Here is a 57,671-nt window from a genome sequence, read left to right as displayed (position 1 = left end):
TTCTAACTTTCTACGACAACAAGGAGAAGCCATCAGATTAGGCTTAAAAAGGAATGACGACCATTACTCTACTCTTACACTGGCTAGTGTCATTGAAGCAATTGGAGTTGAAGGCCAAGTCATGTATGTCCCTAAACTAAAACTGTATAAAATAGATTTTAATCGAACTAACTCAGAAATAACGTCAAATTGTGCTTCCAATGAAACGATCAATGTCGAGTTTACTTACTCTTCCTACGTCGCGTTATTTGATTATCAAGCATTGGAAGATCCTGAAATAAAAATGGCTTTTGATAATTTCCTTCTTAAAAATAAGAGGTTTTCAATAGAAAATTCCGATAATTTCTTCAATGGTGAATTTAAAGTGTAATAACAAAAAACGGCCATAACATAGTTGCTATGCTAACTTTTTGAAGTTAGCGTGGTTAAATTTCATCCACAAGATTTAACCCACAAATTTTATACCCAATTGATTTTAAGATGCAGCACTTATTTCTTGGGAACGAATCCCCGGAAGCATAGCTAATCTATGTTTATGACTACATGACCAGGGTGAGTAAGCGCAGCCAACAACAGCTGCAACTTGAAGGACGAAGGGGATATATGGAACTAAAAAACTATGTACATACCTCGTAAAATGAAAATGACGGGCAAAGATCATATCACTGAATTTATCTCCACTTATAGCTTTGAGTTACTGGTTTAGCCCTCTTTGACTGGCACACATCTTCCGTTTGTATTCAACCTTGATGAGGGAGAAAACGGGGTTTTATAAGGTCACGTCGCTAAAGCGAATCAACATTGGAAAGAGTTGGAAAAACAAAGGGTTTTAGTTGTCTTTACTGGCTCACATACCTATATCTCTCCCACGTGGTATGAATCCATCCACGCCGTGCCAACTTGGAATTACACCGCTGTTCATTGTTACGGTGTTACAAAAATCTTAAATGATGATGAAATTAAGTTAGCCTTGGCAGCATTAATGAATCAATATGAAACTGACTTGATCAAAAATACTGAACTGATGCCAGAAGAATACCTCAGCAAACTACGGCAAGCTATTGTCGAGTTTAAAGTCATTATTGATGAAATACAGGCCAAAGAAAAACTAGATCAGCATAAAAGCGTTGACGATCAAAATGGTGTTTTCACAGCATTAAGCGAAAATAAGAGAGCTGACGATAAAGAGTTAGCGAACTATATGAAAGTACACAATATCGGTACAGGTAAGTAAATCAATATAATCAAGCTTAATATAAATAAAGGGATAGAAACCCCATCTCATATAGCGTGAACGGGGTTCGGTGACACAGCTCCACTCTCAAAGGCAAGAGAAAATAAAGATCAACCACCTCCTTGCTACCAGGGGGTGGTTTAATCTTTTTGATATTGTATATTTTCTTTATATCTATCTTATTGATGAGATTAAATATCTTTTCTACACTATCGGTAGTTCAATGTCTTTGAACATTTCTTCGATTTCTTCATTGGAGCGCAACGCAATGGCTTTATCCACAACATCGCGTGTCAAATGAGGAGCAAAACGCCAAATAAAATCATACATATAACTACGCAGGAAGCTGCTGCGTCGAAAGCCAATTTTAGTTGTGCTATAACTGAATTTATCACGCATATCGATGCGTACCAAGTCACTATCCTGAACAGCTTCAACGGACATACTGGCAATCACACCAACTCCCAAGCCTAAGCGCACATAAGTCTTAATCACATCCGCATCAGTTGCCGTAAATACAATTTTGGGTTTCAAACCAGCTCGGTCAAAGGCTACATCCAACTCAGAACGTCCAGTAAAGCCAAAAGTATAAGTTACAATTGGATATTCTGCTAATTCTTCAATCGTCACATTCTGTCTATTGGCGAGAGGATGATCTTTCGTTACCACCACTGAACGATTCCAGTGATAACAAGGCAACATAATTAGATCGCTATAAAGATGAAGTGCTTCTGTCGCTATCGCAAAGTCACTATTTCCTTTGCATACTTCTTCCGCGATCTGGGTTGGTGAACCTTGATGCATGTGCAGCGATACGTTGGGATAACGTTCAATAAAGCCTTTAATAACAGGAGGTAAAGCGTATCTTGCTTGTGTGTGGGTAGTAGCAATATACAGAGAGCCACGATCTGGATAGGTGTGTTCACTGGCAACAGAACGAATTGAGTCTATTTTTGACAGAACCTCACGTGAAATACGGACAATTTCTTCACCAGCCGGAGTCACATGCGTCAAATGTTTGCCACTACGAGCAAATATTTGAATACCTAACTCATCTTCAAGCATCCTGACTTGTTTGCTGATCCCTGGTTGAGAGGTGTACAATCCTTCCGCCGTAGAAGATACGTTCAGGTTGTGATTAACCACCTCGACAATATAACGCAATTGCTGTAGTTTCATATCAGCACTGTCCCTAATAATCAAATATATGAATGTCTTGTCGTTTAATTGATTTCTATATTGCTAATAGTTATGCGCTTATAACCATGTGGAATAGCTCTTTATAGGCATATAACTACTATAACACTTACTGTATATTTATATAACAAATAATTAGAGCAAGTAACTATTATTAAACACTTGTTGCAAATATATTGTGTTTAAATTCCGTTGAAATACAAAAAAAGCCAGCCCTTAAGGCTGGCTTTCTAGAAAGAAAAATTATATTTTTAGCAAAAAAAGAAATATCCATCTAAATATATTTCAATGAAGTATATCCAATAAATGATGGATATATGTACTAACTAAACATTGAAACTATTATTTTTCTTTCACTACCCAAGCACCGTCAACAAAAAATGCTGTCCATCCGGTTGCTTTGCCATTTTTCTCCGCAGAAATGTATTGTTGTTTCGTTTTACGGCTAAAACGCACAACTGTTTTATTCCCTTCTGGGTCAGCAACAGGTGCTTCCGCCAAATAACGCAGCTTCTCTGGTAAGCGAGATTTAAACTGAACAAGCTCCTCAACCAGCGGTGCACGTGTTTCGCGGGACTTAGGAAAAGTGTTGGCTGCCAAAAATACGCCTGCAGCACCATCACGCAAAACAAAGTAAGCATCCGATTTTTCACATGCCAGCTCAGGTAATGGAACCGGATCTTCTTTCGGTGGTGCAACTTCCCCGTTACGCAGAATCTTACGGGTGTTTTTACATTCTTCGTTGGTACAACCCATGTATTTACCGAAACGTCCCATTTTCAGGTGCATTTCTGAACCACATTTATCACATTCAACAATCGGGCCATCATAACCCTTGATACGGAATTCGCCCTCTTCGACTTCATAACCATCACATGCTGGGTTATTACCACATACATGTAGTTTACGCTGATTATCAATCAAATAGCTGTCCATTGCAGTGCCACACTTTTTACAGCGACAACGGGCACGCAGCGCATTGGTTTCCGCATCATCACCTTCCAGAATATTCAGAATTTCATTTTCTGGGATCAGGTTGATAGTTTGCTTACATCGTTCTTTGGGCGACAATGCATAACCAGAACAACCAAGAAATACTCCCGTTGTCGCTGTACGAATGCCCATCGGACGGCTACAAGTCGGGCAATCAATCGAGGTGATGATCATCGGATTCGGGCGCATACCACCTTCATCAGGGTCTTTGCTCGCAACATCAAGCTGCGCACTAAAATTAGTGAAAAATTCGTCCAAAACCCCTTTCCAGTTCGCCTCATTGTTAGCAACATGATCAAGCTGGTCTTCCATTCTTGCCGTGAAGTCATAGCTCATTAGTTCGTTGAAGTTTTCGCCCAAACGATCATTGACGATTTCACCCATTTTTTCCGCATAGAATCGACGATTTTCAACACGCACATAGCCACGATCCTGAATGGTTGAAATAATCGATGCATAAGTCGATGGACGGCCAATTCCACGCTTTTCCAGCTCCCTGACCAACGAAGCTTCACTGAAACGAGCAGGTGGTTTCGTAAAGTGCTGGCTTGGTATCAATTGCTGTAAATCAAGTTCTGTACCTACCGCAATCTCTGGCAGAGTGCTATCTTCATCACCTTTTCGCAGGGCTGGCATGACTTTCGTCCAGCCATCAAAACGCAGAGTACGGCCTTTAGCACGCAGCTCAAAATCGCCTGATTGAACAGTCAACGTCGTGGAATCATATTTTGCTGGCATCATCTGGCAAGCGATGAATTGACGCCAGATAAGCTGATATAATTTTTGCGCATCAGCTTCCATGTCCTTCAGTTCATCCGCGACAACATCGACATTAGAAGGACGAATTGCTTCATGCGCTTCCTGAGAATTTTCCTTGCTACTGTAAACATTGGCACTTTTTGGTAAATAGATGTCACCAAAATGATTACTGATATAACCGCGAACCATGTCCAACGCATCCTGGCTCAAATTAGTCGAGTCAGTACGCATATAAGTGATATGGCCCGCCTCATACAAACGTTGCGCCATCATCATGGTTTTCTTAACACCAAAGCCAAGCCGCGTACTTGCTGCCTGTTGCAATGTTGAAGTTATGAATGGTGCGCTCGGTTTACTGGACGTCGGGCGATCTTCGCGATCAGTCACTTTGTATCGTGCTTTCTCAAGCAAAGATACCGCTGCCTGCGTTTGCTGAGCATTTACCGGCTTGAATGGTTTCCCTTTTTCATGGGTCACTTCCATATGGAGAGCAATGTCTCCTTTAGCCGCTAGATCCGCATGCAGTTGCCAATATTCTTCCGGTACAAATGACTTAATTTCACGCTCTCGTTCAACCACAAGACGAACCGCAACGGATTGTACTCGTCCGGCTGATAATCCTCTGGCCACTTTTTTCCACAAGAGCGGTGAAACCATATATCCCACAACACGATCCATAAAACGGCGCGCTTGTTGGGCATTAACGCGATCAATATTCAATTCACCCGGTTTATCAAAAGCCTGTGTGATTGCATTCTTGGTAATTTCGTTGAACACAACTCGACTAAAACGAGTGTCATCCCCACCAATCACTTCCCGCAGGTGCCATGCAATGGCTTCCCCTTCGCGGTCAAGATCCGTTGCGAGGTAGATATGAGTAGCTTTTTCAGCCAGAGTTTTCAGCTCCGCGACAACTTTTTCCTTGCCGGGTAAAATTTGGTAGTTCGCTTCCCAATTATGGAAGGGATCGACTCCCATACGACTTATCAGCGCTGTTTTCTCATCTTTTTTTACTTTCTTTTTATTCTTATCGGTAGATGAGCTTGAACTCTTTTGACTCGCTGCTCCACTCGTCGGCAAATCACGGATATGCCCTACGCTGGACTTCACCACGTAGTCATTCCCGAGATATTTATTGATTGTTTTGGCTTTTGCCGGGGACTCCACTATAACAAGAGCTTTACCCATAGTTACCTTTACCTAATTATCTTCTTTTCAGATGGCGAAAATCACGGCGTTATGTTGCGATATATAAAATAAAATCTCTTTTTATATTGCGATAGATTTGCAAGATATCAACTAATTTTTATCTTGTACTTTTGTTTCAGCGCAAAACCCTTTGAAATATTTAAGGTATTTTATCTATCAACACAGTCCATGTAATTGTATGATTTAACAGTTGTAAACAAAATCTTCCATCTGCATGACGAAAAGCCCACACTCTACCTGATAAAAAACGATGCGCAACAACTTATTTCTTGGAGGAGCACAATAGATGCAAACTGAAACAATACCTATCAAGCGGGAACAGTTACTGAAAAAAGCAAATGAAATCATTAGGGAACACGAAAATTTTATACAAGGAATGTATGCCGAGAGCGTAGAACAAAAAAATGACGTATTAGTATTCAAAGGTGAGTACTTTCTGGATGAGTACGGTTTACCCACTGCAAAAAGCACCGCTGTGTTTAATATGTTTAAACATTTAGCTCATATATTGTCCGTAAGGTATCATTTGGTAGACTGACGTCTGATTAAATGATCACGGATAAAGTTATACCCATTAGATTTTAAGTTACATCAAAACAGCAAATGACGCGATAAGCGTGAACAAGCGCAGCAACAAAAAGGTAATTTGAATGATAAAGGGGATATCAATTAAAATTATGCGGGTAATAGAGGAATTGACAGCCCTCCATTTACCCGCACTGTATACATAATGATTTCAACAACTGATGTTAACAATCAGCGTTATTGTTTACTATCATAATTGTTTACTGCCATATTTAGACTGTCATAACAGTGGCTTTTCACCTCTTTGCCACCAGCGCATAAACAATTTATCAACGTTTTCCATTGCGCTACCCATGAAACGTTCTACCATACGTTTACGGCGGGAGTAACTAACCGCAATGACTTCACAGTGTTCAATTTGCTCAATCAGAAAATCATCACTGACCCCCACCTCATCAATCAGTCCGTTTTCTTTTGCCTGTATGCCATACCAATATTCACCTGTCGCTACTTTCTCCACATCCAAAGATGGGCGGTGCTGATGGATAAATGATTTAAATAATTTATGCGTTTCATTCAGATCTTCCTGAAATTTTTTCCGTCCTTGTTCAGTATTTTCTCCCAGCAGCGTCAAGGTACGCTTGAATTCCCCGGCAGTATGAAGCTCCACATCGATATCATTTTTTTTCAACAAGCGATGGATATTTGGCAATTGAGCCACAACACCAATAGAGCCAATGATAGCAAAAGGTGCGGCAATGATGTGATCAGCCACACAAGCCATCATATAACCGCCGCTAGCAGCCACCTTATCCACAACAATCGTCAAACGTATTCCTTTCTGTCGTAAACGCGCCAACTGTGATGCTGCAAGACCATACCCATGAACCATACCTCCTGGGCTTTCCAGACGCAGTAAAACTTCATCTTTTTTATCAGCTACAGCCAGTACAGCACTGATTTCTTCACGGAGGGAATCAACCTCATGAGCATCCATACTGCCTTTAAAATCGAGAACATAAAGATTTGGTTTTTGTAGTCCATTCTGACCCGTTTTAACGGCCACTTTTTTCTGCTTGGCATCATTTTTTAGCTGCTTTTTTAATGCCTTCTGCCAAACTTTTCGTTCAGCCTCACTCATTCGGGCTTGCTGCATCTGACGCTGTTTTTCCTTGTATGACTCACCAAGATTGGTCAGCTTTAATTCTCCTTTATGCATGGTTTTACGTACACCTAATCCGAAACAAAATACCACCAAAATAACGACTGCAACTACCACAGTGAGAATTTTGGCTAAAAATAGTCCATATAGCGACAAATATTCCACAAAGCCACCTTTATTAATTTATGATGAACAATACATTTCATTCTAACTAAAAACCGAAGACCGTGCTCTAACAGTTTACTTAACCTAACCTGATTAAGGTCTTACTTTTACCAACTTAGGTCAATTTGACGAAAGCCTTCAGTTTTGTTCTGATGATATTTAATAGACCGTGATTAACAGATCGTTATAAGAAACACAGGAAGATTGTTTGATGTTAGATTACCAACCTAATAATGACCTGCTGCAAAATAAAACTATTTTAGTGACCGGTGCTGGCGATGGCATTGGACGTGAAGCTGCCCTGACTTACGCCCGCCACGGTGCGAAAGTTATTTTGCTAGGACGTACTACCGCAAAACTGGAAACAGTCAAACAACAGATTGAAAACGATGGAGGCTTATCTGCCGACGTTTATACTATGGACCTTCTTACCGTGACCGTTGAAGAATGCCGGACTTTTGCCCAACAATTAGCACAACATGACTCCCATCTGGATGGCGTTTTGCACAACGCAGGGCTTCTTGGCGTTGTCGCCCCTATCATTAAGCAACCCGTTCAGCTTTGGCATGATGTCATGCAAATAAATGTTAATGCTACTTTTATGCTGACACAGGCATTAATTCCCCTGTTATTAAAATCCCCTAATGGCTCTTTGGTGTTTACCAGTTCCAGTGTAGGCCGTGAAGGCAGAAGTGGTTGGGGAGCTTATTCCGTTTCTAAATTTGCCACAGAAGGTTTAATGCAAATCTTGGCACAAGAATATAAGAAAACCACTCTACGGATTAACTGTATTAATCCGGGAGGTACACGTACCAATATGCGGGCCAGTGCATTTCCCGACGAAAACTCCGCCAAATTAAAGACTCCGGCGGATATTATGCCTGTTTATCTTTATGTTATGGGTGATGATAGCCGGAATGATTCTGGCATCAGTTTTGATGCCCAACCCGGCCGAAAAGCGGGACCGGCTGAATAATCATACGTTGATTGATAGATAAATCCGCTGTTTCAATTTAGCCTAAGTTTTGGCATAAACTGAAACAGCGGCTTGAAGAATATTAACGACCTTTAGGCGCTGTTTTTCTTCCGGCATTCTGACGAGAACTACTTGCAGGACGCTTTCCGGCAGGACGAGCAGCAACCTGTGCATGGCGTCTTACCGCACGGCGGATCTGATTAGCCTTGAGGCGACGTTGATCACGCTCAACCGCCACTTTGGTCACAACTTCGGCCCCCAGACCAACCAATTCGCGCAAATAGTTGGTCTGTTCCAGCCCCAACTCAGTCCAACCAGCACGTGGTAAACCTTTCGGCAAATCGATATCACCATAGCGTACACGGATCAAACGGCTAACCTGCACACCAACTGATTCCCACAACCGTCTGACTTCACGATTACGGCCTTCGGTCAATGTCACGTTGTACCATTGGTTGATACCTTCTCCACCTTTAAATGTAACGGTTTTAAAAGAAGCAGGACCATCTTCCAATTGTACACCTTGCGTCAACTGACGGAGTTTTGCATTATCCACTTCACCAAAAACACGAACAGCATATTCACGCTCTACTTCTTGGCTTGGATGCATCAGGCGGTTTGCTAATTCGCCGTCAGTGGTAAACAGCAACAACCCACAGGTGTTGATATCCAGACGCCCTACTGCAATCCAACGTGCTCCTTGCAGTTTCGGCAAACGGTCAAATACCGTCGGACGCCCTTCAGGATCTTGACGCGTACACAATTCACCTTCAGGCTTGTAATAAGCCAGAACACGGCAAACTGTTTTCTGCGGCTCTTTGATATTTAAGATTCGTCCATCCAGACGAACTTTTACTGAGGGCTTAACTTCGATTCGATCACCCAACTTTGCGGTCTTGCCATCAATGCTAATGCGCCCTTGTTGGATATATCCTTCAATTTCGCGACGGGAACCATGGCCAGAACGCGCGAGAATTTTTTGTAACTTTTCTGTTTTATCGCTCATTGAGCAACCTCTGTTGTCGCCTTCACAGGCGTCGTGTTATTAAATAAAAAATTAAATCGTACGATTTATAAAAAAGGAATTACACCTTATAAAAAAGGTGTTGCATCACCTTCGCCTTCACGAAGGATCACTGGCGAATCCCCAGTTAAATCTATTACCGTTGTCGGTTGCTGCCCAAGATAACCACCATGAATAATTAAATCAACTTGTTTACCCAACGTATCTTTAATCTCTTCTGGATCAGATTCAGCAAAATCATTTCCGGGTAAAATCAAACTGCACGACATCAATGGTTCATGCATTTCTTCCAGCAGCGCCAAAGCGATAGGATTAGAAGGAACACGTAGACCAATTGTTTTGCGTTTTTCGTTCATTAAGCGACGTGGAACTTCTTTTGTCGCCTGTAAAATAAAGGTGTAATTTCCCGGCGTGTTATTTTTAATCAATCGGAACGCCTGATTATCCACATGTGCATAAGCTGCAATTTCAGACAGGTCACGACACATCAGCGTAAAGTTGTGGCGTCCATCCAATTGACGAATACGACATATGCGGGTCATAGCATCCTTATTTTCAAGGCAACAACCAATGGCATACCCTGAATCAGTAGGATAAATGACAACGCCACCCTTTTTCAGCACTTCCACGCTCTGATCAATAAGACGAGTTTGTGGATTATCGGGGTGGACATAAAAAAACTGGCTCATAACAATAACCTCTACTTCTGTGCAGTCCCAATCCGTGACCAGTCGTGCCATATCGGTACAACATCACCGGGTAACCACAAATTGCGTCCCAGTTCTATCCATGAACAAGGTTGGTGAAAATCCGATCCTAATGATACTTTCAACCCATGCTCTCTCGCTAGTTGACCTAGTTGTTGCCTTTCATTAGGGGCCTGCTGGCACTGTGCAACTTCCATTGCATCGCCGCCATGTTGTTTAAACCAAGCTATTAACCGTTTCAGCCATTTCATCGACAAATCATATCTGCCGGGATGGGCAATCACAGCCTGTCCACCAGCCTGGTGAATGGTTTCAATAGCCTGCTCAATTGTACACCATTGAGCAGGGACATAACCGATCTTTCCTTTCGCCAGATATTTTTTAAAAACTTTCGGGATTGTCGGTTCAATCCCCGCTTCTATCAGATAACGGGCAAAATGCCCGCGAGTGACCTGCCCACCATTCGCCAGTCTGGATGCTCCTTCCCAAGCATCGGGAATACCTGCTTTGGCCAATCGATGTCCAATTTCGATACCACGCTGTTTTCTTAAATCAACCTGATTGACCAATAGTTTTCTTAAGGAAATAGAGTTGATATCAATATTTAATCCAACAATATGAATTTCCAAATTCTCCCATGACGTTGAAATCTCGGCACCGGATACCAATGTCAACGGCAAATTATTTTGCTGAATATGGTTTAAGGCAGGCAGAATACCATCTGTCGTATCATGATCAGTGATTGCCAATACATCAATACCCACAAAGATGGCTCTGTCTACAAGCTGTTCCGGTGATAACACACCATCTGAAGCGGTCGTATGGCTATGCAGGTCATAGCGTTTTGTCATTTCACTGGCAGCTTCAGTCATTATCCTGTACCTGTTTTGTCGGGGGGAGAGGGAAACAAAGGCACTCTCTATCAAATGATATTAAACACAAAGCGCAGATGATAACACAGAGGATAGGATTGAAGGGGGAATTTACTGGTTAGTCTTAGCTTTTACATGATGGACGTAGTTTGTCAGTTGAGAACAAAAACTGTACATCACCTGATCCGCAGCTTTCTCAAAAAACAGAGCGATAATTGGTAATATTTAATAACACGGAGGTCGAAAGCCGATTATCAGAACTCCCACGACCGTAAAGTTAACACTGTCCGATGACTGCAACCATGCAGGTGCTGTATAAGAAGTTTTAATCGTACTGGCTCCGGATACTGGAACTATCGAACCTACTGACCAATTCCCCTGATTATCACCTTATTTGATTTAGGGGGTTTTCACGGTCAATGCAGATTATTTTACAATTTACATCCTCACATTAACTCACTTTTAGACGCATCAAAAAAAATCATTGACAAGCGAACTATGAATCAGTTTACTAGTACACGGGTTGATTGAAAGGCTCCCTTACCAAAACACTATTGAACAAATGAGGCACTTGAAAATGATTGTATCTATACAAAAAAATATGCAAATAAATCGTTGGTGGCACGACTCTCCATTCAGGGCGGTTGGCTCACGCGCATAAGTACAGATACGCAAGTGCCTAAACCCGCCTTAAAAAGCGGGTTTTTTTATCGTAAGTTTTTGTGGATGAAAGTAGCAAACGGGGTATAAATATGGCTGGCAAAGAATTTAATATTTTTATAAATCAGATGGATACCATTTATAAAACAGATCCAACACTACTTTTCCATCAACTTTGCAGCAATCGTCCAGCAACGTTATTATTGGAATCTGCTGAGATTCAAAGCAAAAATAATATCAAAAGCATATTGATCATTGATAGTGCTATGCGCATTATCGCCAACGAGCGGCAAGTCACGTTTGAAGCACTCACCGAAAATGGTCGGAACCTACTTCCCATACTTACTCATTTACTCTCAGAAAAAGCCGAATTGAGTGTAGAATCTCACGTGATTCGGGCACAGTTTCCTGCTACTGAACACAATTTGGACGAAGATAGCCGTCTAAAATTGGATTCTGTTTTTGATGCATTACGCGCTCTGACAGCATTGGCATCGTTCTCAGAATCACCCGATGCCATCTTCGTTGGCGGGTTGTTTTCTTACGATTTAGTAGCCGGATTTGAACCCTTACCCACAGTAAAACATCACCAGAACTGCCCTGATTTTTGTTTTTATCTCGCGGAAACACTATTGGTGATCGACCATCAAGATCAGCATTCTTTTCTGCAAACTTCTCTGTTTGGCGAATCTGATTCGGAAAAAAAACGTCTTAAAGAACGTCTGGATACTTTATCCTCAGCCATTGCAGAACCACTTCAAACACTTTCACCTGTCACATTGCCTGACATTACTATTGGCTGTAATCAAAGTGATGAACAATACGCAAATATCGTGCAGCAATTACAGCAATTTGTCCGTCAAGGCGATATTTTTCAAGTGGTGCCATCACGGCGTTTCACATTACCATGTCCATCCCCACTAAACGCTTACCATGCATTGAAAAAACAAAATCCAAGTCCCTATATGTTTTTCATGCAAGATCAGGATTTTTGCCTGTTTGGTGCTTCACCAGAAAGCGCACTTAAATATGATGCCTGTAACCGACAGATCGAAATCTATCCGATAGCAGGTACACGTCCACGTGGGCGTAATGCTAACGGAGAGCTGGATGTCGATGTCGATAGCCGTATTGAGCTGGAAATGCGCACAGACGCGAAAGAATTATCTGAACATGTCATGCTCGTTGATCTGGCTCGCAATGATTTGGCTCGCATTTGTGAAGCAGGTAGTCGCTATGTCGCCGATTTAACCAAAGTCGATCGCTATTCATTTGTAATGCATCTCGTTTCTCGTGTCGTCGGCACACTTCGCAATGATTTGGATATCTTTCATGCGTATCAGGCCTGTATGAATATGGGGACGTTGACAGGGGCGCCTAAAGTTCGGGCCATGCAGCTCATTGCAGAATATGAAGGCGAGCGGCGTGGCAGCTATGGCGGAGCAGTCGGTTATTTTACCGGTAGAGGGGATTTTGACTCCTGCATTGTGATTCGTTCTGCCTATGTGGAAAAAGGTCAAGCTGCGGTGCAAGTCGGTGCTGGCATTGTATTGGATTCCATTCCTCAATCAGAAGTGGATGAAACTCACAGCAAAGCCAGAGCTGTTATTCGCGCGATTGCTCAAGCCCATAATGTAGAGGTGACATTCTGATGGCTAATATTCTTTTACTCGATAATGTCGATTCCTTTACATATAACCTCGTGGATCAACTGCGTACCCATGATCATCATGTCATTATTTACCGCAATACCGTGTCAACCGACATAATCATGGCCAAACTTGGTGAGATGGAATCACCTCTTTTGATGTTATCACCCGGTCCCGGGAAACCCTCAGATGCAGGTTGTATGCCTGAATTGCTTAAACAAGTGATAGGCAAAACCCCTGTGATCGGAATTTGTCTTGGGCATCAGGCGATTATTGAAGCCTATGGTGGTGAAGTCTCTGCTGCAAAAGAAATCCTGCATGGAAGAGCAACACCAGCCACTCATGATGGACAAGGTATGTTTTCCGGCCTGCCAAATCCGTTGCCTGTTGCTCGTTATCATTCTCTTGCTGGCGAACACGTTCCCGACACGCTGATTATTTCTGCCTCGTGTGGCGATACTGTGATGGCGGTACGCCAAGATGAGCATAAAGTCTGCGGGTTCCAGTTCCATCCCGAATCTATCCTGACTACACAAGGAGCCAAATTGCTCGAGCAAACTTTAGTATGGGCTTTAAATTGAATATGTTGAATGTAAACGTATTGAACTTAAGGATATTGCATTTAAGTGTATCGAATTAAAGGCGCTAAATAGTAAGGAATGGGAAAATGCAGTTAATTTTTGACAAATTATTCAGTGCCCAGGCACTGACACAACAAGAAAGTCAGGAACTATTTACCGCTGTCATTCAAGGTGAGTTGGGTGATGCACAACTGGCCGCTGTATTGATTAGCCTGAAATTGCGTGGTGAGCAGCCACAAGAAATTGCAGGTGCAGCCCAAGCGTTCTTAGCAAACGCAGTTCCCTTTCCTCGTCCTGAATACACATTTTGCGATATCGTCGGCACAGGTGGAGATGGCACAAATAGCATCAATATTTCAACGGCCAGTGCCTTTATCGCCGCAACCTGTGGCCTTAAAGTAGCAAAACATGGCAACCGCAGTATTTCCAGTCGTTCAGGCTCATCCGATTTACTGGCTGCATTCGGCATTGCACTGGATGCTTGTGCCGAAGATTCACGGAGTGCACTGGATGATATTGGCGTCTGTTTCCTGTTCGCCCCTCAATATCACACGGGCTTCCGCCATGCCGTACAAGTTCGCCATCAATTGAAAACTCGGACATTATTCAATGTACTTGGCCCATTGATCAATCCTGCTCGTCCTCCTCTGTCCCTCATCGGAGTCTATAGCCCGGAGTTGGTAGAACCCATTGCCCGTACTCTACAAGTTTTGGGTTATCAAAGAGCCGCTGTTGTACACAGTGGGGGCATGGATGAAGTTGCTTTGCATGCCCAGACTCAGGTGGCAGAACTTAATAATGGAGAGATCATCCAATATCAATTAACGGCAGCAGATTTTGGCTTACCGAACCATCCGATATCTTCATTAAGAGGCGGATCACCAGAAGAAAATCGCGATATGTTAGCGATGTTATTGCAAGGTCGCGGGCAAAAAGCCCATGCCGATGCTGTCGCGGCAAACGTAGCACTTTTAATGAAGATGCACGGACAAGAAGACTTACGTGACAATACTCAATTAGCACTCAATACCATTTACAGTGGTCAGGCTTATGAAAAAGTGACCGCATTGGCGGCGAGGATTTAATCATGAAAACCAGTGTATTACAGAAAATTGTTGATGACAAAGCGGCATATCTGGTCACTCGTAAAGTAGAACAACCACTGGAAAGTTTTATTGATGATATCGTACCGAGTCACCGTTGTTTTTATCAGGCACTGACCCATAAACAAACCGTTTTTATTCTAGAATGCAAAAAAGCGTCTCCATCAAAAGGGGTAATTTGTGAAAATTTCGACCCCGTTCGCACGGCTAAAACATATCAACCTTATGCTGCCGCAATTTCTGTTTTGACCGATGAAAAATATTTTCAGGGTAATTATGATTTTCTCAGGATGGTCAGTTCAGTCGTGCATCAACCTGTTTTATGCAAAGATTTTATTATCGATGCCTATCAGGTTTATCTCGCCCGTTACTATCAGGCGGATGCTATTTTACTCATGCTTTCCGTACTTGATGATGATACATATCGCGAGCTGTCCGTGCTGGCACACAGTCTTGATATGGGCGTATTGACCGAAGTCAGTAATGAAGATGAGCGCCGTCGGGCTATTACATTAAAAGCAAAAGTTATCGGTATCAATAATCGGGATCTGCGCGACTTATCCATAGATTTAGATCGCACTCGCCAACTGGCTGTGGGCTTACCAGAAGGCACCATTATCATTAGTGAATCCGGTATCCACCAGCACCGACAAGTGCGTGATTTAAGTCAATTTGCCCACGGTTTTCTTATCGGCAGTGCATTAATGGCTCAACAAAATTTAAACCTCGCTTTGCGTCGTCTGATTTTAGGTGATAACAAAATTTGCGGTTTAACCCGACCACAAGATGCCAAAACCGCACTGCAAGTGGGCGCGGTCTATGGTGGTCTTATTTTTGCTGAAAAATCACCGCGCAAAATTAGCCTGCAAAAAGCCCAACAAATCATCAATGAAGCTTCTCTACAATATGTCGGTGTGTTTCAAAATCAATCCGTTGATTTTGTCAGTGGCATCGCTCGTACACTTTCGCTCACAGCCGTGCAATTACATGGGCATGAAGACGAAGATTACATCAATACCTTACGCTCGGTATTACCTGAGCATTGTGAAATCTGGAAAGCCATTGATATGTCTAAGACTGTGGAATTTTCCGAAATAACCAATGTTGATCACGTATTGCTAGATAATGGCGCAGGAGGAACAGGAAAACCATTTGACTGGACTTTAATCAATCCTCGACTTCAACAGGACATTATCTTGGCCGGTGGTTTGAACGCAGATAATTGCCAACAAGCAGCAACATTCGGTTGCTATGGACTGGATTTTAACTCTGGAGTCGAAGTTTCTCCAGGCATCAAAAGCAGTCAAAAAATCAAACAGGTATTTCAACAATTACGCTGTTATCACTAATTTTTCAGACAAGAGATGAGTAGAATAATGAGTAAATTGAATCCTTATTTTGGCGATTTTGGGGGGCAATTTGTTCCTCAAATTTTGATCCCTGCCCTTAACCAATTAGAAGATGCCTTTATTGATGCACAGACAGATCCTGAATTTCAGCAGACGTTTCAGGATCTGTTGAAAAACTACGCAGGCAGGCCCACCGCCTTAACTCTGTGTAAAAATTTAACTAAAGGTACGAAAGCACGCCTTTACCTGAAACGTGAAGATCTGCTCCACGGCGGTGCTCATAAAACCAATCAGGTTTTGGGGCAAGCATTATTGGCGAAACGCATGGGCAAGGAAGAGGTCATTGCTGAAACCGGTGCGGGTCAGCATGGCGTAGCGACTGCCCTAGCTTGCGCATTGCTGGGGTTAAAATGCCGCATTTATATGGGAGCAAAAGATATTGAACGCCAATCCCCCAATGTCTTTCGTATGCGTTTGATGGGCGCTGAAGTGATCCCTGTTCACAGCGGTTCAGCAACATTGAAAGATGCTTGTAACGAAGCGATGCGTGACTGGTCTGGTTGCTATGAAACAGCCCACTACTTATTGGGTACCGCTGCGGGTCCACATCCATATCCAACAATGGTACGAGAATTTCAGCGTATGATTGGTGAAGAAGCCAAGGCACAAATTTTGGAGAAAGAAGGACGCCTGCCTGACGCTGTTATTGCCTGTATCGGTGGAGGATCTAATGCCATTGGCCTGTTTGCTGAGTTTATTCCAGAAAACGATGTTCGCCTAATCGGGGTTGAACCGGCTGGGCATGGTATCGAAACAGGGAAACATGGCGCTCCATTGAAACACGGTAAGTTAGGGATTTATTTCGGTATGAAAGCACCGATTATGCAAACGGAAGATGGGCAGATAGAAGAATCTTACTCTCTCTCGGCTGGATTAGATTTTCCTTCCGTTGGCCCTCAGCACGCTTATTTAAATAGTATCGGTCGAGCTGATTATGTTTCAGTCACTGACGATGAAGCGCTTGAAGCTTTCAAAGCGCTATCACGCAATGAGGGCATTATTCCCGCGTTGGAATCATCTCATGCACTCGCCCATGCTTTAAAAATGATCCATCAAGCTCCGGACAAAGAGCAATTATTGATTGTCAATCTATCTGGTCGTGGAGACAAAGACATCTTTACTGTTCACGATATTTTAAAATCTAGGGGGGAAATCTGATGGAACGTTACGACCAACTTTTTAAGAAACTGCAAACACAAAATCAGGGCGCGTTTGTTCCTTTTGTAACTTTAGGTGATCCTGCCCCGGAGCTATCGCTGAAAATTATTGATGCATTAATTGCTGGTGGAGCGGACGCACTTGAATTAGGTATTCCATTTTCAGACCCCCTTGCCGACGGGCCAACCATTCAAAATGCCAATTTGCGCGCGCTATCATCCAAAGTCACACCCACATTGTGCTTTGATTTATTGGCACAAATTCGGGTTAAACACCCTGATATACCAATAGGATTGCTTGTCTATGCGAATTTGGTTTTCCACAATGGGATCAATGAGTTTTACCGTCGTTGCAAAAATGCAGGGATTGATTCCGTTCTGGTGGCTGATGTACCACTCTCCGAGTCATCGTCTTTCCATTCAGCTGCGATGAAACATGATATCGCTCCAATCTTTATTTGCCCTCCTAATGCCGATGACGATTTATTGCGTGAAATTGCTTCATTTGGGCGTGGATATACATATTTAGTATCAAGAGCAGGAGTTACGGGAAGTGAAAATCGTGCCAAGCAGCCATTAAATCATTTGATCAATAAACTCAAAGAGTATAACGCTGCCCCTACATTGCAAGGTTTTGGGATATCAGAACCTACACAGATCACAGAAACACTCAATAGTGGTGCTGCAGGTGCGATTTCAGGCTCTGCCACGGTAAAAATCATCGAAAATAACTTGCATCAGCCTCAAATTATGTTGGAAAAACTAACGCATTTTGTTCGCGATATGAAGGCCGCCACTTGAAAAACAACGGGGGTAAAAATGGGGCAAACTACGCCCCATTGGTTCTCTCTCATGTCAAACACTTATACCCTTCGTCTTTCAGATTGCAGCTTTTGGCTATGTTCACTCACCCTGGTCACATAGTTAAACTGTGTTCCCAGGAATTCGTTATCAACGACATAAACGATGCAATTCGAAATCTATTAGATATATATCTTTGGGCATATAACTTACTGATTATCCGCGTCTCACAATTAGAAACTGTAACCCACACCGAACATGAAGACCCATGGATCAAGGCGGGTTTTATATTTTTTCTGCTCATCACCCACTTTGAATTTCACATCCGTTTCGATATTCATCCACCAAAGTGAGGTATTCAGCATCCAATTTTTATCCAGTTGATAATCCAGCCCGACCTGACCCGCAATACCCCAAGAATCTTTCAGGTCCAAACTATTTAAATTAGCAGCCTGAACAGTACCATTACCGTTATTAAATTTTTCGCTAAAGAATTTGGTGTAGTTAACGCCAACCCCAACATAAGGGCGCAATTTATCTTCTGTAGATCCAAAATAATATTGTGCCATTAGGGTTGGTGGTAAATGTTTGACTTCGGCGATTTCACCAGCACCAGGTAAACTTACTTTGTGCTGGAATGGTGTCGCGGCCAATAATTCAACACCAATATTGTCGGTGATCATATAACCAAAAGTTAAACCCATCTCAGTATTATTATTGACACCAAAAGATCCCAATCCTAACACATTTTCAGAGCCAGCATTTGGCCTAACCGTTGCGGTACCTGTACGAAACAGGAAATCACCCGCTTCATGAGCAAAGGTCAGTGACGGAGTTAACGTAGCCGCAGCCAATAAGAGCGCAGAAATTTTTTTCATTATCCATCCCAATTATATGGTTTTAAAACAGTCAGAAATATACCCGTTTGTTTACTGTTATGATCTAAGACAGATCACATCTTTTAAATATTTTTGGCAAATAAGGTACTTACGATTTTATTATTTCACCTGTGAAGTATTTTAAATTGATCCAAATCAAAATTAACTGAATATTAATTTCATTACCACTTAAAAACTATATTTTTCATTCCAATTTTCGGCTAATAGCAATAATTAATAACAGATAAATAATATTAAATATAAAACCCAAATCAATTAACATAAAATTAATACATTTATCATTTTGATAAAAACAAATGCCAATATTGTCTAACAAAAATAGGTCGCTATACCAACAAAAACTACCCACAGTGCGACGGCAAGAAAAAAATCTTAGGTATCCAATAATCCCCGGAACAAGGTACAATTGCACATTATTATTGTTTCATTTGATAGGAGCTACTTTCATGCCCATTACGGCAAACTCCCTGTATCGCGACAGTATCAACTTCTTAAAGAACCATCTGCTAAATATTGTCATACTCTCTGTCTTGGCCGCGTTGGTGACAACACTGCTTGAGCATTTTTTAATGCCGAACGGTGAGCAACTCCAGTTATTGATCGGGATACAAAATGCCTTCAAAGAATCTGGCAATGCAGGAATCAAAGATTTTGTGGCGCACTTAACGCCAGACGAACAGTTCATGTTCCTGCGTACAGCATTCGGTATCTTATTTTCTAACATATTCGGCAGTACCTTACTTACTGCCAGCGTGTTGGTACTCATCAGCGCTGTCTCTAACGGTCAGCAAACTAATGCCATCCATGCCAGTACATTAGCAATAACATTACTGCCTAAGATGTTTTTGCTTATGTTTATCTGTACCCTGTTAGTCCAAATTGGCTACGCTTTGATGTTCCTACCAGGTGTACTATTTTCTATTACCTTTGCACTTGCTCCTATTTTTCTGTTTGAAAAAGGCAAAAATGTTTTTTCCGCCATGCAGGATAGCTGGAAATTGGCATTCGACAACTTGCGTCTGTTGATCCCAGCCACGCTGTTATGGCTTGCCATAAAGTTGATACTTGCACTTGTTCTGGTGAGAATGCCCGATATGGTACTATCAATGCTGAATAATCTATTATCAGCCCTGTTTCTGATTTATCTGTTCCGCTTATATATGTTGGTTAAGCCAAAAAATAAATCTACAAACGATACGCAATAAGCACGCCATAGCTCACCTCGCCCAAACGGGGCGGGTGAGCTATGATTATTTTCTGTAACTCTTTTCTGTAACTATTCTTTCTGTTTTTCCTCAGCCTGCTGCTTACTCTGAATCAGACGAATGGCGAAGTAGATATCGGGAACAATAATTAAATCTTCATCGCTGCGGCTGAGTTTGTTCTGTTTAATCCAGCGATTCAATTCTGTCCTGCGCCCCGCCAATACCAATGTCACCCCTTTCTCTTTTAATTCCGTAATTAATTCATCCAAAACAGCAAAAACGCTGACATCATCATGAGTAAAACTGACCACAGCATCGACCACCAGCCAAATAGGACAATTTGACACGCTATCTTTTGACGCATTGTCTACATGCTGTAATACCCGTTTTTTAAAGTATCCGACATTAAAATAGGTTAAGGGCGAATTAAAACGATACATCATGATACCATTCACAGGGTTGACATCATTATCTTGATGAATGGAACGAACCATACCCTGGTTATTCACGCCTAGCAATTGATCGGAAGGCCGGAAAATAATACGCAAGAATTGCAATAATCCCAGTAAGACGGCAAAACCGATACCATCAATCACTCCCACCAGCAAAACCGCAACTAACGTGAAAACTGAAAGAATAAAAGCCTGACGATTACGTTTCCGATAAGCCCAAATATTCTTTAAGCCCAATAATGACCAGGTAGAGAAAATCAGGACAACACCCAGTGCGGATAAAGGAATATATGCCAGAAATTCGATCATAAACAGCAGGACTAATAAAATGGCTGTAGCAGCAATTACCGATACCAACTGTGTTTTACCACCAATTGCATCATTGACGGCTGTACGGCTGCTGGCGGCACTGACAGCAAATCCCTGTGATAATGATGAAGCAATATTAGCAATGCCTAATGCCTTGAGTTCAGAATTTGCATCCACTTGATAGCCATTTTTACTGGCAAAACTACGAGCCGTCATCATAAAGCTAACGAAACTGATAACCGCAAGGTTAATGGAAGGCACAACCAAATCACGCATGATGCCAAGTTCAAATTCTGGCATGGGAACGATAGGCAAACCGCTCCCCATATTACCCACAATCTGGATACCATGTTGGTTAAGTTCAAATTGCCAGCTGACATAAGTCGCTACTATCATTGCCATCAACGGTGCAGGCCAGCCTGGTCGAAGAAAACGTACACCAAGCAATACCATTAGCGTTATTACGGACACCCCTACTGTCGGCCAATGAGATCCCACTAACTTGCGGGGAAGCGCAATCAAACGTTCAATCAATTCCGCAGGCAAACCAGACAACCCAAAAACCTTGGCAAGCTGATCTGCCATGATGGTAATTGCTACCCCATTAATGAAGCCTTTTAAAATAGGACGAGATAGAAAATCTGCGAATGCGCCCAGCCGAAAATGACTTGCTAAAACACACCAGAAACCTGTCATTAACGTCATGATAATAGCAAGCTGCCAGCGAACATGTTCATTTCCCAAAGCCAAAGGTGTAATTGCAGCAGCAATAACAGCACAAGTTGCCGCATCAGGCCCAACAATGAGTTGCCGGGAAGTACCGAACAACGCATAAGCAAACATCGGTAAGATACAGGCATATAAGCCAATAATGGCACTAATTCCCATTAATTCCGCATAAGCAATTGCTACAGGCAGCGCGACCGCAGCAACAGAAAGCCCAGCACGCATATCATGACTAAAATACTCTTTACGATAGTGATAGAGATTTCCCAAACCTGGCATCCAGCGACGCAATTTTTCCCACAACATGACCTTTATGCCCTTTCATGAAAATGAATCTCATATAATGCGGTGGTAAATTGAAACTCTCAAGCCTCCCCCGACACCACTCAATTTTTCGTCCAGTATGATAAAATTACATGGGTAGATGAAAAATGTTTTTTCCTGATAAATAAACCATTTCATTGAGATCTGATACACTCTGGCACAAATTCAAGAACATGCCATCATTGGCATCACAATAGGCTCAACTTATGAAACAACTTTTAGACTTTTTGCCATTAGTCGTTTTCTTTGTCGTTTACAAAATGTATGACATTTTTTATGCCTCAGGTGCTCTAATTGCGGCCACGGGTTTAGCCGTTGTCATTACTTACCTGATTTATCACAAAGTCGAAAAATCCTCTTTAATTACATTTGTCATGGTTGCTGTTTTCGGCACGCTTACGCTCGCTTTCCACAGCGATTTATTCATTAAATGGAAAGTGACAGTTATTTATGCCATTTTTGCTCTGGTTTTGCTTATCAGCCAATGGGTTATGAAAAAACCTTTGATTCAACGTATGTTAGGTAAAGAACTGGAATTACCTGATTTTGTCTGGAACAAATTGAACACAGCCTGGGCTATCTTTTTCATAGCCTGTGCTCTGGCAAATATTTATGTCGCTTTCTGGCTATCTCAGGATATTTGGGTAAACTTTAAAGTGTTCGGGTTAACTGCATTGACGCTGGTTTTTACTGTATTGAGTGTGGTATATATCTACCGTCATCTGCCTCGCGAACAAAAATAATGTAATGACCTTCATAGGGATACCTGCCGATGTATCGGCAGGTAATGTTGTATTCACCAAATAAATCAAGTTTTCTAATGACACAACAACAATGCTTACCAAACGGAGAATTGGTTCTCCGTACACTGGCCATGCCTGCTGATACTAATGCCAATGGGGATATTTTCGGGGGCTGGCTGATGTCTCAAATGGATATTGGCGGTGCAATTCTGGCAAAAGAGATTGCTCAAGGGCGCGTAGTGACTGTTAGCGTGAATGGCATCAGTTTTCTGAAACCGGTTGCGGTAGGCGACGTCGTATGCTGTTATGCCCGTTGCCTGAAAACGGGAAATTCATCAATCACCATCAATATTGAAGTTTGGGTTAAGAAAGTCGCGTCCGAACCCGTTGGTCAACGTTACCGCGCCACAGATGCGGTTTTCACTTATGTTGCCGTTGATGAAAATAATAAATCCCGTCCTTTGCCAGAAGATAAAAGACACTTCAAATTGGAAAGCAGCGATTCTTAAAGTAAGATAATTAAAACAATTAATTATACCAAATTAATAATCCAATAAAACCATAAATGTACACCATCATGTGCAAACGGGAAACTCACTCAAAATAGCATATAGCAATTGATTTTATGATCTTATGCTCTTTAGATAGGAATGATTGAGGGTTATAGGGTGAGGATAAAAAGGAAGGCTATTATCACTATAGGGCAGAATTCTGCCCTTTAACATATGGGATACCTGCACAAGCAAAAGGTATGGTGAAAATCACCATACCCTCACCCATGAGCATAAAACCAAAGTGGGCATTCCCCACTTAAATGAGCTTTCAAATCCCAATTGGCGCGATCAGCCAAAAATTTGTCCGATTGGAATTGAGCCAAAGTGAGGACCTCGACTACAGGTTAATACGTTAAACGTACAGAGCTATTTTAACCTACCCTAACGAGGAAGAGCCTCCCAAATCAGTAACTCCTTAAGCTACAGGAATCCCTACAGTTAGTTTCCCCAGAATAAAGTTAAACAAGTACACTGCTGCGATTTCAAATGACGGCAGTGAACGGTATCTAATCGCTCCGCTTGAAACGGAAGGATGCCTGCACCATGCGGGAGTTAAAGGTGAGAAATCCCACCTTTATGCCATAGATACATCCTGTAATTAGCAAGAGAAAAAACTTCATGATACTAACTTGATAAATAAACACTATTGGTCTTTAAAAACCATCTATTTTTATTATTTATTCTGGCTTTCAGGAACCGCCAAATTTCAGGGAAGCAGGGGATTACTGCCAGAACAAAAAAGAACAGAGCTAATTTGAATTCGTGTGCAACAAACAAGCCAATGAGAGCGAATAACCCAAACATTGCTGACACCATCCATCTGATATCATTAAAAATATCCTTTATCATCCAAATAAGCGCCCGCTTAATCCATTGCAGAAACATCAATATTATCCTTGCTTGTTGTAGTGACTTGATGATGTGCGATTCATCCCAAACACAAGTACATTTTATCGCTCTGAGTTGTGTGTTGGCGGTATTTTTATTTGGAATGGTTATTGATCTGCTCTGTGATGAACCTAAATAATTGCTGGAATTCTTCTTCTGACGCTAACGATCTGGCTGGGAGAACAATAAATTCATTGTCGTTTGTTTGTATAAACATAAATTCTTCATTGATGTAAGCTTTTTTGATGAATGACCAGAAAGCCTTTACGCTACCAAATACCTGAACATTTTCAATGTAATGTCGGTTTATTTTCACATGTCGGACGTACTCCTGGTTATCCTGCTCTTTTTTTTTTCATTTTTCTTCATGACAAACTGCTCTAGCTTTTCCGTTATACCAAACCCAACCAAAGAAACACCAAGCAAGACAAATGCACAGATGTTCATATCTTTGATCCGAATAATGGCATCACTTACATCATCCGCCTTCAAGTTAAGGATAACTGCATTTAAAAAGAGCCAAAAGACGGCAAAGCTAGCACCGAAGAAGCAGATTTTCCACATGTTTATAAACATTCCATACGGTTTCATTATTTCTGTTTTTCTATGGTCTTTTATTGACTTAGTTATCCTGGATAATTCTAGTGCGGATAATGAGTAGCGAATGTCATAGCGGCTTTTCATGGTTTTTAATCCTTTAAAAATGATAATCAGATAACGATATGATAACCCGCTTTTCTTTTGATAATGTTTTTTAATTCGTATATAGATATGCGAATAGAGGTTGTCTCAGTTGTCTCAATAAGGTCAATTAATTGATTTTTAATGAGTTAATTATTTTTCTGAGACAACTTAGCTATTTTTGGTTGTCTCAATTTCCCGTCACTTCGAGAGTTTATTTTTTATCTTTATGATTAATAATGATTTAATTTGATTTTCTGGGTTGTCTCAGCAAAAAATAGCCTGCCAAAGATAAGATTATTTTATTTTCTGGGTTGTCTCAAAATACCCCTAAGTTGTCTCAAAGCGGGGTTAAATTGTCTCAGGGTTGTCTCAGAAATAGATACTGTTTTATATAAATATTATATAGTTAATTATTTTATATCTTCTCTGAGACAACCTATAAACAGGTTTTTCGTGATGTAGTGTTTATTCCTCTTCATCCGGTATAAACATCATCACATACGCCCGCTGCTGTGTGTTCCCTAAGTGCCTCAGGCGGGGCGTTCTGCCCTGATACCCTTTTCCTTTGGCAGGCTTCTTTAACATTCCAATAGTGGCTAATGCCGCCGCAAATGACTCTGGGTTAATCGAATACAAGGAGGCCATCAAGTGATCAATAATGCATTCCACCTCACCCAGATAATCACCTCGGTCTGGGGTGATCCTGCTGATATCACCGAGGCAGTCTGGCAGGCAGGCTACCGGAAGCCAGAACGGGGAGAAAAGGCAATCGCTGAACTCATTATCGACATGATGAACGGGGTGCCCGATGAGGTGCCCTACTCTGCGAGACCAAAAAAATTGGATGATATTCTCAGTGAAGAGATGAATGCCATTATTTTTGAAGCGACTTTGAGTGACGCTGTAACTCCTGCAACGGTGGCAAAATAGTTTTGAAGAACAGGTATCAGAAAGGAGGTGTGTGATGGCGGAATCCCCCCACATCAAAACAAAGGAACTGGCAGATCGGTATGGCGTAAAGCCACATACAATAAGATTGTGATGCGGTAATGGGAAGCAAAAACGAGAAGGCTTCCCAAAACCCAGATTTAAATCCGACCAGCTTAACTTTCTGTGACAGGATATTTTTGACTGGGAGAACGGGAAACAATTTTAGTCAGCTTCTCCCACCAGCGTTCATAGGCTTCTCTCTGCTCATCTAGGCAGGTGTGCTTATCGTACACCTGCCATATTCCCGGTAATTTATGCCCCAGCATAATTTCAGCCACATGAGGTGATGTTAATTCGGAAATTTCAGTGCGCATAGTTGTACGCAGGTCATGGATTGACCAGTGAGTATGATCAGGCAGATGAGTAGACATTTTTTTATTGAGCCTACTAATTATCCCATCATGCGCCCCCCGCTTGAACGGCTTACCATCAAATGGTGTAAATAGATATGAACTTTTATGATTCAATTTTTTTGCTTGCTCAATTAATTCCTTGGCTGCTAGTGTCAATGGCCTAACAATAGGTTTTTTAGATTTTCTGCCTGTCTTGTGATTTTTAGGGAGAATGGTCCAAACGTTCTTCTCAAAATCACTTACTTTAGCTTTCAGTAACTCACCAATGCGGCATCCAAATAACAAACATAATTTTATTATTAATGCATTACGTGGATTATATCTGGGGGCATTTATAAGCTGGAAAAGCACCACTAATTCTTCTTCGCTTAATGTCCTTTCACCCTTTTCAGAGTCGAATTCATCAATATCATCACCCATATCTTTTTTACTTAAATCACTTCTTTCTACATCAGATAATGGAGTGAGATTGGTCATTCCTCGCCAAACCGCCCACCGGTGTGCAGTTTTAGAATATGTCAATATACGAATACCAACCGAAGGAACCTGTTTGGTAACATCTTCAATTAGAGAAAGCCAAATATGAAGAGTCACCTCATCATGAGGCAGTTTTCCGATTTTAGGAAAAACATGAATTTCGAAAGTGCGCAAGACGTCATCAGCTTTAACCTTTGATCCTTGCACTGTTGTTTTCCACCAATCCCGTATAAGTCCTTCTACAGTCACTGCGCTTAGTGCGGATTCTTTGCGAACACGCTTGACTACTTTAGGGTTGCGGTGTTGTTCTAACTCTCCACGGTAGAAAGTTACAGTGTCACGGGCATCTTTTAAACCAGTCGCCGGATAGGTTCCTATGTCGATTCGATCCCCTTTACCGTTCCAGCAATATCTGAATTGAAATATGATCTTACCTTTAGGGGTAGCACGAACAGACAGGCCATCCCTATCTGATTTGGTAGTGATTTTTTCTTGAGGCTTGCCATTAATAGATCGCAGCCATGAATCAGTAATTGCCATATCACTTTCCTCAAAAAATAATACAGCTTTTAATGTAGTTCATGTACACGTCAATGTACATTTTTATCATGACACTGGCGAACATCTATGACTACCACTAACAATTAGAGACAAAAAATAAACAAAATTAATTTAAAATTCATAATATTAACTTTAAATACATGACTATATGTGATTGTTAATGATTAGCTCTGACTAAATAAATGCACTTAAAATTGGAAAGCAGCGATTCAGAGTAGAGAGTTATCCAAAATGTAACTCGAAGGCACACAGAAAAAAGGAGCGAACTTAATAATTCCGCTCCTTTTTTCTTAATGAAAAGTGACAAATTGAAAAATAGCCGAGAATATTTGGTTTAATTAACTTTGTGAAATACCCGTCACTTTAAACTCGATGGTGGCTATAAACCCAGTAGCGGGTACTTTTTCATAACGCCATTTTCTCATCGCTTTTTTCACCGGACGCTCAAAGACATTTTTAGGGTTTGCAGAAAGAATTTCGATATTCTTGACACGACCATCTTCATCTATATCAAATTTTACCTTTACTACACCCTCAGTACCCAATTGTTGTGCTCTGGATGGATAATCAGGATCTGGTCTGTTCAATGCCCTCGGACCGCTTTGTACTTTAGATTCACCCTTGATAGCAGGATCAATTGGTTTTTTATCATTCAAGTTATTTGCCATTAGTGCATTCGGATCAGAAACTGGTTTTTGTGGCTGTTCTGAAATTTTTTCTACTTTTTTCTCTGTTGGCTTAGACTCTTTTTTGACAATCCTTTTCTCTTCCCGCTTTTTCACTTCCGGTTTTTTTTCAGGTTTAGGCAGTGCAATTTTCGCAATAGGCTCAGGTTCTGGTACCGGAGGTTGAGGTTCCGGAACTGGTTCAGGCATAGCAGTTTCAGAGACAGGCGCCTCTTCAGCAGCCAACTGGATCATAGCAACAGACATGGGAATTGTTTCTATTGGCTTTTCAGGTTTAAACACATGAAGAAGCGTTGCAGCAATAGAAATATGTAAACAAATGGAAAGTAGTACTGGCCAAGGTATCCAACGCATAAAAGAATTCTTAAGTAGCAGCATGATAATCAGTTTTCGGATAACCACTAGTTTAAATGCAAATGACTATCATATTCAATAACGATTCAAAAACATCTACTCCATGCTGCATATTGTATTAAACCCATTCTATGTTCTGGATGAATAGAATAGACCTGCGACGCCTGTCGGAATCCGCCTTGCGCAGTGCATAAATATGGACATTGCGGCGTGACTGAGATTCTAACCAGCGACGACGACGACAGACACTTTGACGTATCATGCGCCAACGTCCCATTTCATTCCTGCTTTGTTTCATAAAATATTCCAAATTAATTCACTCATTAAGTTGAGTGGTACTATTCTTAATCTTCACCATCGGGGATGTCAACTTATTAGCAGTCTGGCACAATAGCAGATGCACTGTATCTTTCTTTCGAGTTGCATTGAAATGGCAAGATATAGATAACTTGTGGTTGTGACAATATGAAACACTTAAATAAACAGGATTGATTGCCACGTATGACAACCTTTTATTCTGTATTAAACTGGCTTGCGATTTTTTTATACTGGCTGATTATTGCCGGTATCACCATTCGGGTCTTGATGAAACGCCGTCCAGTAACATCAGCAATGACTTGGGTGCTCATTATTTACATCCTTCCTTTAGTGGGAATTGTCGCCTATCTATCATTCGGCGAACTACATCTTGGCAAGCGCAGAGTTGAACAAGCTAAACAAATGCGTTCATCTGTCGCCAAGTGGCTTGCTGAATTAAGGAAATGCCCTCATATTTTCGCCTATGAAAATAGTGAAGTTGCCACACCGCTATTTCAATTATGCGAACGCCGCCAAAAGATCAAAGGCGTCAGGGGTAATAAAATGCAATTAATGATGTCTTATGAAGATTCCCTAAAAACCATTATTAATGACATTGAAAATGCCAAATATAATATTGAGATGGTATTTTATATATGGCAATCTGGAGGGCTGGTTGATCAAGTGACTGACGCTCTAATGCGCGCGGCCAAACGCGGGGTTAAATGTCGAGTCATGGTGGATTCAGCAGGAAGTTGGCAATTTTTCCGCAGCCCTTATCCCGATATTATGCGCAAAGCAGGGATTGAATTTGTCGAATCGCTGAAAGTAAATATATTCCGTTTGTTCTTGCGTCGTATGGATTTACGTCAACATAGAAAAATTATTCTGATCGATAATCATATTTCATACACTGGCAGCATGAATATGGTTGACCCTCGTTTCTTTAAACAAAATGCCGGGGTCGGTCAATGGGTCGATATCATGGTAAGAATGGAAGGACCGGTTACAGCAACTCTGGGCATCATCTACGCTTTCGACTGGGAAATGGAAACAGGGAAACGCCACCTTCCTCCCCCTACTGACACTATCACCATACCTTTCGAACATGCTAGTGGACATACGGCTCAAGCTATTGCTTCCGGGCCAGGATTTCCTGATGAATTGATCCAGCAATCTCTGATGACTGCTATTTTTGCTGCCCGTAAGCAACTTATCCTGACTACACCTTATTTTGTTCCCAGTGATGATTTGATGCATGCAATTTGTACGGCGGCCTTGCGAGGTGTTGATGTCAGTATTATTGTTCCAAGCCAGAATAACTCATTTCTCGTTCGCTGGGCCAGCCGTGCATTTTTTGCAGAATTGTTGGAAGCGGGTGTAAAAATTTTTCAATTTGAAGATGGACTATTACATACCAAAAGTGTTTTAGTTGATGGGCAACTTAGCATGGTAGGTTCGGTCAACTTAGATATGCGTAGCTTGTGGCTAAATTTCGAAATCACTGTTGTGATTGACGATGAGCATTTTGGTAATGATTTAACTTTGGTTCAGCAAGATTATATAATGCGCTCAACGCTGCTTGCGAACAATAAATGGGAGAAACGCCCATTTTGGCACCGTATACTTGAACGTATCTGTTACTTTTTCAGTCCTCTTTTATAATTCATCATAATAACGTGGTAGATTGAAAGATGAATGGGGATGGAACAATAAAACAACACGTTGGTGAACGATAGATATTTCAATAAGAATATAAGTATTCATTCAATATAGAACATGTTTTAATTTCATTTTGTTATTAATTTCGGACAATACCATCATGGAAAAGCAACCGACACATTCTATGCAATTGGATTTTAACAACCGAATGACTGAAGATGAAGCTCTTGAGAAAGCGTATGATATCTTTCTGGAACAAGCACTTTCTAATCTCGACCCAGCTGACAGTCTATTGTTTAATTTGCAGTTTGAAGAACGGGGCGGAGCTGAATTGTTAGAACCTTCAGATATTTGGTTTCAACATATTGATTTCGATTTAGATCCGGATTTTTTTTCAGAGGTTATTATCGGCTTGGCAGAATCTGAAGACGCCGAAATTGATGATATCTTTGCTCGCGTTTTGATCTGCCGGGAAAAATCTCACCCTATCTGTCACATATTATGGAAAAAATAATACGTTATTTTTCTCCTCCATATTTCCATGACAGGTAAAAATGCCCTCGTTAATGAGGGCATTAGATTTATATTGGTGACAATGTCACTTAATTGGCATCCACACCACGGGCTCTGGCTATACTATAGTGGATCAACTTTAAGGCAGGACACTGCGTGTTTAAAACTACCCTCAAGCAATGGACGGGTTTTAGCACATTCTGCATCCGCCATTGGGCAACGGGTGCGAAATACACAACCAGACGGAGGGTCAATCGGTGAAGGTAGCTCTCCTTCCAACAATTCGATATGTTTGTCACGCTCTTTATCTGGATCAGGAATGGGAACCGCTGACATCAGTGCTCGGGTATAAGGATGTAACGGATTATGATACACCTCGTCGTAAGTACCCAATTCCACCGCATTCCCCAAATACATCACCAATACGCGATCTGAGATGTGTTTCACTACCGACAAATCATGCGCGATAAATATCAGGGAAAGCCCCATTTCCCGCTGTAATTCCTGCAACAAGTTAACAACTTGTGCCTGAATAGAAACATCCAGCGCTGAAACAGGTTCGTCACAGATAACTAATTTAGGCTCTAAAATCAAAGCACGTGCAATACCAATACGTTGGCACTGCCCCCCAGAAAATTCATGGGGATAACGGTTAATCAGGTTAGATAACAACCCTACCCGCATCATCATTTTTTTAACTTTTTCTTTTATTTCCCCATCTTTCATTTTAGGGTAATACGTTCTCAAGGGTTCTGCGATGATGTCACCGATAGTCATACGCGGGTTCAATGATGCCAAAGGATCTTGGAAAATCATTTGGATATCATTGCGAATATCTCGCCATTGCTTGGCATTTCTATCCAGAAGATTTTGTCCAAGCCAGGAAACCGAACCGCCAGATGCCTTCACTAATCCAATCACCGCTCTGGCAAGTGTGGATTTTCCACAACCCGATTCCCCAACAATCCCCAGAGTCTCACCTTCGTACAATCTCAGGGTGACACCATCCACCGCCTTTAAGGTTTTAGAGGGCTGCCAGAACCACTGTTTTCCGTCTTTGATATCAAAGTACACTTTGAGGTCATCGACTTCCAATAGGACACGCCTTTCAGCTATTGTGCTCATACTAATTCCTCCTGGCGTTTAAAGCAGGCACGCAAGCGCCCAAGTTCAAAGCTTTCCAGCTGTGGTTCTTCTTGTGCGCAACGTTCATAAGCAAACTGGCAACGTGGCTGGAATGGGCATCCTTTCGGTAAACGCAATAAATTGGGAGGATTACCCTGAATAGTTGCCAATATTTCCTCATCACCATCTAAACGAGGCACAGCATTCAATAACCCGATTGAGTATGGGTGTGTAGGACGATAAAACACGTCTCGCGCTGTGCCATATTCCATTGTTCTCCCAGCATACATAACCAATACTTTGTCACAAATGCCGGCCACTACACCTAAGTCATGGGTGATCATGATAATGGCAGTATTAAACTCTTTTTTCAGATCATTAAGCAAAGTCATAATCTGTGCCTGAACCGTCACATCGAGGGCGGTTGTTGGCTCATCGGCAATCAGCAGCTTGGGTTGGCATAACAGAGCCATTGCAATCATGACACGTTGACGCATACCGCCAGAGAATTCATGCGGGTACATTTTCATACGCTTGCGTGCTTCTGGCATCTTGACGGCATCCAGCATGCGAATGGATTCTTCAACCGCTTCACTTTTGCCTATATTTTTGTGCAACATCAATACTTCGGTTAATTGCTCACCCACTTTCATATATGGGTTAAGAGAGGTCATGGGATCTTGAAATATCATCGAGATCTCTTCCGCCCGCATTCGATTTAGCTCTTTTTCTTTCAGGTTAAGAATTTCTCGTCCATTAAAGTTGGCAGAGCCACTGACAGTACCATTACTGGCCAATAATCCCATTAGCGCAAATGCCGTCTGCGACTTCCCCGAACCAGATTCTCCCACGATCCCCAGTGTTTCTCCTGCCTGCAAATCAAAATTCAGTTTATTCACAGCAGTTACATTGCCATCAGGAGTGCTGAATGCCACAGTCAGATCTTTCACTGTTAGTAGTGCTTCAGCATTTTTTGTCGTCTCTAAGCTATTCATATAGGCTCTCCTTAACGGTCTTTCGGGTCGAGGGCATCTCGCAGGCCGTCACCAATAAAGTTAAAACAAAACAGAGTCATTACCAGAAAACCCGCAGGGAACAAAAGTAACCACGGAGCGACTTCCATTGAGTTGGCACCATCACTTAATAAAGCTCCCCAACTGCTGAGAGGCTCTTGGGTTCCCAAACCAAGGAAGCTCAAGAAGGATTCAAACAGGATCATGCTGGGTACAAGCAATGAGGCATAAACCACGACAACACCCAAGACGTTTGGCACAATATGACGCAACACGATATGGCGGGTAGACACACCACCAACCAATGCCGCTTCAATGAATTCCTTACGTTTTAAGCTCAATGTCTGACCGCGAACAATACGCGCCATGTCCAACCATGACACCATACCTATCGCAACGAAAATCAACAGAATGTTCTGACCAAAAAAAGTAACGAGGAGGATAACGAAAAACATGAATGGGAATGAGTTAAGGATTTCCAGCAAACGCATCATAACCATATCGATTTTACCGCCAAGATAGCCTGACATCGCACCATACAAGGTGCCAAGTAATACAGCAATCAAGGCAGCGGCGATCCCAACCATCAGTGAAATACGCCCACCAATGGCAACTCGCACCAGTAGGTCACGTCCTGATGAATCTGTGCCAAAATAGTGACCAGATTCAAAATCCGGTGGCATCGTCATCATGTTCCAATCTGTATCATCATAAGTAAATTGAGCCAGCATCGGAGCTAAAATCACAAATAATGTAATCAAAAACAGAATACACAAACTCGTAATCGCCGCTTTGTTATGCACGAAACGACGGCGTGCATCCTGCCATAAACTGCGACCTTCGATTTCCAGTTGCTCAGAAAAATTTTCCAGAGCTTCGCTATTTTTTTTATTCATCAACATTGCGTGCTCCAGTCTTAATAACGAATTTTCGGGTCAATGACGGCATACAGCACATCAACGATAGCATTAAACATAATCGTCAAGCCTCCCACCAGAATCGTCAAACTAAGCACCAATGAGTAATCTCGGTTTAATGCGCCATTAACAAACAATTGCCCTAGCCCAGGTAAACCGAAAATAGTTTCGATAACCATGGAACCCGTAATGATGCCGACAAATGCAGGTCCCATATAAGAAATCACAGGCAATAAAGCTGGTTTTAGTGCATGGCGGAAAATAATTTTCCGTAATGGCAAACCCTTAGCTCGTGCTGTACGAATAAAGTTGGAATGTAAGATTTCGATCATAGAACCACGGGTAATACGGGAGATGCTGGCAATATAGGAAAGGGAAAGTGCGACCATCGGCAAGAGCATATATTTCGGTGCTCCACCATTCCATCCTCCCCCCGGTAGCCATTTTAATGTGATGGCGAATATCAAAACTAATAAGGGAGCAACCACGAAGCTGGGGATCACAACCCCCGTCATGGCAAACCCCATCACCGTGTAGTCCCATTTTGTATTTTGGTTCAATGCTGCAATGACTCCCGCACTGACACCAAATATTACCGCCATAACAAAGGCAGCAAGCCCTAATTTAGCAGAAACAGGCAAAGCTTCTGCAACCAGATCATTTACGCTGTAGTCTTTATATTTAAATGAAGGACCAAAATCCCCTTTGGAAAGCTGGATTAAGTAACTGAAATATTGTTTATAGATAGGGTCATTCAGATGGTATTTCGCTTCAATATTCGCCATCACTTCTGGCGGTAATTTCCTTTCGCCCGTAAATGGACTGCCCGGTGCAAGCCGCATCATGAAAAACGAAATCGTGATGAGAATGAAAAGTGTCGGGATCGCCTCTAAGCAGCGGCGTAAAATAAATTTTAGCATTGCCCGTTCCTATTGTTTGGCCAAACCTCAGCCTTTTAATTATCTGACAAATAGGTGACTCAAATGAGTCACCTGCCAGTTCCCTAGTGTTTTATTATGTATAAATCTTTGGTATGGAAGTTATCTAATGGATCTTTACCGGTATAACCACCTACATAAGGTTTTAATAACCGAGAATTCATGTAGTAAAAGACGGGGACAACGGCAGAATCTTTATCCAGTTGAGCATTGGCCTTAGCATAAATTTCAGCACGCTCTTCATCCGTTTTAGCTTCGAGAGATTGCTTTATTAATGCGTCAAATTCTTTACTCTTATAGTGAGAAGTGTTGTTGCTGCTATTGGATAGCATAGGGTTCAAGAACGTAGAGGCCTCGTTATAATCAGCGCACCATCCTGCGCGGGCAACGTCATAATTACCCTGATGGCGGGAATCAAGAAAGGTTTTCCACTCCTGATTTTCAAGAGAAACGTCAACACCGATATTCTTTTTCCAAACAGAAGCAGCAGCAATGGCTAATTTTTTATGCAGATCAGACGTGTTGTACAGCAATTTCATTTTCAGCGGGTTATCTTTGGTAAATCCAGCTTCTGCCAACAGTTTTTTCGCTTCTTCATTACGCTGTTGCTGATTTAATTTGACATACCACTCTGGTTTCTCATCTTTAAAATCAGCAATATATGGCGGTGTATAGCCATAAGCAGGTATATCACCCTGATTTTTTACTTTATTAGTTAAAAGGTCTTGATCCATTCCCAGTTTTAGTGCTGTACGTACTCGTGGATCGTTAAATGGTGGTTTTTCGTTATTGATTTCATAGTAGTAAGTGCACAATTTCGGATTTGCACGCAATTGTTCGGGGATCTCTTTTTTCAGCTTTTGGTACAATTCAACGGGTAAATTATCGTAAGACATTTCAATTTCGCCGGAACGATATCGGTTAACATCCGTGATTTCAGAAGAAATGGGTAAAACAGTGACCTGATTAATGACTGTATTTTTATTATCCCAATAGTACGGGTTCCGTTCGAAAACCATACGTTCATTAATCACCCAACTTTTGACTTTATAAGCACCATTACCAACGAAATTCTGGGGTTGTGTCCATCTCTCGCCATATTTTTCTACCGTTGCACGATGGACAGGTGATGTACTTGTATGGACAAATAACTTGACCAGATAAGGAACAGGCTCACTTAATGTTAACTGTAATGTATGATCATCTAATGCTTTCACGCCCAACGTTTCGGTTTTTTGTTTGCCTCTGATGACATCATCAACATTCAGAAGGTGAGCATACTGCATAAAACTTGCGTAAGGGGATGCTGTATTTGGGTCTACTAATCGGCGGAAGCTGTAAGCAAAATCATCTGCAGTGACAGGGTCACCATTAGACCATTTCGCGTCTTTGCGTAAATGGAATGTCCACACTTTAAAATCGGGTTGATGCTCCCAACGTTCTGCCACGCCGGGGATAATTTTTCCGTCGGGGTCATTAATCACCAACGTTTCAAACAAATCACGGGCGATGTTGGATTCTGGCACACCTTCAATTTTATGTGGATCCAATGATTGGGGTTCTGAGCTATTATTGCGGACCAGCACCTGTTTTGCAGCGTCTGCCAATTGCACACCAGCAGGAACTTCCGCTGCAAAAGCCTGCCCCCCCATCATTATGCCTAAAGCTACTGTAATGCCAGCAGCAAGTTTTTTATGTGTTGTGTTTATCATCTTCTTCTTACTCCAATTGATATCATCTGATCCATGGATGCCATATCCACGCATTAGAATGGTTATTATTCGTATCCAAAATGGAACTATTTTGTTTACAGCAAGACAGATTTTTTCAAAACAGTGCATTGTGATAACAATCAGTTATTCACTTTTTTAATATACAAATTCTTTAGATCAACGTAATCAAGGGGATCTTTTCCTGTCATTCCCACAACCGTCGGACGAATGAGACGTACACTGACACGGTAATAAACCGGTATCAGCCCAGAATCTTTATCAAGTTGAGCTTCGGCCAACTGATAAAATTCTTTACGTGTTGCTTCATCTTTAGCGGCGAGCGCCTGATTAAGATAGTTATCAAAAACAGGACTTTGATAGAAACCGGTATTGTTACTACTATTTGACAATAGCGTATTTAAGAAAGCAGAAGGTTCATTATAATCACCGCACCATGTTGCTCTTGCGACATCATAATTGCCCTGATGGCGATTCTGGAGAGAGGTTTTCCATTCTTGATTTTGTAAAGTGACTTTTGCCCCAATATTTTTCTGCCACATAGAGGCCGCAGCTATGGCTTGTTGTTTGTTCTGTTCTGATGTGTTGTATAACAAAGTAAATTTAAGGGGATTACTGGCATCAAAACCAGCTTCTTTCAACAGTTCCCTTGCTCGTTGGTTACGCTGTTCTTGTGTCCAACTTGCCCATTCAGGATGAATAGCCAGGCCACCACCAATATAAGTCGGAGTAAAACTATAGGCTGGAATTTGCCCCTGCCCCATAATTCTTTCCGTGATAATATCCCGATCAAGACTCAGCTTTATCGCTTCCCGCACCCGTTTATCTTTAAACAACGGTTTTTGATTATTGATTTCATAATAAAACGTGCACAAGAAAGGTGAGACTTGCAATTGATCAGGAACATCCCGTTTCATCTTTTGGTACAAATCAGGTGGAATGGCACTATTAGTGATATCCACCTCCCCACTACGATAACGGTTAACATCGCTGATCCCTGAAACAATGGGCAGAAAAGTACCTTTTTCAATGATGGTTTCTTTATTATTCCAATACTGCGGGTTACGTGTTAACACAATGCGTTCATTGACGACCCAATCTTTCAATATATAAGCACCGTTGCCAATATGGTTTTCCGGTAGTGTCCATTTAACACCCCATTTTTCAACCACATCCTGTCTGACGGGTTTCACCGCTGTATGGCTCAACATATCGATCAAATAAGGGACTGGTTGGCTGAGAGTTATTTGGAAACGGCGATCATCCAATGCCTTGACACCCAATTGTTCTGGTGATTTTTTTCCTTTCAGAATGTCGTTGATGTTCTGAACATAGGCATACTGCAAATAACTGGTATAAGGCGACCCTGTTTTTGGATCCGCAAGACGCCGCCAACTATAAACAAAATCCTGCGCAGTAACAGGTTTGCCATCACTCCATTTAGCATCGGCACGTAAGTAGAACGTCCATACTGTATAGTCTTTGTTTTCCCATCGTTCTGCCACTCCTGGTATGGTTTCGCCACTTGGCCCTGTCGTTACCAGTCCCTCCAGCAGATTACGGATAACGACAGTTTCTGGATGACCTTCAACTTGATGTGGATCGAGTGAAGTCACTTCAACGCCATTATTAACCGTTACTTCTTGTTTTTCAGCAAGTGCTCCCCCCACAGGAACGGTGACCGCAAAACTCTGTGTAATAGGAAACGACAATAAAACGATACTTGAAATCAACTGTCCCAACTTTGATGGTTTTTTTCTCATTTTTTCTCCAAGCCATTAACAGCAAATAAATCGTTTTTTTAATCTACTAACTCCAATAATTGACTCATGAAGCTAACAAATTACAATTGAGTTGTTAAAAATAAGTCCATGTATAATAATTGTTATAGGCTTTCTATAATAGATTCATTAACACACTAAGCTAATTCGTGATTTTTATAGAGAACACATTATCAAACCAAACACAATCTCTTTAAAATCATCAAGTTAATCTTATATTTTCAATATAAAAGCCATAAAATGCTATCGAAAGAGAAAATAAACATTATTTTAACAAAAAGCAATCATCACAGAGTAAAAACCTATCTTCATCACAAAACATTCAGATAAGACACCAGTCAGATAAGATTATAGAAAGTAAAGTAGTGTGAAAAATTACAGTATGATGTAGAGGAGACGTAGATTAAAAAGGAATAAAATATGAACAATGGTTTTTAGAAAATTATGCCGAAATGGTGTTATTGACCAATTGAACTTTATTTGCACATTTATTAGTGAATTTATAGCCAATTTATTTCCTGTTTAAGGAAAAAATTGCATATCTTTATCGTAACATTCCAAATGAACACATAAGTTATCTTTACTGTATTACAGCAAGCCCGGAAACAAAGCTTTTGCCCCAGTAACAATAAACTCGACACCCAGCGACATTAACAGTAATCCCATAATTCGAGTAATCACATTAATGCCTGTTTGTCCCAAAACCTTTACCAACAAAGATGCCGAGTGGAATAATAACCAACAACAAAAGGCAAATAACAAACTGGTTAATGCTAATCCATAATAATTTTGCCATCCTTGATAACGTGCACTCCATACCATGCAAGAACTAATAGCCCCCGGCCCCGCCAGAAGAGGTAATGCCAATGGAACAACAGCAACACTATCTCTCACTGCTGATTCTGATCTTTCCAGTTTATTCTGTTTATCCTCTCCCAATTTACCGTTAATCATCGACACCGCAATTGTTACTATCAACATCCCACCAGCGATACGGAACGAATCAATAGAAATACCAAACACATAAAGGATTGAATCACCAACCAGCAATGAAATGCACAAGATAATAGCAACAGATAAATTTGTGATGAGATTGGTTTTATTACGCCCCTCCATTGTCTGATAATTCGTCATACTAATGAAAACAGGTAAAACACCAATTGGATTTACTAGCGCAAACAATCCCATAAAAAATTTAATATATCCAGCAACCCCCAGTAATGACTCATCCACAACTACCTCCTTTTAGAGTTAAATAATAAAAATTATAACAACAACTAAGAAAATACAGTAAATCAGCGGCTTTTCGTTACGTTAAATCAATTAACCCAGCGATTTTGCCAATAAATGAACCTCTCGATAAGGAACTGGATAAAAGCCAAGTTAATAAACTGTACTAATAAGGTTAAATAAATATTTAAATTTATTTTCATAATTTGATTGAAAATCATTATTGTTAAATCGACAAGCTGAATTGAGTCAGCTTAATGTTTTCATGATCTAAATCACTATTAAAAAGCCTACAAATGGTAATCTATCTTCAATATAGAATTTCAACCAAATTAATTATTTCCAATTTAATCATTTGGTTAATTGGTTTTTAAAGGTGATTGGCGATAAATGAGATTAATTATAAGAAAATTAATTTCATGATATTATTTAATGAATTAATAATCTTGCAGCTAATTTCCTTAGAAAATTTAACATTTATCATCAGGAGTAATTTTTATGGCTGTAACTCAGATCACTGAACTTAATGAATTAGTTGCTCGCGTAAAAAAAGCCCAATGCGAGTTTTCTCATTTTTCTCAGGAACAAGTTGATCGTATCTTCCGGGCGGCAGCCCTTGCTGCCGCAGATGCGCGTATTCCATTGGCGAAATTAGCTGTATCTGAATCAGGCATGGGAATTGTGGAAGATAAAGTGATCAAAAATCACTTCGCTTCTGAATATATTTATAACGCCTATAAAGATGATAAAACCTGCGGCATTTTATCTGAAGATAATACTTTCGGTACCATTACTATTGCTGAACCTATTGGCCTAATTTGCGGTATTGTTCCAACAACAAACCCGACATCCACTGCAATTTTCAAAGCACTCATCAGCCTGAAAACCCGCAATGGTATTATTTTCTCACCTCATCCACGTGCCAAAAAGGCAACCAATCATGCGGCAGAACTCGTCCTGAAAGCAGCGGTTGAAGCTGGGGCCCCAAAAGACATAATCGGTTGGATAGATGAACCGTCAGTTGAACTTTCAAATGCGTTGATGCATCACCCTGACATTAACCTGATTTTGGCAACAGGCGGCCCTGGAATGGTAAAAGCCGCCTATAGTTCAGGTAAACCCGCGATTGGTGTCGGTGCCGGAAATACGCCTGTGGTGATCGATGAATCAGCGGATATTAAGCGTGCTATCGCATCCATTCTGATGTCCAAGACATTTGATAATGGGGTAATTTGCGCTTCAGAACAATCTGTCATTGTTGTTGATTCTGTCTATGAGCAGGTCCGTGAACGTTTTTCAACCCACGGAGGCTATCTCCTCCAAGAGAAAGAGCTGAAGGCCATTCAAGATATTATTTTGAAAAATGGTAACTTAAATGCTGCCATTGTCGGTCAGTCAGCCACAAAAATTGCGGAAATGGCTGGTATCAACGTCCCTGTGAATACAAAAATTCTTATCGGTGAAGTGACTCTGGTCCGTGAAGCCGAACCTTTTTCCCATGAAAAGTTATCGCCACTACTTGCCATGTACCGCGGCAAAAACTTTGAAGATGCCGTTGAAAAAGCTGAAAAATTAGTTGAAATGGGCGGTATTGGGCATACGTCATGTCTCTATGCCGATCAAGATAATCAAGCTGAACGGATTAAATATTTCGGCGATCGGATGAAAACAGCCCGTATTCTGATCAATACACCTGCATCCCAAGGCGGTATTGGAGCTTTATACAATTTCAAACTAGCACCTTCTCTCACGCTGGGTTGTGGATCTTGGGGAGGTAACTCTATTTCCGAAAATGTGGGGCCAAAGCACTTGATTAATACAAAAACTGTCGCCAAAAGAGCCGAAAATATGTTGTGGCATAAATTGCCAAAATCTATCTATTTTCGACGTGGTTCTTTGCCTATAGCATTAGAAGAAGTAGCTACAGATGGTGCAAAACGTGCTTTCATCGTGACAGATCGCTTTTTGTTTAATAACGGCTATGCCGATCAAGTTATCAACGTCTTGAAATCTCACGGTATAGAAACTGAAGTTTTCTTTGAAGTTGAAGCCGATCCGACGTTAAGCATTGTTCGCAAAGGCGCTGAGCAAATGCATCTGTTCAAACCTGATGTCATCATTGCCCTCGGCGGGGGTTCTCCCATGGATGCAGCCAAAATCATGTGGGTGATGTATGAACACCCTGAGACGCATTTTGAAGAACTGGCATTGCGTTTTATGGATATCCGCAAACGTATCTATAAGTTCCCGATAATGGGTGTAAAAGCCAAGATGGTTGCCATTACCACAACCTCTGGTACAGGTTCAGAAGTTACACCTTTTGCTGTTGTCACCGATGAGATCACGGGGCATAAATATCCGTTAGCAGATTACGCTCTAACCCCCGATATGGCGATTGTCGATGCAAACCTCGTCATGGCGATGCCAAAATCGCTGTGTGCCTTTGGGGGACTTGATGCAGTAACTCACGCCCTAGAAGCCTATGTTTCTGTTTTAGCCAATGAATATTCTGATGGTCAAGCATTACAAGCGCTGAAACTATTGAAAGATTTCCTGCCAGCCAGCTACCATGAAGGTGCAAAAAACCCTGTTGCTCGCGAACGTGTCCATAATGCAGCAACAATTGCAGGTATTGCCTTTGCCAACGCATTCTTGGGTGTGTGTCACTCAATGGCCCATAAACTTGGTTCTGAATTCCATATTCCACACGGTTTAGCTAATGCTTTGTTAATCTGTAATGTGATCCGCTATAACGCTAACGATAATCCAACAAAGCAAACGGCTTTCAGTCAATATGATCGCCCACAGGCACGACGTCGCTACGCAGAAATTGCAGATCATTTGGGATTAACTGTATCCGATGATAGAACGGCGGCCAAAATTGAAAAGCTTCTGGCTTGGCTGGAAGAAATGAAATTCCAGTTAGGCATCCCGACATCAATACGTGAAACAGGTGTTCAGGAAGCTGATTTTCTCGCGAAAATAGACAAACTTGCAGAAGATGCATTTGATGACCAATGTACCGGCGCTAATCCGCGTTATCCACTCATTTCAGAATTGAAACAACTGTTGTTAGATTCTTTCTATGGCCGTGAATTTACAGAATCGTCCTTATCTCAGGAGGAAGTAAAACCAAATAAAAAGAATAATAAGAGACAATCATAATGATAAGCTGATGTAACTTAAAAGGCGTTGGGGCAACCCAGCGCCTTTTTATTATTTCATGCTCAAATTTGATGAAATTTATCCAATTGATTTAATGTTGCTACCCGTTAGCCCTGTTTCGCCTTAGCTTTACGAATAACGTCAATATAGTGTTTACGACATACAGAAACGTATTTTTCATTACCACCAATATCAACCTGAGCACCATCGTAAACAACGTTCCCATCGCTGTCAAAACGCAATACATGGCTGGCTTTCCTGCCACAATGACAGATTGTTTTCAACTCTACTAATTTATCCGACCACGCGAGGAGATAATGGCTTCCACTGAATAATTCGCCCTGAAAATCTGTTCGTAACCCATAACAAAGAATGGGGATATCGTCATAATCTACAATTTCACAGAGTTGCTCGACGTGTTCTTTCGTCAAGAATTGGCATTCATCAATCAAAACACAGTGGACTTTTTCTGCTTCGTTTTCTCTTCTGATAAGTTCAGCAATATTTGTTTCTGGTGAAAACAACAAAGCCTCAGCGGATAAGCCAATACGGGAACTGACCTTTCCTTTACCAAATCGGGTATCAATTTCTGCTGTAAAAATCAGTGTTCTCATTCCTCTTTCGTTATAGTTATAGGAAGATTGCAATAAAGAAGTTGATTTCCCTGCGTTCATGGCAGAATAATAAAAATAAAGCTGAGCCATTGGCCCTTCCATCCTCTTGTCAAATTTAATCAGGTGATATATCGCCGTAAGTTTACCATAAACTCTGATTGAAATTATCCTTGTTATTGTCAAATGTGGGGTAGAAGAAAGAAATTAGAGTGAATAAGAAAAAATTATTTTCATGATAATCATCACATTTGTGCATATAAAATCAGCACCATAAGCGATTTCTGCACGACTAATGAACGAATTTAACATCGAAAAGAATATAGTTATTTCCACATCCATTCTTTGCATATTAATAATCATAATGGTTTACTTTTGTTCAACTCACCTCTCTATAATCATAACTAACCGATTACCCATAAAAAACATTCATCTCATACTTATCCATTAACTTATTTCCAGAAGAATAGTTAACATTCCTTACAGATTGACTATAAATTAGTTTTATACGTTGCATCCCTTACTCAACTTTACAGTAATCGGCTCTCAATGGTTATTGGAAAATGATAATCCCAATAGCAGAATTAAAACGCAATATATCGATTATATGAAAAATTGCATTTTAAAATGATATGTTTTAGTCTGAGAAAGTAAATTCACTATTGCAGAAAATAAAATAGCATTCTATTATTATCCCTACATCAGCCATCATCATTATAATTTGAGACCAGGACAATGAGCGAAAATTTAAAATCCTTAAATAACATCCGTACCTTGCGCGCACAAGCAAGAGAATGTGAACTGACTACTTTAGAAGAAATGCTGGAAAAACTTACGACTGTTGTTGAAGAACGTCGTGATGAAGAAAGCCAAGCTCGTGCACAAATAGAAGAACGTACACGTAAACTTCAAGAATACCGTGAAATGCTGGAAAAAGACGGTATTGAATTAAGCGATTTAGTTGACGCTTTAAGTGGTAAAGCTACAAGTAAATCTAAACGTGCTGCACGTCCAGCTAAATATTCATACGTTGATAGCGATGGCGAAACTCAAACTTGGACTGGCCAAGGCCGTACTCCAGCTGTAATCAAAAAAGCAATTGATGAAGAAGGCAAAACACTGGAAGATTTCCTAATCTAATCAGTTGCTTTGTAAGCCAAATAACAAAAATACCCAATCAAGGGTATTTTTGTTTTATGATTAATATAACTAGAGCTAGGTTAATTACTGGCTGATGTAGCAACACCATGAGTTATATTAGCGACTAAGTCGTTATCATATTCTCTATGTGTTAAAGAAAAATTTAACACTAACTTAGTTTTTTATTAACATAGACTTATAAAAAAGGAGCTAATAGCTCCTTTTCTATATTCTCATTATCACGACTTCTGATAAAAATCTAAATACCAATCGACAAACCGCTTCACCCCTTCCTTCACCGGAGTATCGGGGGAAAAACCAATTTTATTGTAAAGTGCGCTGGAATCCGCACATGTTGATAACACATCACCATCCTGAATATCCATAAAGTTTTTCTTTGCTTTTATTCCCAATGAAACTTCAATGGCTTCAATAAAATCGCCCAGTTTTGTCGGCTGACCATTACCAATATTGTAAACACGATATGGTGCAGAACTGGCAGATATCTGCCCATCTTCAACTAGCCAGTCTTTATTGGATGCAGGAATGATATCTTGCAATCTGATTATAGATTCAACAATGTCATCAATATATGTGAAATCCCTCACCATATTACCATGATTATAAATATCAATGGATTTACCTTCTAACATAGCTTTAGTGAATTTAAACAAAGCCATATCAGGACGCCCCCATGGCCCATATACAGTAAAAAACCGCAACCCGGTAGTGGGGAGTTGATAAAGGTGTGAATAGCTATGAGACATTAACTCATCAGCTTTCTTTGTTGCCGCATATAAAGAAACGGGATGATCAACTGAATCATCAGTGGAAAACGGTTGCTTTTTATTTAGCCCATATACTGAACTTGAAGATGCATATAATAAATGTTCTACCTGATTATGACGACATCCTTCAAGGATATTGATATGACCGACAATATTGGCATCAATATATGCCATTGGGTTTTGTATTGAATAGCGAACACCTGGCTGAGCACCTAAATGAATCACTCGCTGAAATTGGTGTTTAGCAAACAATTCAGGGATAGCAACTCTATCTGCTAGATCTAATTTTTCAAATTTAAAATTCGAATGAGGGAGTAATAAATTTAATCTCGCCTCCTTCAAATTAACATCATAATAATCATTAAGGTTATCGATACCGACAACCTCATGACCCATATTCAATAATCGCTGGCTAACATGAAAACCGATAAAACCAGCAGAACCTGTAACTAAGAATTTCATATCATAACTCAAATAACCGGATTGATAGAGGCACCACGACCAATACCATAGTATGTAAACCCACGTGATTGCAGACGTTCAGGATCATAAAGATTACGTCCATCAAAAATTACAGGTGTTTTTAATGAATCCTTAATCACATCAAAATCAGGTGCTCTGAAATTTTGCCATTCTGTACAAATAATCAAAGCATCGGCTTCTTTTAATGCAGCCTCTTTTGTTCCCATTAAAGAGAGATCATTACGTTGCCCATAAATACGCTGAGCTTCCTGCATAGCTTCCGGATCATACGCCTGTATTTTAGCGCCACATTCCCATAATGTTTCCATTAACACACGGCTTGATGCTTCACGCATATCATCTGTATTAGGTTTAAATGCCAATCCCCAAATAGCAAACGTTTTGCCAGATAAATCATGACCAAAATGCTGTTTAACAAAAGTAGGCAATTTACTTTTTTGTTTTTCGTTAACCAGCTCCACTGCCTGAAGAATTTTTGGAGTATAGCCAATTTGTTCTGAAGTCCGGATCAATGCCTGAACATCTTTCGGGAAACATGAACCACCATATCCACAGCCAGGATAAATAAAGTGATACCCGATACGTGAATCAGAACCAATTCCCTGACGCACATTTTCAATATCGGCTCCCAGCATTTCAGCCAAATTGGCAATTTCATTCATGAAACTAATTTTTGTTGCCAACATACAGTTAGCAGCATATTTCGTCAGTTCCGCACTGCGGATATCCATGACTATCATACGATCGTGATTACGATTAAATGGCTCATACAGTTCGCGCATGATATCCACCACATCGTCATTATCACAGCCAATGATAATACGTTCAGGTCGCATACAGTCGGCAACTGCGGCACCTTCTTTCAAAAACTCAGGATTGGAGACAACATCAAACGGAAGTTCCATATTGCGTTGTGCTAATGTTGCTTGCATCACTGCTCTAACTTTATCCGCAGTCCCTACTGGCACAGTTGATTTATCAACAACAACTTTATAGCCATCCATATTTTCTGCAATGGTCCGAGCTACGGCCGTGACATATTGAAGGTCGGCTGATCCATCTTCATCAGGAGGTGTTCCTACTGCAATAAACTGTAATTTGCCATGTGCAACACCCGCTTTGGCATCCGTTGTAAAATTCAGACGCCCTTCAGTATGATTTTTCTTTACCAGAGGTACCAAACCTGGTTCAAAAATAGGGATATGACCATTTTTCAGGTTCTCGACTTTTTTTGCATCAACATCAACACAAAGTACATCATGCCCAACTTCTGCAAATACGGTGGCTTGAACTAAGCCTACATAGCCAATACCAAATACAGTAACTTTCATATAACACCTTAAATTACTAGTAGATTATTTTTCAATCTGATGTTGTAAAGCCATGACCCAATCCGTGAATGATTTACCCAGTTCCTTATGTTTCATGCCATATTCAACAAATGCCTGCATATAACCCAATTTATTACCACAATCATGGCTGCGGCCCTGCAAATGATAAGCTTCAACCGCTTCTTTTTCCATCAACATGGCAATGGCATCTGTCAGTTGTATTTCATCTCCTGCTCCTGGTGCCGTTTTCGCCAACAATGGCCAGATTTTTTCAGACAAAACATAGCGACCAACGATGGAAAGGTTTGATGGTGCCTCTTCTGGTTTCGGTTTTTCAACCACACGAGCAATGGGTTTACTATCACCGGGCTGTAGCTCTTCGCCCAGACAATCAACAATGCCATAATCCGAGACACTTTCTACAGGAACAGGCTCTACCAAAATCTGGCTTGCCCCACTACTATTAAAGCGTGACAACATTTCGCTCAAATTATATTTTGACAAATCTATGCTGTATTCATCCAAAATAACATCAGGCAAGATAACCGCAAACGGCTCATCACCAATAAGGGGTTTGGCACATAACACCGCATGCCCCAATCCTTTTGCAATTCCTTGGCGAGTTTGCATGATCGTTACGTGTTTTGGGCAAATCGATTGTACTTCGTCCAGTAATTGGCGCTTGACCCTTTTTTCAAGGATCGCTTCCAACTCAAAACTGGTATCAAAATGGTTTTCTATAGAGTTCTTAGATGAATGTGTTACCAGAATAATTTCATTAATGCCTGCTTTGATACATTCATTGACAACATACTGAATCAGCGGCTTATCGACTAGCGGAAGCATTTCTTTAGGAATCGCTTTAGTAGCCGGCAACATCCGAGTCCCCAAACCAGCGACAGGTATAACAGCTTTTCTTACCTTTTTATTTATTGCTGACATTCTATATTGTCTCCTACTGCTATGTTGTTTCTGGACAAATTTCTGTACAGCTAAAACATAGCACTAACTCTCTGAAAAAATCGTATCTACGCAGAAAATCTGCATTCATAAAAATAACGCGCACGAGTATACCAGTTAATTCAACCAGATATACAGTGCGTAAATTTTTAATCATATGTCCGTGTTTAAATGCCTAATATCCTCATGAAATGAGGTGTAAATGTTATAAAATCACTGACAAGATAGCGGGGAAAATATCAGTTTTATTTGGTTCCTACTATTCCACACTCGGCATTGCCAAAAAGAATTTTGCTCTACAATATGCCTTAAATGCTTGACCTTCAATGTACCAAAGGAAGCTCTTCTATCTAACTGTTTCTGTTGATTACCAGATTGAATATGTGCATTTAATCCGGTTGACGATAATAAAATAGTCTTATTGCATGTATCATAATAACCCAGCAGTAAAGGAAGCGGTTCTGCTGCATCTTCATTATTTAATATCCGGTTCAGCCAATTCGTGATGTTACGCAGGTCAATCAATTCATTATTTTTATTAAACTTTTTCTTCTTCAACAAATGATTGAAAGCTACTCTCAATAGTAGTGCAGAACTAGCACTTTTGTCTTTTGAATGACTAGCATCAAGACAGTAGAAGATCATTTCCTTCTCAGACAGTGCAGCAATATCGAAAACTAATCCGGTTTTACCTGCGATATTCAACAGCCGATAATTTATCCTACAGTTAGCGATAACCTGAGAAACAGGCGGTTGTAATTGTTTTAATAATCCCCAGATAGTGGATGTATTATGTTTTAATACCATAAACTCCTGTCTCAATTGGCTTCGCTCTATGAGCTCAGAAGAAAATAATTTTGGATACAAATAATTCAACGCAATTTTTTTTATCTCATTGAAATTAGCTATCGGTTTTAACAAGATATCTGTCGCCCCAAGACGCAACGCATTATCGATCTCCATCATTTTATTTGTTGCAGAAACAATAATGATGGGGATAGCCAATCCTTTATTCGCCATATTGTGAATAAATTCTAAGCCATTCATGATGGGCATATCCAAATCACAAAAGATGAGTTCAGGCTCCATCTCTTCCTCTACCTTCTGTAATGCCACCCGCCCATTTGATGCACTCGCCGTTATCGCCCCCAACGAATTCAGATAACCCACAATTGAAGAACCAAAAACCGACTCATCCTCTACAACTAATATCCTCTTTCCTTTCAGTACCTTTTCCATAACGGCGGCCCCTTACCAAGCGTTGCGACCATTGCCCATATTCGAGTATCATCAGCCGATGATAGCCCAATAGGTCAGTACAATTTATACTCTTACATATCTTTGCAATATTGCTTATATTAACAACAGCCACCTTAAATAATTGGAGTTATTTTGACAAAAATGTGTCCCTGCGGCAGTGGAACACCTTTCACTCATTGCTGTAATCTTTATCTCGAAAATCATCACCCTGCTCCAAATGCTGAATCTTTGATGCGTTCCAGATACAGTGCTTATGTCACACAAAATGCAAATTATCTCATTGCTACTTGGCATCCTGATTGTCAGGCTGAAAATTGGCGTACAGAAATAGAACAAGGTTTTGTGAGTGTACAATGGCTGGGATTAAATGTTCTCGAAACGAGTCCGGGTAAACATAATGATGAAGCTCATGTCGAATTTTCAGCTTGCTTTATTGAACAGGGAAAGCAAGATAGACAATTGATTCATGAACGCTCACGTTTTTTACTCATTGACCAACATTGGTTTTATATCGATGGAATTCGTCCTCAAGTAGGTCGAAATAGTTCTTGTCCATGTGGCTCAGGAAAAAAATACAAGAAGTGCTGTAGTTAAATTACTATCTAACGATCAAGCATCACAATTCACCACACCATGAAGAAAATTTGAGGATTTCTCAATCCATGCAAAACACAAACATACAAAAAAAGATCTTGCGCACAATTTGTCCTGACGCTAAAGGATTAATCGCAAAGATCACTAACATTTGCTACAAACATCAATTAAATATTGTTCAAAATAATGAGTTTGTGGATCATCTTACCGGTCGTTTTTTTATGCGCACAGAATTGGAAGGTATTTTCAATGATGAAACATTTTTGGCAGATTTAGATGATGCCCTACCCGCTGGCTCAAGCCGTGAATTAAATACTGCGGGCCGTCGTCGTATCGTTTTGATGGTGACAAAAGAAGCGCACTGTATTGGTGATATACTGGTAAAAAGCGCCTATGATGGGCTGGATGTCGAAATTGCTGCTGTTATCGGCAACCATACGATCCTACAACAATTAGTTGAGCAATTCGGCATTCCATTTCACCACATCAGCCATGAAGGTTTAACCCGCGAGCAACATGATGAAGCATTGATGGCCCAAATCGATCAATATAAACCTGATTATGTTGTGCTCGCTAAGTATATGCGAGTTTTGACACCAGCATTTGTTCAGCATTATCCAAATCAAATAATCAACATTCACCACTCATTCTTACCTGCATTTATCGGTGCGCGCCCTTATCATCAAGCGTATGAACGTGGTGTGAAGATTATTGGTGCTACTGCTCATTATGTAAATAATAACTTGGATGAAGGACCAATTATCACTCAGGATGTAATAAATGTGGATCATACTTATACTGCTGAAGAGATGATGCGGGCAGGACGTGATGTTGAAAAAAACGTGTTAAGCAAAGCCTTACACTGTGTATTTTCTCAGCGAGTCTTTGTATACGGTAATCGTACTGTTATCCTTTAATAAGCAATAAAGTATTTGTTAATTGTTATATATCATAGATTAAATGGCGAGTTATTTCTGTGATGTCCCGGCAGACCAAGAGTTGATCATAAAGTTCAAAAAAACAACACTTGATACTTTATTTTCAATTATCTACTTTACAGCGGCGGCTTATTTGATATTATGCCGTCCGCTGCTAACGACAGTATACAACTCAAAAATTTGGTGGGGTTCCCGAGCGGCCAAAGGGAGCAGACTGTAAATCTGCCGTCACAGACTTCGAAGGTTCGAATCCTTCCCCCACCACCATCAAAGATTTCTTCTTTACGCCCAACAAATTCTAGAACAATCACATGATTTTCATTAAAGAAAAAAGAGGACCTTCGACTCAGTCTCTGATTAAGCGCAGCAAAATAACAATGATGATAGCGTGTGAAAGTGAATGTAGTGAAATAAGAAGATATGAGGTGTGATTTGGCCCGAAGGTGAGGAACGAAATGACTATTCATCCTTCCTCACCACTATCAAAAATCCATTCCAAGCTTTTAATGCATTAAAAAACAACAAATAATAATTCCATTGCTTTCATCAACTATCGAAACTCATGACTATATTGTTTGGAGAAAACAAATTAGATTAACGACTAATTTAATGAAATTTAATGCACTTACAATATCAATAGCGGAGCAGGAAAGCATAAACAGTTCGCTCCGCTTATGCAATCTGTCACTCCATATCGCTGACAGAATCGATGAAACGATTTAACACGCTTGAATGAGACTTTGATTTGTAGACATAACACTGATTAACTGCGTCAGGTCGTGATATTGGAATAAAGCCTAAGCTTTCTCCCTCTTCCAATGCACCCGAATGAGAGTCTGTAATGCAGATATAATCTGTTGACTGAATAAAATTAAGGCAGCATTCTATATTATCCATTTGTCGAATGTTGACCTTCTCCCCACTTTTTATCATCTCCTCTTCCAAATTCTTTACCAAATTACCTTTATAGAGTACTGGATCACATAACCATGTTCTCTTTTTAAGTAATTGAGTCACATCGTTATTCACTTCATCCAATAACTCTTTACGGCAGCAGATCCCCAAGTTTGGTCCATCAATTTTCCGTACAAGGCTGAAGCGATCACTAAGTATTTTTTCTGAACTTAAAATTATCGTATTGCCCTCGTAATCAACTATTTCATCGATGTTATCATAACCGAAGCGTAATATATTAACCTGAGCATTATTTCTGTCTGCTGCTTTATAAAGCGAAATCAGATGCTTTTTCTTACCCCAATCATGGTATATATTTACAACGTTACAAATACTTCCGCTGATGTGTTTCTTTGTAATTTCTTTCTCTTTCAAATACAGCTCTTTTAGGTCATTATATAACTCCACTCCGTCTTTGGTCAGAATCATCCCAAACTTCTCCCTTTTAAATAAGCGCTTTCCTAACGTCGCTTCAAAGTCTTTAATTGATTTAGCGACTGGGGGAGTCGTACGGTTCATCACTCTTGCCGCTTTGCTTAAAGAACCCATTTCCACCACCGCCATGAATGCTTCTAATTTACGAGAAAAAAACATAATTCACCGTTCCTATGTAACTTGTGGCTAAAATAATATCCTTGAAATGGCCTTCTCATCAGGTAACCGCTAAATCAAACTTGATATTATGAAGGTATAATTTTGTACAATAAAAACTGTTATTTTTCAAATGGCATTTATATAAAATGCCAGTCCCTGATGCAATAATGCGGTTTAGATGAACTATATAATTCACCTATATCATGATGAATATTCCACCGTGATTGTAAGCCGTTAATAAATATAACCATGGCCTACAAGTTCAATTTTCTATCAGAGATTGATTAACTCTTCTACTTTTTCATTAATTATTTTTTGTAACTCATGACATAAAATAAATTCCAAGGTAAAAAACCTTGTAAAAAAAGATAATATCTCATGTTTAATATAACCAATTATAACTAGTCGATTATTATATATTCTTTAATTTACCACACATTAGTTTAGGGGGTTTTTATTATTAAAAAAAACGATTCGACACTCAAAATTTTGGCTAAAGAATGTATTACACTCAATATAGTATTACATATAGGAGTAAAATAGCGATATATCAATGCAACTATGAAAATTCTATTATTTAATAAATGGTTACATATTTATTTATATCTGTTAACATTAAAAATCAGTATATTCCAAAGGTTATTATAACGATATGAAATTTATCTCATTCAATATTAATGGGTTGCGAGCACGTCCTCATCAGCTATCTGCCATTGTTGAACAACACCGACCAGATGTTATCGGATTGCAGGAAATAAAAGTCCATGACGAAATGTTTCCGTTAGAAGAGGTGAGCAAACTCGGTTATCACGTCTTCTATCATGGTCAAAAATCACACTATGGCGTCGCTCTACTTACCCGACAACAACCTGTAGATGTTCGTAAAGGTTTCCCTACCGATGATGATGATGCACAACGTCGTATTATTATGGCTGATATCGAAACACCTATCGGTTTATTAACCGTAATCAACGGCTATTTTCCCCAGGGAGAAAGTCGTGAACACCCGGTTAAATTTCCTGCCAAAGAAAAATTTTATCAGGATTTACAAACCTACCTAGAAAGTAATCACACCCCAAAATCACATATTCTTATTATGGGAGATATGAATATCAGCCCAACTGATCTCGATATTGGGATCGGCGAAAATAACCAAAAGCGTTGGTTAAAAACCGGCAAATGTTCTTTCTTACCGGAAGAAAGAGAATGGATGGCACGACTTAAAAATTGGGGACTTGTTGATACATTTCGGACGCAGCATCCCGAAATCAATGATCAATTTTCCTGGTTTGATTATCGCTCAAAAGGGTTTGATGATAATCGTGGGTTACGCATTGATTTGCTACTTGCCAGCCAGCCATTAGCAGCACGATGTATCTCTTCTGGCATCGATTATGATATTCGCGGCATGGAAAAACCGTCTGATCATGCCCCTGTTTGGACAGAATTCGCAATATAATTACCTGATATATACTCAATGGAGTTCAAGATGCAGCGTTTATGTTTTGGGAGAAAATATTCAGGAGCATAAACCACTATATGATTGGGAGGAGTAAGCGTAACCAACAAAGTTGTAACTTGGAAGATGACGAGGATAAAACACAGCACCGTCAATTATGGTGCTGTGTTATCATTTTTGTTATGCCTGATTGGGTATATCTGTCTTTGTCTTGCTGAATTTTCCTTGTTTTCCTTTTTTCCCTTTCTTGGGAACGGGAGGCAAATCTCTGAATGCTTTCAAATTACGATATTGTTTTGCCTGCCAAATCAATTGTTGCAATGTTTCTTGAAGAGGTAACATAAAATCCTGATAACGAAATTGCTTTTCGCTGATTTGCGTCAATCGAGACTCCCAATGTGCCGTCATATCCGGCAATACAGCCATATCCGGCAATACATGGACTAAAGCCCGTCCAGCAGGTGTGGCATGGATATGCCGTCCTTTTTTGTACAGAAACTCCCGTTTGAACAACAGTTCAATAATCCCTGCTCTAGTCGCTTCTGTACCCAAACCATCTGTCGCTCGCAACACTTTCTTCAATGTCTTATCCTGCACAAATCGTGCAATACCCGTCATTGCAGATAATAATGTCGCATCAGTAAAAGGCCGTGGTGGTTGTGTCTGTCTTTCCACCACTTCACCCTTCTCACTCAAAAGCTCATCACCCTTAGCAACCACAGGTAATGGAGTACCTTCATTCTCCTCATCCCGTTCTTTGTTACCCAGTAAGGTTCTCCAGCCAGCTTCCGCCAAAAAGCGTGCCTTAGCGATAAATTTTCCACCGGCAATATCAAGTTCAATTGTACACTTACGAAACACTGCCTCCGGGAAAAATTGCATCAAATATTGTCTGGCAACCAAACTGTAAATTTGGCTTTCATTCTCAGTCAAATTGACTTGGCTACTGCGGGCGGTTGGAACAATTGCATGGTGAGCATCAACTTTTTTGTCATCCCAACAACGGTTCTTTTTCTCCATATCTAAAGAACTTTGCGGAAGCAAATATGCAGAATGAACCGAAATAGCATTCAAGACTGCATGACGTCCCATAAAATGCTCTTCTGGTAAATAGCGACAATCAGAGCGTGGATAAGTAATCAGCTTATGGGTTTCATACAGTCGCTGACAAATGTCCAGTACATTCTGAGCACTCAAACCAAAACGCTTAGCAGCTTCAATCTGCAAGGCCGATAGTGAAAAAGGCAATGGTGCCGTTTCTGATTCCCGCTTATCCTGATATGCAGTGACATTGGCGGGTTGCCCAGTAATGCGTGCCACAACATGCTCTGCCAATGGCCGATGAATAACTCTCCCTTCTTCATCCTGAAAATCAATACAAGATTCACTCGGCTGCCATAAAGCGGTAAATCGCTCTGTATTTGGCGTAACAATATGTGCTTTAACCTCAAAAAAATCTTTTGGCACAAAATGTTCTATCTCTTCATCACGACGAACAACCAGCCCCAAAACAGGTGTTTGGACACGGCCAACCGATAATACCCCCTGATAACCTGCATTCTGGCCCAATAATGTATAAGCGCGGGTCATATTGATGCCATAAAGCCAATCCGCTCTGGCTCTGGCGAGTGCAGAAACACACAGAGGAACGAATTCCCGATTATTTCTCAGCCGTTCAATTGCCTTTGTGACTGCCTGAGGATTCAGGTCATTGATCAGACAACGTTGGACATTTTGCTTTTTTTCGGAATCCAGCTCCAAAAAATCCAGCACTTCATCCACCAGCAATTGCCCTTCACGATCAGGGTCACCTGCATGAACAATTTCGTTTGCCCTGCCCAACAGGGATCTAATCGTGTTGAGCTGTTTAGCCACCTCAGCGCGTGGCTTTAACTGCCATTTTTCAGGAATGATCGGCAAATCAGCCAATACCCAGCGAGCATAACGGCTATTATAAGCATCTGGCTCAGCCTGCTCCAATAGATGACCAACACACCAGGTAACAAACTGATTATTACCGCATTCAATAAACCCATCCCCACGTCGATGAGGTTTCGGTAAAACATCCGCTATGGCTCTCGCAAGGCTAGGTTTTTCTGCAATAAAAAGACGCATTTGATTTTATCTATTTGATTTTAAATTTAAATTTTAGTTAAACACTAAATATTATCCTGTATATTGTCCTGTTTATCAAAACCCTTTGGTAAAAACATCTTCTGAGTTCATTTGTATTAATAAACAAATATATCAGCGGTTATGCCATTTTTCATTACATCTCCAAGTATTTCTTATATCTCCGCCCGTAATGGGCGAGGATATACGGAGGATTTTGCTAACCCTTCCCCTTACTCCGGTTGCTCAGACCATTTGATATCTGATTTAGCCCCGCCTTCCCTTGCCTCACATTCCACACCGAATCCTCTGGCATCTGGACACGGACGTCCAAGCGCGTACCGGCGGGTAAGTCACACGGCTCATCCTCGGTGTAATAGGTCTGTGCCTCCATGGACTTGATACGCCGGTTCTGTAGGCGGGCAGGCATGTGGGTGTTCTGTCGGTGCGTCACTTTGATGTCGATGGCCCCATCCGGCAGCACCTTATCCTCGACATACACCAGTTCATTGCCGTTGATGTCACGGGGCACACTGATACCGCCATGCACCCCCCATGCGCCATCGGCGTTATAGCCCAGTACACCGGAGACCCGATAGTGACCGAGGCCAAGTTTAGTAACCGTGGCCCCTTCGGATTCGTCATTGGTGATAACAGTGCCATCGGGGTGAATGATGATAATGGGGGAACCCTGCCTGATATAACCACTATTATCACGCCAGCAATTGGCGCCTAAAGATAATACGGTGCCACTGCCTCGGGGGAAATTCATGCTGTGCCAATTAGGATCCCCCCATTTGTAAACCATATGCGGTACGCCGTCACGCGTTTTTAGATTCATTCTCGCGTCATCTGTACGACAGGAAATCTCATCAGCCGCCTCCAGATAACCATTGGTTATGAGCCCGCTTTGTATTTTTTGCACGCCTCCGTTAGCTAAATCCTGTCGAATAACATCCCTCATAAATCCCAGATTCCCCACAAACGCCGCTTTATCCGGAATGTCTGCCCCGTTCTGGCTCTTCTCCAGCTTCCCCGCCAGCGCCGCATAGAGTGCCCGAATCGATTGCAGCGCCACCGTCTGGCCGTTCGGCAACGTCACATTCACCACGTCATTCTGGGCCATCCACGCATCCATGTTCTGGAGGAACTGGATGATATAGGCGTTAATCGCCACCAGATGTCGGACCCCATCGGAGACGGAATCCGGGAGCGTGGTCTGAATCTGGTATTTCACGGCATTCAGGGTGACAGTGGCGTTATCGGCCAGGACCAGTTCGGTATCCGAGTTCACCGCCTGAATCAGATGGATTAGGTTGCCCTGGTCGGACTGAATTAAAATAAGCTGCGCCGGTGCCACGCCATTGATGTTGTCTTTAAACCGGGTGCCCGTGCCCCGGATAATAGCCGAGCCGGACACGGTGGAAATCGTGCCTTGTGCATAGTACATAAAGGTATTCCTGAAAGGTTAGAAGTAGTCGTCGAAATTAATCGCGTAGATGTCGTAGTCGATGGGTTTGTAACTAAAATGGTCCGCCTGAAAGTATTCAAAATCCATCTTACCCGCCTCACTGATTGAAATAGTGTTGCCGGAAAAGGCAAAGCCCGAATCCGCAAAGCGCCATGAGTTTCCGCCGACATTTTTAACCAGCTTCGCCAGCCGGTTGACATGCACCATCGGTCTGGCA

The 57,671-nt window shown here is 41.0% G+C and carries 50 protein-coding genes, 1 tRNA gene, 1 pseudogene and 1 other annotated feature (1 of these 53 running past the window's edge); of the genes and pseudogenes, 22 read left to right on the top strand and 30 right to left on the bottom strand.

Features of this window, described 5'->3' with window-relative positions; all coding sequences use genetic code 11:
• Positions 1 to 370: the 3' end of a hypothetical protein gene (locus tag Xhom_RS16500; RefSeq protein ID WP_069315845.1), read on the top strand. Its footprint begins 452 nt before the window's first position; the window shows 370 of its 822 coding nt (coding positions 453-822); the start codon falls outside the window, past its left edge; its stop codon occupies positions 368 to 370.
• A 417-nt stretch (positions 371 to 787) separates the two neighbouring features.
• Positions 788 to 1,234, top strand: a pseudogene (locus Xhom_RS16495) (FMN-binding negative transcriptional regulator); the annotation flags it as partial.
• A gap of 204 nt (positions 1,235 to 1,438) precedes the next feature.
• Here the strand turns inward: Xhom_RS16495 and cysB are convergent.
• Both cysB and topA read right to left on the bottom strand, forming a co-directional pair.
• Positions 1,439 to 2,413, bottom strand: coding sequence for an HTH-type transcriptional regulator CysB (gene cysB / locus Xhom_RS16490; protein ID WP_069315846.1), 975 nt, complete (start codon positions 2,411 to 2,413; stop codon positions 1,439 to 1,441).
• 360 nt (positions 2,414 to 2,773) lie between these two features.
• Complete coding sequence (topA, locus tag Xhom_RS16485) at positions 2,774 to 5,371, bottom strand: type I DNA topoisomerase (RefSeq protein ID WP_069315847.1); 2,598 nt, start codon at positions 5,369 to 5,371, stop codon at positions 2,774 to 2,776.
• 307 nt (positions 5,372 to 5,678) lie between these two features.
• Between topA and Xhom_RS16480 the strand changes: the two genes are divergently transcribed.
• Positions 5,679 to 5,930, top strand: coding sequence for a YciN family protein (locus Xhom_RS16480; protein WP_069315848.1), 252 nt, complete (start codon positions 5,679 to 5,681; stop codon positions 5,928 to 5,930).
• A gap of 267 nt (positions 5,931 to 6,197) precedes the next feature.
• Here the strand turns inward: Xhom_RS16480 and sohB are convergent, their stop codons facing one another.
• Positions 6,198 to 7,244: a protease SohB gene (gene sohB / locus Xhom_RS16475; protein ID WP_069315849.1), complete on the bottom strand. Its 1,047-nt coding sequence runs from the start codon at positions 7,242 to 7,244 to the stop codon at positions 6,198 to 6,200.
• A gap of 211 nt (positions 7,245 to 7,455) precedes the next feature.
• Between sohB and Xhom_RS16470 the strand changes: the two genes are divergently transcribed.
• A complete protein-coding gene (locus Xhom_RS16470; protein ID WP_069315850.1) occupies positions 7,456 to 8,220 on the top strand; it encodes a YciK family oxidoreductase in 765 nt (254 codons plus the stop codon).
• An 82-nt stretch (positions 8,221 to 8,302) separates the two neighbouring features.
• On the opposite strand, the gene rluB is transcribed toward Xhom_RS16470, so the two are convergent.
• The 3 genes from rluB to rnm form a co-directional block, all read right to left on the bottom strand.
• Positions 8,303 to 9,226, bottom strand: a complete 924-nt coding sequence (gene rluB / locus Xhom_RS16465; RefSeq protein WP_069315851.1) for a 23S rRNA pseudouridine(2605) synthase RluB — start codon at positions 9,224 to 9,226, stop codon at positions 8,303 to 8,305.
• Between the two features lie 86 nt (positions 9,227 to 9,312).
• Positions 9,313 to 9,933, bottom strand: coding sequence for an L-threonylcarbamoyladenylate synthase (locus tag Xhom_RS16460; RefSeq protein WP_069315852.1), 621 nt, complete (start codon positions 9,931 to 9,933; stop codon positions 9,313 to 9,315).
• A gap of 11 nt (positions 9,934 to 9,944) precedes the next feature.
• Complete coding sequence (gene rnm, locus Xhom_RS16455) at positions 9,945 to 10,823, bottom strand: RNase RNM (protein WP_069315853.1); 879 nt, start codon at positions 10,821 to 10,823, stop codon at positions 9,945 to 9,947.
• Between the two features lie 610 nt (positions 10,824 to 11,433).
• Positions 11,434 to 11,534 (top strand) — a sequence feature (Trp leader region).
• A 41-nt stretch (positions 11,535 to 11,575) separates the two neighbouring features.
• On the opposite strand from rnm, the gene Xhom_RS16450 reads away from it, so the two are divergent.
• The 6 genes from Xhom_RS16450 to trpA all read left to right on the top strand — a co-directional run bounded on the left by Xhom_RS16450 (position 11,576) and on the right by trpA (position 18,183).
• Entirely contained in the window at positions 11,576 to 13,135 is a 1,560-nt protein-coding gene (locus Xhom_RS16450) for an anthranilate synthase component 1 (RefSeq protein ID WP_069315854.1), read from the top strand.
• Positions 13,135 to 13,713: a glutamine amidotransferase-related protein gene (locus Xhom_RS16445; RefSeq protein ID WP_069315855.1), complete on the top strand. Its 579-nt coding sequence runs from the start codon at positions 13,135 to 13,137 to the stop codon at positions 13,711 to 13,713. The genes Xhom_RS16450 and Xhom_RS16445 overlap by 1 nt, the downstream gene beginning before the upstream one ends.
• Positions 13,714 to 13,799: 86 nt before the next feature.
• The gene (gene trpD, locus Xhom_RS16440) at positions 13,800 to 14,798 is read left to right on the top strand and encodes an anthranilate phosphoribosyltransferase (protein WP_069315856.1); all 999 of its coding nucleotides are present in this window, start codon (positions 13,800 to 13,802) and stop codon (positions 14,796 to 14,798) included.
• A gap of 2 nt (positions 14,799 to 14,800) precedes the next feature.
• Positions 14,801 to 16,165, top strand: coding sequence for a bifunctional indole-3-glycerol-phosphate synthase TrpC/phosphoribosylanthranilate isomerase TrpF (gene trpCF / locus Xhom_RS16435; protein ID WP_069315857.1), 1,365 nt, complete (start codon positions 14,801 to 14,803; stop codon positions 16,163 to 16,165).
• Positions 16,166 to 16,192: 27 nt separating this feature from the next.
• Positions 16,193 to 17,383, top strand: coding sequence for a tryptophan synthase subunit beta (trpB, locus tag Xhom_RS16430; protein ID WP_069315858.1), 1,191 nt, complete (start codon positions 16,193 to 16,195; stop codon positions 17,381 to 17,383).
• Positions 17,383 to 18,183, top strand: a complete 801-nt coding sequence (gene trpA, locus Xhom_RS16425; RefSeq protein ID WP_069315859.1) for a tryptophan synthase subunit alpha — start codon at positions 17,383 to 17,385, stop codon at positions 18,181 to 18,183. Before trpB ends, trpA begins: the two co-directional genes overlap by 1 nt.
• Positions 18,184 to 18,416: 233 nt before the next feature.
• On the opposite strand, the gene ompW is transcribed toward trpA, so the two are convergent.
• Complete coding sequence (ompW, locus tag Xhom_RS16420) at positions 18,417 to 19,061, bottom strand: outer membrane protein OmpW (protein WP_069315860.1); 645 nt, start codon at positions 19,059 to 19,061, stop codon at positions 18,417 to 18,419.
• A 467-nt stretch (positions 19,062 to 19,528) separates the two neighbouring features.
• On the opposite strand from ompW, the gene Xhom_RS16415 reads away from it, so the two are divergent.
• A complete protein-coding gene (locus Xhom_RS16415) occupies positions 19,529 to 20,287 on the top strand; it encodes a YciC family protein (RefSeq protein ID WP_069315861.1) in 759 nt (252 codons plus the stop codon).
• A gap of 71 nt (positions 20,288 to 20,358) precedes the next feature.
• Here the strand turns inward: Xhom_RS16415 and Xhom_RS16410 are convergent, their stop codons facing one another.
• Entirely contained in the window at positions 20,359 to 22,080 is a 1,722-nt protein-coding gene (locus tag Xhom_RS16410; protein ID WP_069315862.1) for a SulP family inorganic anion transporter, read from the bottom strand.
• Between the two features lie 224 nt (positions 22,081 to 22,304).
• Between Xhom_RS16410 and Xhom_RS16405 the strand changes: the two genes are divergently transcribed.
• Together Xhom_RS16405 and yciA are read left to right on the top strand one after the other, a co-directional pair.
• Positions 22,305 to 22,841 carry a septation protein A gene (locus Xhom_RS16405; RefSeq protein WP_069315863.1) on the top strand — a complete coding sequence of 179 codons (537 nt, stop codon included), beginning with the start codon at positions 22,305 to 22,307 and terminating at the stop codon, positions 22,839 to 22,841.
• A gap of 77 nt (positions 22,842 to 22,918) precedes the next feature.
• A complete protein-coding gene (gene yciA / locus Xhom_RS16400) occupies positions 22,919 to 23,350 on the top strand; it encodes an acyl-CoA thioester hydrolase YciA (RefSeq protein WP_069315864.1) in 432 nt (143 codons plus the stop codon).
• 1,027 nt (positions 23,351 to 24,377) lie between these two features.
• On the opposite strand, the gene Xhom_RS16390 is transcribed toward yciA, so the two are convergent.
• The 3 genes from Xhom_RS16390 to Xhom_RS16380 all read right to left on the bottom strand — a co-directional run bounded on the left by Xhom_RS16390 (position 24,378) and on the right by Xhom_RS16380 (position 25,612).
• Complete coding sequence (locus tag Xhom_RS16390; RefSeq protein ID WP_038196706.1) at positions 24,378 to 24,599, bottom strand: YcxB family protein; 222 nt, start codon at positions 24,597 to 24,599, stop codon at positions 24,378 to 24,380.
• Positions 24,596 to 24,967, bottom strand: a complete 372-nt coding sequence (locus Xhom_RS16385) for a hypothetical protein (protein ID WP_069315866.1) — start codon at positions 24,965 to 24,967, stop codon at positions 24,596 to 24,598. Before Xhom_RS16385 ends, Xhom_RS16390 begins: the two co-directional genes overlap by 4 nt.
• A gap of 465 nt (positions 24,968 to 25,432) precedes the next feature.
• Complete coding sequence (locus Xhom_RS16380) at positions 25,433 to 25,612, bottom strand: hypothetical protein (RefSeq protein ID WP_069315867.1); 180 nt, start codon at positions 25,610 to 25,612, stop codon at positions 25,433 to 25,435.
• A gap of 3 nt (positions 25,613 to 25,615) precedes the next feature.
• Here Xhom_RS16380 and Xhom_RS16375 point away from each other — a divergent pair, with 3 nt between their 5' ends.
• On the top strand, positions 25,616 to 25,897 hold the full coding sequence (locus tag Xhom_RS16375; protein WP_232326296.1) for a hypothetical protein: 282 nt from the start codon (positions 25,616 to 25,618) through the stop codon (positions 25,895 to 25,897).
• A gap of 173 nt (positions 25,898 to 26,070) precedes the next feature.
• On the opposite strand, the gene Xhom_RS16370 is transcribed toward Xhom_RS16375, so the two are convergent.
• The 3 genes from Xhom_RS16370 to Xhom_RS16360 form a co-directional block, all read right to left on the bottom strand.
• Positions 26,071 to 27,327 (bottom strand): tyrosine-type recombinase/integrase, encoded by a 1,257-nt coding sequence (locus tag Xhom_RS16370; RefSeq protein WP_069315868.1) that lies wholly within the window; start codon positions 27,325 to 27,327, stop codon positions 26,071 to 26,073.
• A gap of 359 nt (positions 27,328 to 27,686) precedes the next feature.
• A complete protein-coding gene (gene tonB / locus Xhom_RS16365; protein ID WP_071933914.1) occupies positions 27,687 to 28,412 on the bottom strand; it encodes a TonB system transport protein TonB in 726 nt (241 codons plus the stop codon).
• Positions 28,413 to 28,506: 94 nt separating this feature from the next.
• Positions 28,507 to 28,686 (bottom strand): YciY family protein, encoded by a 180-nt coding sequence (locus tag Xhom_RS16360; RefSeq protein WP_071933851.1) that lies wholly within the window; start codon positions 28,684 to 28,686, stop codon positions 28,507 to 28,509.
• A 203-nt stretch (positions 28,687 to 28,889) separates the two neighbouring features.
• On the opposite strand from Xhom_RS16360, the gene cls reads away from it, so the two are divergent.
• Entirely contained in the window at positions 28,890 to 30,350 is a 1,461-nt protein-coding gene (gene cls / locus Xhom_RS16355) for a cardiolipin synthase (protein ID WP_069315870.1), read from the top strand.
• 181 nt (positions 30,351 to 30,531) lie between these two features.
• A complete protein-coding gene (locus tag Xhom_RS16350; RefSeq protein WP_069318426.1) occupies positions 30,532 to 30,861 on the top strand; it encodes an HI1450 family dsDNA-mimic protein in 330 nt (109 codons plus the stop codon).
• A 122-nt stretch (positions 30,862 to 30,983) separates the two neighbouring features.
• Here Xhom_RS16350 and oppF read toward each other — a convergent pair whose 3' ends face one another.
• The 7 genes from oppF to Xhom_RS16315 all read right to left on the bottom strand — a co-directional run bounded on the left by oppF (position 30,984) and on the right by Xhom_RS16315 (position 39,597).
• A complete protein-coding gene (oppF, locus tag Xhom_RS16345; protein ID WP_069315871.1) occupies positions 30,984 to 31,985 on the bottom strand; it encodes a murein tripeptide/oligopeptide ABC transporter ATP binding protein OppF in 1,002 nt (333 codons plus the stop codon).
• Positions 31,982 to 32,980: an ABC transporter ATP-binding protein gene (oppD, locus tag Xhom_RS16340; RefSeq protein ID WP_069315872.1), complete on the bottom strand. Its 999-nt coding sequence runs from the start codon at positions 32,978 to 32,980 to the stop codon at positions 31,982 to 31,984. Before oppD ends, oppF begins: the two co-directional genes overlap by 4 nt.
• An 11-nt stretch (positions 32,981 to 32,991) precedes the next feature.
• Entirely contained in the window at positions 32,992 to 33,900 is a 909-nt protein-coding gene (gene oppC / locus Xhom_RS16335; protein ID WP_069315873.1) for an oligopeptide ABC transporter permease OppC, read from the bottom strand.
• A 14-nt stretch (positions 33,901 to 33,914) separates the two neighbouring features.
• Positions 33,915 to 34,835 carry an oligopeptide ABC transporter permease OppB gene (gene oppB, locus Xhom_RS16330; protein ID WP_069315874.1) on the bottom strand — a complete coding sequence of 307 codons (921 nt, stop codon included), beginning with the start codon at positions 34,833 to 34,835 and terminating at the stop codon, positions 33,915 to 33,917.
• An 83-nt stretch (positions 34,836 to 34,918) separates the two neighbouring features.
• Complete coding sequence (gene oppA / locus Xhom_RS16325) at positions 34,919 to 36,565, bottom strand: oligopeptide ABC transporter substrate-binding protein OppA (RefSeq protein WP_069315875.1); 1,647 nt, start codon at positions 36,563 to 36,565, stop codon at positions 34,919 to 34,921.
• Between the two features lie 140 nt (positions 36,566 to 36,705).
• Positions 36,706 to 38,346: an ABC transporter substrate-binding protein gene (locus Xhom_RS16320; RefSeq protein WP_069315876.1), complete on the bottom strand. Its 1,641-nt coding sequence runs from the start codon at positions 38,344 to 38,346 to the stop codon at positions 36,706 to 36,708.
• Between the two features lie 606 nt (positions 38,347 to 38,952).
• Positions 38,953 to 39,597: a YchE family NAAT transporter gene (locus Xhom_RS16315; RefSeq protein ID WP_069315877.1), complete on the bottom strand. Its 645-nt coding sequence runs from the start codon at positions 39,595 to 39,597 to the stop codon at positions 38,953 to 38,955.
• Between the two features lie 495 nt (positions 39,598 to 40,092).
• Here Xhom_RS16315 and adhE point away from each other — a divergent pair, with 495 nt between their 5' ends.
• Complete coding sequence (adhE, locus tag Xhom_RS16310) at positions 40,093 to 42,759, top strand: bifunctional acetaldehyde-CoA/alcohol dehydrogenase (protein WP_069315878.1); 2,667 nt, start codon at positions 40,093 to 40,095, stop codon at positions 42,757 to 42,759.
• A gap of 107 nt (positions 42,760 to 42,866) precedes the next feature.
• Here the strand turns inward: adhE and Xhom_RS16305 are convergent, their stop codons facing one another.
• Positions 42,867 to 43,463, bottom strand: a complete 597-nt coding sequence (locus tag Xhom_RS16305; RefSeq protein WP_069315879.1) for a thymidine kinase — start codon at positions 43,461 to 43,463, stop codon at positions 42,867 to 42,869.
• A gap of 642 nt (positions 43,464 to 44,105) precedes the next feature.
• Between Xhom_RS16305 and hns the strand changes: the two genes are divergently transcribed.
• Positions 44,106 to 44,510 (top strand): histone-like nucleoid-structuring protein H-NS, encoded by a 405-nt coding sequence (hns, locus tag Xhom_RS16300; RefSeq protein WP_069315880.1) that lies wholly within the window; start codon positions 44,106 to 44,108, stop codon positions 44,508 to 44,510.
• Between the two features lie 239 nt (positions 44,511 to 44,749).
• Here the strand turns inward: hns and Xhom_RS16295 are convergent, their stop codons facing one another.
• From Xhom_RS16295 to rssB, 4 genes are all read right to left on the bottom strand, one after another.
• Positions 44,750 to 45,760 carry an NAD-dependent epimerase gene (locus tag Xhom_RS16295; RefSeq protein WP_069315881.1) on the bottom strand — a complete coding sequence of 337 codons (1,011 nt, stop codon included), beginning with the start codon at positions 45,758 to 45,760 and terminating at the stop codon, positions 44,750 to 44,752.
• 8 nt (positions 45,761 to 45,768) lie between these two features.
• Entirely contained in the window at positions 45,769 to 47,112 is a 1,344-nt protein-coding gene (locus Xhom_RS16290; protein WP_069315882.1) for a UDP-glucose dehydrogenase family protein, read from the bottom strand.
• Positions 47,113 to 47,136: 24 nt separating this feature from the next.
• Entirely contained in the window at positions 47,137 to 48,054 is a 918-nt protein-coding gene (galU, locus tag Xhom_RS16285) for a UTP--glucose-1-phosphate uridylyltransferase GalU (RefSeq protein ID WP_069315883.1), read from the bottom strand.
• 231 nt (positions 48,055 to 48,285) lie between these two features.
• Positions 48,286 to 49,311 carry a two-component system response regulator RssB gene (gene rssB / locus Xhom_RS16280; protein ID WP_069315884.1) on the bottom strand — a complete coding sequence of 342 codons (1,026 nt, stop codon included), beginning with the start codon at positions 49,309 to 49,311 and terminating at the stop codon, positions 48,286 to 48,288.
• A 153-nt stretch (positions 49,312 to 49,464) separates the two neighbouring features.
• On the opposite strand from rssB, the gene Xhom_RS16275 reads away from it, so the two are divergent.
• The 3 genes from Xhom_RS16275 to Xhom_RS16265 all read left to right on the top strand — a co-directional run bounded on the left by Xhom_RS16275 (position 49,465) and on the right by Xhom_RS16265 (position 51,131).
• Entirely contained in the window at positions 49,465 to 49,926 is a 462-nt protein-coding gene (locus Xhom_RS16275; protein WP_145957469.1) for a YchJ family protein, read from the top strand.
• Positions 49,927 to 49,994: 68 nt separating this feature from the next.
• Positions 49,995 to 50,843 carry a formyltetrahydrofolate deformylase gene (purU, locus tag Xhom_RS16270; RefSeq protein ID WP_069315886.1) on the top strand — a complete coding sequence of 283 codons (849 nt, stop codon included), beginning with the start codon at positions 49,995 to 49,997 and terminating at the stop codon, positions 50,841 to 50,843.
• A 203-nt stretch (positions 50,844 to 51,046) separates the two neighbouring features.
• Positions 51,047 to 51,131, top strand: a tRNA-Tyr gene (locus Xhom_RS16265).
• A 417-nt stretch (positions 51,132 to 51,548) separates the two neighbouring features.
• On the opposite strand, the gene Xhom_RS16260 is transcribed toward Xhom_RS16265, so the two are convergent.
• Positions 51,549 to 52,412 (bottom strand): helix-turn-helix domain-containing protein, encoded by an 864-nt coding sequence (locus Xhom_RS16260; RefSeq protein WP_069315887.1) that lies wholly within the window; start codon positions 52,410 to 52,412, stop codon positions 51,549 to 51,551.
• Between the two features lie 652 nt (positions 52,413 to 53,064).
• Here Xhom_RS16260 and xthA point away from each other — a divergent pair.
• Positions 53,065 to 53,871: an exodeoxyribonuclease III gene (xthA, locus tag Xhom_RS16255; RefSeq protein ID WP_069315888.1), complete on the top strand. Its 807-nt coding sequence runs from the start codon at positions 53,065 to 53,067 to the stop codon at positions 53,869 to 53,871.
• Between the two features lie 180 nt (positions 53,872 to 54,051).
• On the opposite strand, the gene Xhom_RS16245 is transcribed toward xthA, so the two are convergent.
• The 3 genes from Xhom_RS16245 to Xhom_RS16235 form a co-directional block, all read right to left on the bottom strand.
• Positions 54,052 to 55,986: a DNA topoisomerase III gene (locus tag Xhom_RS16245; protein ID WP_069315889.1), complete on the bottom strand. Its 1,935-nt coding sequence runs from the start codon at positions 55,984 to 55,986 to the stop codon at positions 54,052 to 54,054.
• A 217-nt stretch (positions 55,987 to 56,203) separates the two neighbouring features.
• On the bottom strand, positions 56,204 to 57,433 hold the full coding sequence (locus Xhom_RS33535; RefSeq protein WP_211287898.1) for a phage tail fiber protein: 1,230 nt from the start codon (positions 57,431 to 57,433) through the stop codon (positions 56,204 to 56,206).
• An 18-nt stretch (positions 57,434 to 57,451) separates the two neighbouring features.
• Positions 57,452 to 57,671 (bottom strand): hypothetical protein (locus Xhom_RS16235; RefSeq protein WP_169928467.1); only part of this gene is annotated, 220 nt, incomplete at its 5' end.

Origin of the sequence: Xenorhabdus hominickii (assembly GCF_002632725.1) — a bacterium.
GTDB classification, from domain to species: Bacteria; Pseudomonadota; Gammaproteobacteria; order Enterobacterales; family Enterobacteriaceae; genus Xenorhabdus; species Xenorhabdus hominickii.
The sequence above is the reverse complement of the archived record's forward strand: the minus strand, read 5'-3'. Positions and strand labels throughout refer to the sequence as shown.

Excerpts from the sequence above, each read along its gene's own strand:
- ompW (WP_069315860.1), bottom strand. The coding sequence starts at position 19,061 with ATGAAAAAAATTTCTGCGCTCTTATTGGCTGCGGCTACGTTAACTCCG.
- Xhom_RS16260 (WP_069315887.1), bottom strand. The coding sequence starts at position 52,412 with ATGTTTTTTTCTCGTAAATTAGAAGCATTCATGGCGGTGGTGGAAATG.
- galU (WP_069315883.1), bottom strand. The coding sequence starts at position 48,054 with ATGTCAGCAATAAATAAAAAGGTAAGAAAAGCTGTTATACCTGTCGCT.
- Xhom_RS33535 (WP_211287898.1), bottom strand. The coding sequence starts at position 57,433 with ATGTACTATGCACAAGGCACGATTTCCACCGTGTCCGGCTCGGCTATT.
- purU (WP_069315886.1), top strand. The coding sequence starts at position 49,995 with ATGCAAAACACAAACATACAAAAAAAGATCTTGCGCACAATTTGTCCT.
- oppC (WP_069315873.1), bottom strand. The coding sequence starts at position 33,900 with ATGTTGATGAATAAAAAAAATAGCGAAGCTCTGGAAAATTTTTCTGAG.
- oppB (WP_069315874.1), bottom strand. The coding sequence starts at position 34,835 with ATGCTAAAATTTATTTTACGCCGCTGCTTAGAGGCGATCCCGACACTT.
- oppF (WP_069315871.1), bottom strand. The coding sequence starts at position 31,985 with ATGAGCACAATAGCTGAAAGGCGTGTCCTATTGGAAGTCGATGACCTC.
- yciA (WP_069315864.1), top strand. The coding sequence starts at position 22,919 with ATGACACAACAACAATGCTTACCAAACGGAGAATTGGTTCTCCGTACA.
- Xhom_RS16370 (WP_069315868.1), bottom strand. The coding sequence starts at position 27,327 with ATGGCAATTACTGATTCATGGCTGCGATCTATTAATGGCAAGCCTCAA.
- Xhom_RS16245 (WP_069315889.1), bottom strand. The coding sequence starts at position 55,986 with ATGCGTCTTTTTATTGCAGAAAAACCTAGCCTTGCGAGAGCCATAGCG.
- Xhom_RS16385 (WP_069315866.1), bottom strand. The coding sequence starts at position 24,967 with ATGAAAAGCCGCTATGACATTCGCTACTCATTATCCGCACTAGAATTA.
- rssB (WP_069315884.1), bottom strand. The coding sequence starts at position 49,311 with ATGGAAAAGGTACTGAAAGGAAAGAGGATATTAGTTGTAGAGGATGAG.
- Xhom_RS16450 (WP_069315854.1), top strand. The coding sequence starts at position 11,576 with ATGGCTGGCAAAGAATTTAATATTTTTATAAATCAGATGGATACCATT.
- Xhom_RS16295 (WP_069315881.1), bottom strand. The coding sequence starts at position 45,760 with ATGAAATTCTTAGTTACAGGTTCTGCTGGTTTTATCGGTTTTCATGTT.
- Xhom_RS16320 (WP_069315876.1), bottom strand. The coding sequence starts at position 38,346 with ATGAGAAAAAAACCATCAAAGTTGGGACAGTTGATTTCAAGTATCGTT.
- Xhom_RS16460 (WP_069315852.1), bottom strand. The coding sequence starts at position 9,933 with ATGAGCCAGTTTTTTTATGTCCACCCCGATAATCCACAAACTCGTCTT.
- trpA (WP_069315859.1), top strand. The coding sequence starts at position 17,383 with ATGGAACGTTACGACCAACTTTTTAAGAAACTGCAAACACAAAATCAG.
- cysB (WP_069315846.1), bottom strand. The coding sequence starts at position 2,413 with ATGAAACTACAGCAATTGCGTTATATTGTCGAGGTGGTTAATCACAAC.
- trpD (WP_069315856.1), top strand. The coding sequence starts at position 13,800 with ATGCAGTTAATTTTTGACAAATTATTCAGTGCCCAGGCACTGACACAA.
- Xhom_RS16350 (WP_069318426.1), top strand. The coding sequence starts at position 30,532 with ATGCAATTGGATTTTAACAACCGAATGACTGAAGATGAAGCTCTTGAG.
- Xhom_RS16480 (WP_069315848.1), top strand. The coding sequence starts at position 5,679 with ATGCAAACTGAAACAATACCTATCAAGCGGGAACAGTTACTGAAAAAA.
- Xhom_RS16305 (WP_069315879.1), bottom strand. The coding sequence starts at position 43,463 with ATGGCTCAGCTTTATTTTTATTATTCTGCCATGAACGCAGGGAAATCA.
- hns (WP_069315880.1), top strand. The coding sequence starts at position 44,106 with ATGAGCGAAAATTTAAAATCCTTAAATAACATCCGTACCTTGCGCGCA.
- rnm (WP_069315853.1), bottom strand. The coding sequence starts at position 10,823 with ATGACTGAAGCTGCCAGTGAAATGACAAAACGCTATGACCTGCATAGC.
- Xhom_RS16380 (WP_069315867.1), bottom strand. The coding sequence starts at position 25,612 with ATGGCCTCCTTGTATTCGATTAACCCAGAGTCATTTGCGGCGGCATTA.
- Xhom_RS16405 (WP_069315863.1), top strand. The coding sequence starts at position 22,305 with ATGAAACAACTTTTAGACTTTTTGCCATTAGTCGTTTTCTTTGTCGTT.
- Xhom_RS16445 (WP_069315855.1), top strand. The coding sequence starts at position 13,135 with ATGGCTAATATTCTTTTACTCGATAATGTCGATTCCTTTACATATAAC.
- oppD (WP_069315872.1), bottom strand. The coding sequence starts at position 32,980 with ATGAATAGCTTAGAGACGACAAAAAATGCTGAAGCACTACTAACAGTG.
- Xhom_RS16410 (WP_069315862.1), bottom strand. The coding sequence starts at position 22,080 with ATGTTGTGGGAAAAATTGCGTCGCTGGATGCCAGGTTTGGGAAATCTC.
- Xhom_RS16415 (WP_069315861.1), top strand. The coding sequence starts at position 19,529 with ATGCCCATTACGGCAAACTCCCTGTATCGCGACAGTATCAACTTCTTA.
- topA (WP_069315847.1), bottom strand. The coding sequence starts at position 5,371 with ATGGGTAAAGCTCTTGTTATAGTGGAGTCCCCGGCAAAAGCCAAAACA.
- trpCF (WP_069315857.1), top strand. The coding sequence starts at position 14,801 with ATGAAAACCAGTGTATTACAGAAAATTGTTGATGACAAAGCGGCATAT.
- oppA (WP_069315875.1), bottom strand. The coding sequence starts at position 36,565 with ATGATAAACACAACACATAAAAAACTTGCTGCTGGCATTACAGTAGCT.
- trpB (WP_069315858.1), top strand. The coding sequence starts at position 16,193 with ATGAGTAAATTGAATCCTTATTTTGGCGATTTTGGGGGGCAATTTGTT.
- cls (WP_069315870.1), top strand. The coding sequence starts at position 28,890 with ATGACAACCTTTTATTCTGTATTAAACTGGCTTGCGATTTTTTTATAC.
- tonB (WP_071933914.1), bottom strand. The coding sequence starts at position 28,412 with ATGCTGCTACTTAAGAATTCTTTTATGCGTTGGATACCTTGGCCAGTA.
- Xhom_RS16470 (WP_069315850.1), top strand. The coding sequence starts at position 7,456 with ATGTTAGATTACCAACCTAATAATGACCTGCTGCAAAATAAAACTATT.
- xthA (WP_069315888.1), top strand. The coding sequence starts at position 53,065 with ATGAAATTTATCTCATTCAATATTAATGGGTTGCGAGCACGTCCTCAT.
- rluB (WP_069315851.1), bottom strand. The coding sequence starts at position 9,226 with ATGAGCGATAAAACAGAAAAGTTACAAAAAATTCTCGCGCGTTCTGGC.
- Xhom_RS16290 (WP_069315882.1), bottom strand. The coding sequence starts at position 47,112 with ATGAAAGTTACTGTATTTGGTATTGGCTATGTAGGCTTAGTTCAAGCC.
- adhE (WP_069315878.1), top strand. The coding sequence starts at position 40,093 with ATGGCTGTAACTCAGATCACTGAACTTAATGAATTAGTTGCTCGCGTA.
- Xhom_RS16360 (WP_071933851.1), bottom strand. The coding sequence starts at position 28,686 with ATGAAACAAAGCAGGAATGAAATGGGACGTTGGCGCATGATACGTCAA.